General features: G+C 40.6%; 59 protein-coding genes and 1 pseudogene (2 of these 60 cut by a window edge). 44 read left to right on the forward strand and 16 right to left on the reverse strand.

Features of this window, described 5'->3' with window-relative positions; genetic code table 11:
* Window positions 1-117 carry the end of a PTS sugar transporter subunit IIA gene (locus PCY12_RS05880; RefSeq protein WP_000167446.1) on the forward strand. It extends 288 nt beyond the left edge of the window, so only the last 117 of its 405 coding nucleotides appear in the window; its start codon lies beyond the left edge, outside the window; its stop codon occupies window positions 115-117.
* An 18-nt stretch (window positions 118-135) separates the two neighbouring features.
* Here the strand turns inward: PCY12_RS05880 and PCY12_RS05885 are convergent, their stop codons facing one another.
* The gene (locus tag PCY12_RS05885; RefSeq protein ID WP_301352011.1) at window positions 136-306 is read right to left on the reverse strand and encodes a hypothetical protein; all 171 of its coding nucleotides are present in this window, start codon (window positions 304-306) and stop codon (window positions 136-138) included.
* 218 nt (window positions 307-524) lie between these two features.
* Between PCY12_RS05885 and PCY12_RS05890 the strand changes: the two genes are divergently transcribed.
* Window positions 525-1,691, forward strand: a complete 1,167-nt coding sequence (locus tag PCY12_RS05890) for an SIS domain-containing protein (RefSeq protein ID WP_301352013.1) — start codon at window positions 525-527, stop codon at window positions 1,689-1,691.
* A 24-nt stretch (window positions 1,692-1,715) separates the two neighbouring features.
* Here PCY12_RS05890 and PCY12_RS05895 read toward each other — a convergent pair whose 3' ends face one another.
* Window positions 1,716-1,880, reverse strand: coding sequence for a hypothetical protein (locus PCY12_RS05895; protein WP_239667319.1), 165 nt, complete (start codon window positions 1,878-1,880; stop codon window positions 1,716-1,718).
* A gap of 124 nt (window positions 1,881-2,004) precedes the next feature.
* On the opposite strand from PCY12_RS05895, the gene PCY12_RS05900 reads away from it, so the two are divergent.
* Entirely contained in the window at window positions 2,005-3,042 is a 1,038-nt protein-coding gene (locus PCY12_RS05900) for an aldose epimerase family protein (RefSeq protein WP_049512631.1), read from the forward strand.
* Window positions 3,043-3,177: 135 nt separating this feature from the next.
* Here PCY12_RS05900 and PCY12_RS05905 read toward each other — a convergent pair whose 3' ends face one another.
* Together PCY12_RS05905 and PCY12_RS05910 are read right to left on the reverse strand one after the other, a co-directional pair.
* Window positions 3,178-3,861 carry a DUF4956 domain-containing protein gene (locus PCY12_RS05905; protein WP_301352015.1) on the reverse strand — a complete coding sequence of 228 codons (684 nt, stop codon included), beginning with the start codon at window positions 3,859-3,861 and terminating at the stop codon, window positions 3,178-3,180.
* Window positions 3,854-4,630: a polyphosphate polymerase domain-containing protein gene (locus PCY12_RS05910; RefSeq protein WP_301352016.1), complete on the reverse strand. Its 777-nt coding sequence runs from the start codon at window positions 4,628-4,630 to the stop codon at window positions 3,854-3,856. Before PCY12_RS05910 ends, PCY12_RS05905 begins: the two co-directional genes overlap by 8 nt.
* Before the next feature lie 382 nt (window positions 4,631-5,012).
* Between PCY12_RS05910 and PCY12_RS05915 the strand changes: the two genes are divergently transcribed.
* From PCY12_RS05915 to PCY12_RS05965, 11 genes and pseudogenes are all read left to right on the forward strand, one after another.
* On the forward strand, window positions 5,013-6,251 hold the full coding sequence (locus tag PCY12_RS05915) for a carbohydrate-binding domain-containing protein (protein ID WP_301352018.1): 1,239 nt from the start codon (window positions 5,013-5,015) through the stop codon (window positions 6,249-6,251).
* Window positions 6,252-6,491: 240 nt separating this feature from the next.
* Entirely contained in the window at window positions 6,492-7,346 is an 855-nt protein-coding gene (locus PCY12_RS05920) for a VOC family protein (protein WP_301352020.1), read from the forward strand.
* Window positions 7,347-7,376: 30 nt separating this feature from the next.
* Window positions 7,377-7,580 carry a hypothetical protein gene (locus tag PCY12_RS05925; RefSeq protein ID WP_301352023.1) on the forward strand — a complete coding sequence of 68 codons (204 nt, stop codon included), beginning with the start codon at window positions 7,377-7,379 and terminating at the stop codon, window positions 7,578-7,580.
* A 109-nt stretch (window positions 7,581-7,689) separates the two neighbouring features.
* Window positions 7,690-8,247: a sugar O-acetyltransferase gene (locus PCY12_RS05930; protein ID WP_173306826.1), complete on the forward strand. Its 558-nt coding sequence runs from the start codon at window positions 7,690-7,692 to the stop codon at window positions 8,245-8,247.
* Window positions 8,248-8,907: 660 nt separating this feature from the next.
* Window positions 8,908-9,672, forward strand: coding sequence for a nucleoside phosphorylase (locus PCY12_RS05935; protein WP_301352025.1), 765 nt, complete (start codon window positions 8,908-8,910; stop codon window positions 9,670-9,672).
* A 33-nt stretch (window positions 9,673-9,705) separates the two neighbouring features.
* Complete coding sequence (locus PCY12_RS05940; protein WP_301352026.1) at window positions 9,706-11,085, forward strand: potassium transporter TrkG; 1,380 nt, start codon at window positions 9,706-9,708, stop codon at window positions 11,083-11,085.
* 13 nt (window positions 11,086-11,098) lie between these two features.
* Complete coding sequence (locus tag PCY12_RS05945; protein WP_050226157.1) at window positions 11,099-11,764, forward strand: TrkA family potassium uptake protein; 666 nt, start codon at window positions 11,099-11,101, stop codon at window positions 11,762-11,764.
* A 271-nt stretch (window positions 11,765-12,035) separates the two neighbouring features.
* A complete protein-coding gene (locus PCY12_RS05950) occupies window positions 12,036-13,052 on the forward strand; it encodes a glycosyltransferase family 2 protein (RefSeq protein ID WP_057488074.1) in 1,017 nt (338 codons plus the stop codon).
* Between the two features lie 283 nt (window positions 13,053-13,335).
* Window positions 13,336-13,947 (forward strand): 30S ribosomal protein S4, encoded by a 612-nt coding sequence (gene rpsD / locus PCY12_RS05955; protein ID WP_000092756.1) that lies wholly within the window; start codon window positions 13,336-13,338, stop codon window positions 13,945-13,947.
* Window positions 13,948-14,123: 176 nt separating this feature from the next.
* A complete protein-coding gene (locus PCY12_RS05960) occupies window positions 14,124-14,411 on the forward strand; it encodes a hypothetical protein (protein ID WP_301352028.1) in 288 nt (95 codons plus the stop codon).
* Window positions 14,401-14,737 (forward strand): annotated as a pseudogene (locus tag PCY12_RS05965) (type II toxin-antitoxin system RelE/ParE family toxin). Before PCY12_RS05960 ends, PCY12_RS05965 begins: the two are co-directional and overlap by 11 nt.
* Before the next feature lie 593 nt (window positions 14,738-15,330).
* Here the strand turns inward: PCY12_RS05965 and rpmG are convergent.
* The 4 genes from rpmG to PCY12_RS05985 form a co-directional block, all read right to left on the reverse strand.
* On the reverse strand, window positions 15,331-15,480 hold the full coding sequence (rpmG, locus tag PCY12_RS05970; RefSeq protein WP_001265622.1) for a 50S ribosomal protein L33: 150 nt from the start codon (window positions 15,478-15,480) through the stop codon (window positions 15,331-15,333).
* Window positions 15,481-15,495: 15 nt separating this feature from the next.
* Window positions 15,496-15,678 carry a 50S ribosomal protein L32 gene (gene rpmF / locus PCY12_RS05975; RefSeq protein WP_045618073.1) on the reverse strand — a complete coding sequence of 61 codons (183 nt, stop codon included), beginning with the start codon at window positions 15,676-15,678 and terminating at the stop codon, window positions 15,496-15,498.
* Window positions 15,679-15,829: 151 nt separating this feature from the next.
* On the reverse strand, window positions 15,830-16,006 hold the full coding sequence (locus PCY12_RS05980) for a PTS ascorbate transporter subunit IIC (protein WP_050243118.1): 177 nt from the start codon (window positions 16,004-16,006) through the stop codon (window positions 15,830-15,832).
* Window positions 16,007-16,031: 25 nt separating this feature from the next.
* Entirely contained in the window at window positions 16,032-16,172 is a 141-nt protein-coding gene (locus PCY12_RS05985; protein ID WP_001162849.1) for a hypothetical protein, read from the reverse strand.
* A 190-nt stretch (window positions 16,173-16,362) separates the two neighbouring features.
* Between PCY12_RS05985 and PCY12_RS05990 the strand changes: the two genes are divergently transcribed.
* The 6 genes from PCY12_RS05990 (at window position 16,363) to ilvD (ending at window position 23,765) form a co-directional block, all read left to right on the forward strand.
* Window positions 16,363-18,393, forward strand: a complete 2,031-nt coding sequence (locus PCY12_RS05990; RefSeq protein ID WP_301352030.1) for a BglG family transcription antiterminator — start codon at window positions 16,363-16,365, stop codon at window positions 18,391-18,393.
* Window positions 18,394-18,396: 3 nt separating this feature from the next.
* Entirely contained in the window at window positions 18,397-18,681 is a 285-nt protein-coding gene (locus PCY12_RS05995) for a PTS sugar transporter subunit IIB (RefSeq protein WP_000912476.1), read from the forward strand.
* Window positions 18,682-18,693: 12 nt separating this feature from the next.
* Window positions 18,694-20,040: a PTS ascorbate transporter subunit IIC gene (locus tag PCY12_RS06000; RefSeq protein ID WP_023939110.1), complete on the forward strand. Its 1,347-nt coding sequence runs from the start codon at window positions 18,694-18,696 to the stop codon at window positions 20,038-20,040.
* 3 nt (window positions 20,041-20,043) lie between these two features.
* Window positions 20,044-20,901 (forward strand): transketolase, encoded by an 858-nt coding sequence (locus PCY12_RS06005; protein WP_301352031.1) that lies wholly within the window; start codon window positions 20,044-20,046, stop codon window positions 20,899-20,901.
* On the forward strand, window positions 20,898-21,830 hold the full coding sequence (locus PCY12_RS06010) for a transketolase family protein (RefSeq protein ID WP_301352033.1): 933 nt from the start codon (window positions 20,898-20,900) through the stop codon (window positions 21,828-21,830). Before PCY12_RS06005 ends, PCY12_RS06010 begins: the two co-directional genes overlap by 4 nt.
* 231 nt (window positions 21,831-22,061) lie before the next feature.
* The gene (gene ilvD / locus PCY12_RS06015) at window positions 22,062-23,765 is read left to right on the forward strand and encodes a dihydroxy-acid dehydratase (protein WP_301352035.1); all 1,704 of its coding nucleotides are present in this window, start codon (window positions 22,062-22,064) and stop codon (window positions 23,763-23,765) included.
* 258 nt (window positions 23,766-24,023) lie between these two features.
* On the opposite strand, the gene PCY12_RS06020 is transcribed toward ilvD, so the two are convergent.
* A complete protein-coding gene (locus tag PCY12_RS06020; protein WP_001204052.1) occupies window positions 24,024-24,365 on the reverse strand; it encodes a metal-sulfur cluster assembly factor in 342 nt (113 codons plus the stop codon).
* Window positions 24,366-24,488: 123 nt separating this feature from the next.
* Between PCY12_RS06020 and PCY12_RS06025 the strand changes: the two genes are divergently transcribed.
* The 14 genes from PCY12_RS06025 (at window position 24,489) to PCY12_RS06090 (ending at window position 35,329) form a co-directional block, all read left to right on the forward strand.
* The gene (locus PCY12_RS06025) at window positions 24,489-25,340 is read left to right on the forward strand and encodes a helix-turn-helix domain-containing protein (protein ID WP_000434960.1); all 852 of its coding nucleotides are present in this window, start codon (window positions 24,489-24,491) and stop codon (window positions 25,338-25,340) included.
* 200 nt (window positions 25,341-25,540) lie between these two features.
* Complete coding sequence (locus tag PCY12_RS06030) at window positions 25,541-26,788, forward strand: transporter (protein ID WP_301352037.1); 1,248 nt, start codon at window positions 25,541-25,543, stop codon at window positions 26,786-26,788.
* A gap of 228 nt (window positions 26,789-27,016) precedes the next feature.
* On the forward strand, window positions 27,017-28,297 hold the full coding sequence (gene hisS / locus PCY12_RS06035; protein ID WP_301352039.1) for a histidine--tRNA ligase: 1,281 nt from the start codon (window positions 27,017-27,019) through the stop codon (window positions 28,295-28,297).
* A 144-nt stretch (window positions 28,298-28,441) separates the two neighbouring features.
* Complete coding sequence (locus tag PCY12_RS06040; RefSeq protein ID WP_261075351.1) at window positions 28,442-28,756, forward strand: hypothetical protein; 315 nt, start codon at window positions 28,442-28,444, stop codon at window positions 28,754-28,756.
* 9 nt (window positions 28,757-28,765) lie between these two features.
* Entirely contained in the window at window positions 28,766-28,972 is a 207-nt protein-coding gene (locus PCY12_RS06045; protein ID WP_001176231.1) for a helix-turn-helix transcriptional regulator, read from the forward strand.
* Window positions 28,972-29,160, forward strand: a complete 189-nt coding sequence (locus PCY12_RS06050) for a hypothetical protein (protein ID WP_049513531.1) — start codon at window positions 28,972-28,974, stop codon at window positions 29,158-29,160. Before PCY12_RS06045 ends, PCY12_RS06050 begins: the two co-directional genes overlap by 1 nt.
* Complete coding sequence (locus PCY12_RS06055; RefSeq protein WP_301352041.1) at window positions 29,147-29,344, forward strand: hypothetical protein; 198 nt, start codon at window positions 29,147-29,149, stop codon at window positions 29,342-29,344. The genes PCY12_RS06050 and PCY12_RS06055 overlap by 14 nt, the downstream gene beginning before the upstream one ends.
* Window positions 29,345-29,346: 2 nt before the next feature.
* A complete protein-coding gene (locus tag PCY12_RS06060; protein ID WP_261066175.1) occupies window positions 29,347-30,087 on the forward strand; it encodes a DUF3169 family protein in 741 nt (246 codons plus the stop codon).
* 10 nt (window positions 30,088-30,097) lie between these two features.
* The gene (locus PCY12_RS06065) at window positions 30,098-30,922 is read left to right on the forward strand and encodes an ABC transporter ATP-binding protein (protein WP_261066174.1); all 825 of its coding nucleotides are present in this window, start codon (window positions 30,098-30,100) and stop codon (window positions 30,920-30,922) included.
* Complete coding sequence (locus PCY12_RS06070; RefSeq protein WP_301352043.1) at window positions 30,915-31,613, forward strand: ABC transporter permease; 699 nt, start codon at window positions 30,915-30,917, stop codon at window positions 31,611-31,613. The genes PCY12_RS06065 and PCY12_RS06070 overlap by 8 nt, the downstream gene beginning before the upstream one ends.
* A gap of 9 nt (window positions 31,614-31,622) precedes the next feature.
* Complete coding sequence (locus tag PCY12_RS06075; RefSeq protein WP_301352045.1) at window positions 31,623-32,264, forward strand: type II CAAX endopeptidase family protein; 642 nt, start codon at window positions 31,623-31,625, stop codon at window positions 32,262-32,264.
* A gap of 17 nt (window positions 32,265-32,281) precedes the next feature.
* The gene (locus tag PCY12_RS06080) at window positions 32,282-32,512 is read left to right on the forward strand and encodes a hypothetical protein (RefSeq protein WP_020902364.1); all 231 of its coding nucleotides are present in this window, start codon (window positions 32,282-32,284) and stop codon (window positions 32,510-32,512) included.
* A 134-nt stretch (window positions 32,513-32,646) separates the two neighbouring features.
* Window positions 32,647-34,410 (forward strand): aspartate--tRNA ligase, encoded by a 1,764-nt coding sequence (gene aspS, locus PCY12_RS06085; RefSeq protein ID WP_301352046.1) that lies wholly within the window; start codon window positions 32,647-32,649, stop codon window positions 34,408-34,410.
* Entirely contained in the window at window positions 34,388-35,329 is a 942-nt protein-coding gene (locus tag PCY12_RS06090) for a YitT family protein (RefSeq protein ID WP_000806276.1), read from the forward strand. The genes aspS and PCY12_RS06090 overlap by 23 nt, the downstream gene beginning before the upstream one ends.
* A gap of 28 nt (window positions 35,330-35,357) precedes the next feature.
* Here PCY12_RS06090 and PCY12_RS06095 read toward each other — a convergent pair whose 3' ends face one another.
* The 5 genes from PCY12_RS06095 to PCY12_RS06115 form a co-directional block, all read right to left on the reverse strand.
* A complete protein-coding gene (locus tag PCY12_RS06095) occupies window positions 35,358-36,344 on the reverse strand; it encodes a LacI family DNA-binding transcriptional regulator (RefSeq protein WP_301352048.1) in 987 nt (328 codons plus the stop codon).
* Between the two features lie 9 nt (window positions 36,345-36,353).
* Window positions 36,354-37,154, reverse strand: a complete 801-nt coding sequence (locus PCY12_RS06100; RefSeq protein WP_301352049.1) for a DUF1189 domain-containing protein — start codon at window positions 37,152-37,154, stop codon at window positions 36,354-36,356.
* A gap of 260 nt (window positions 37,155-37,414) precedes the next feature.
* Window positions 37,415-38,257 (reverse strand): sugar ABC transporter permease, encoded by an 843-nt coding sequence (locus tag PCY12_RS06105; RefSeq protein WP_004236955.1) that lies wholly within the window; start codon window positions 38,255-38,257, stop codon window positions 37,415-37,417.
* A gap of 1 nt (window position 38,258) precedes the next feature.
* On the reverse strand, window positions 38,259-39,551 hold the full coding sequence (locus tag PCY12_RS06110; RefSeq protein WP_000414955.1) for a sugar ABC transporter permease: 1,293 nt from the start codon (window positions 39,549-39,551) through the stop codon (window positions 38,259-38,261).
* A gap of 110 nt (window positions 39,552-39,661) precedes the next feature.
* Entirely contained in the window at window positions 39,662-40,933 is a 1,272-nt protein-coding gene (locus PCY12_RS06115) for an extracellular solute-binding protein (protein ID WP_000095466.1), read from the reverse strand.
* Between the two features lie 554 nt (window positions 40,934-41,487).
* On the opposite strand from PCY12_RS06115, the gene malQ reads away from it, so the two are divergent.
* The 3 genes from malQ (at window position 41,488) to PCY12_RS10325 (ending at window position 45,715) form a co-directional block, all read left to right on the forward strand.
* The gene (gene malQ, locus PCY12_RS06120; RefSeq protein WP_166736741.1) at window positions 41,488-43,005 is read left to right on the forward strand and encodes a 4-alpha-glucanotransferase; all 1,518 of its coding nucleotides are present in this window, start codon (window positions 41,488-41,490) and stop codon (window positions 43,003-43,005) included.
* A gap of 25 nt (window positions 43,006-43,030) precedes the next feature.
* Window positions 43,031-45,289 (forward strand): glycogen/starch/alpha-glucan family phosphorylase, encoded by a 2,259-nt coding sequence (gene glgP / locus PCY12_RS06125; protein ID WP_301352051.1) that lies wholly within the window; start codon window positions 43,031-43,033, stop codon window positions 45,287-45,289.
* Between the two features lie 219 nt (window positions 45,290-45,508).
* On the forward strand, window positions 45,509-45,715 hold the full coding sequence (locus tag PCY12_RS10325; RefSeq protein ID WP_367316718.1) for a hypothetical protein: 207 nt from the start codon (window positions 45,509-45,511) through the stop codon (window positions 45,713-45,715).
* 352 nt (window positions 45,716-46,067) lie between these two features.
* Here the strand turns inward: PCY12_RS10325 and PCY12_RS06130 are convergent, their stop codons facing one another.
* A complete protein-coding gene (locus PCY12_RS06130) occupies window positions 46,068-46,916 on the reverse strand; it encodes a putative RNA methyltransferase (RefSeq protein WP_301352053.1) in 849 nt (282 codons plus the stop codon).
* Window positions 46,917-47,066: 150 nt separating this feature from the next.
* Here PCY12_RS06130 and PCY12_RS06135 point away from each other — a divergent pair, with 150 nt between their 5' ends.
* Window positions 47,067-47,345 carry a DUF6110 family protein gene (locus PCY12_RS06135; RefSeq protein ID WP_000910910.1) on the forward strand — a complete coding sequence of 93 codons (279 nt, stop codon included), beginning with the start codon at window positions 47,067-47,069 and terminating at the stop codon, window positions 47,343-47,345.
* Between the two features lies 1 nt (window position 47,346).
* Window positions 47,347-49,410, forward strand: coding sequence for a heavy metal translocating P-type ATPase (locus PCY12_RS06140; protein ID WP_261061941.1), 2,064 nt, complete (start codon window positions 47,347-47,349; stop codon window positions 49,408-49,410).
* A gap of 76 nt (window positions 49,411-49,486) precedes the next feature.
* On the opposite strand, the gene tyrS is transcribed toward PCY12_RS06140, so the two are convergent.
* Window positions 49,487-50,743 (reverse strand): tyrosine--tRNA ligase, encoded by a 1,257-nt coding sequence (tyrS, locus tag PCY12_RS06145; RefSeq protein WP_301352055.1) that lies wholly within the window; start codon window positions 50,741-50,743, stop codon window positions 49,487-49,489.
* Between the two features lie 141 nt (window positions 50,744-50,884).
* Here tyrS and pbp1b point away from each other — a divergent pair, with 141 nt between their 5' ends.
* The 5 genes from pbp1b to PCY12_RS06170 form a co-directional block, all read left to right on the forward strand.
* Window positions 50,885-53,344 carry a penicillin-binding protein PBP1B gene (gene pbp1b / locus PCY12_RS06150; protein ID WP_301352056.1) on the forward strand — a complete coding sequence of 820 codons (2,460 nt, stop codon included), beginning with the start codon at window positions 50,885-50,887 and terminating at the stop codon, window positions 53,342-53,344.
* Window positions 53,345-53,426: 82 nt separating this feature from the next.
* The gene (locus PCY12_RS06155; RefSeq protein ID WP_301352057.1) at window positions 53,427-54,338 is read left to right on the forward strand and encodes a DMT family transporter; all 912 of its coding nucleotides are present in this window, start codon (window positions 53,427-53,429) and stop codon (window positions 54,336-54,338) included.
* Between the two features lie 228 nt (window positions 54,339-54,566).
* Window positions 54,567-55,265 carry a 2,3,4,5-tetrahydropyridine-2,6-dicarboxylate N-acetyltransferase gene (gene dapD / locus PCY12_RS06160; RefSeq protein ID WP_000127460.1) on the forward strand — a complete coding sequence of 233 codons (699 nt, stop codon included), beginning with the start codon at window positions 54,567-54,569 and terminating at the stop codon, window positions 55,263-55,265.
* Window positions 55,266-55,333: 68 nt separating this feature from the next.
* On the forward strand, window positions 55,334-56,464 hold the full coding sequence (locus PCY12_RS06165) for an N-acetyldiaminopimelate deacetylase (RefSeq protein ID WP_301352059.1): 1,131 nt from the start codon (window positions 55,334-55,336) through the stop codon (window positions 56,462-56,464).
* Window positions 56,465-56,475: 11 nt separating this feature from the next.
* Window positions 56,476-56,912 carry the 5' portion of a 5-formyltetrahydrofolate cyclo-ligase gene (locus PCY12_RS06170; protein ID WP_050392045.1) on the forward strand. The gene runs 103 nt beyond the window's last position, so the window shows 437 of its 540 coding nt (coding positions 1-437); the start codon lies at window positions 56,476-56,478; its stop codon lies beyond the right edge, outside the window.

Raw genomic sequence — 56,912 nt, forward strand, 5'->3', positions numbered from 1 at the left:
GAATTTATCAATGCGAGCCTTACAGGCGCAGATGCGGACTACAAGAGCCGTGCTGCAGAAAGCATTGTGAAAGTCAATGACCTGTTAGCTGGCTTCGATGATGACGAAGACGAATAATACTCTTTGAAAATCTCTCTAAACCATACTAGTGTCGCCTTGCCGTAGGTATATGTTACTGACGTCGTCAGTTCTATCCACAACCTCAAAACGGTGTTTTGAGCTGACTTCGTCAGTTCTATCTACAACCTCAAAGCAGTGCTTTGAGCAGCCTGCGGCTAGTTTCCTAGTTTGCTCTTTGATTTTCATTGAGTATACGATGTGACAACGTGAAAATCATAGGGAAAATAGGCGATAGGAGGATGGAGCGATGCTCCGACGATAATCGGTCTTTTTCCCAAAGATTTTAGTTGGAACTCGATTCAATTCATGTGACAACGTGAACATCGTCAGAACAACTTATATAGAATATACATGGGAATGGGGCTTACTCCCATTCCCATATTTAATAGAAAAAGAGGAACTCAATGCTACATTATACAAAAGAAGACTTGCTCGAATTGGGTGCAGAAATCACTACACGTGAAATCTACCAACAGCCTGATGTATGGAAAGAAGCTTTTGAATCTTATCAAGAACAAGGTGAAGAAATTGCAGCCTTCCTGCAAGGGATTGCTGATAAACATGACTATATCAAGGTTATCTTGACAGGTGCGGGGACTTCTGCTTATGTGGGAGATACTTTGGTACCATACTTTAAGGAAGTCTATGACGAACGCAAATGGAATTTCAATGCTATTGCGACCACAGATATCGTTGCCAATCCAGAAACTTATTTGAAAAAAGATGTGGTAACTGTCCTTGTATCTTTCGCTCGTAGTGGAAATTCACCTGAAAGTGTGGCAACTGTTGATTTGGCCAAATCCTTGGTGGATGAGCTTTATCAAGTGACGATTACTTGTGCAGCAGATGGTAAATTGGCTCTTCAAGCCCATGGCGATGACCGCAATCTTTTGCTTTTGCAACCAGCTGCTTCTAATGATGCTGGATTTGCCATGACTTCCAGCTTTACGTCTATGATGTTGACAGCTCTCTTGGTCTTTGATCCTACAGAATTTGCTGTGAAAGCTGAACGTTTTGAAGTTGTATCTAGTCTTGCCCGTAAAATCCTAGACAAGGCAGAAGATGTCAAAGAGCTTGTTGATTTAGACTTTAACCGTGTCATCTATCTAGGCGCTGGTCCTTTCTTTGGACTTGCTCATGAAGCTCAGCTCAAGATTTTGGAATTGACAGCTGGCCAAGTTGCGACCATGTATGAAAGCCCAGTCGGCTTCCGTCACGGTCCAAAATCTCTTATCAACGAAGATACAGTTGTTTTGGTCTTTGGTACAACGACAGACTACACTCGTCAGTACGACTTGGACTTGGTTCGTGAAGTTGCAGGTGACCAGATTGCTCGTCGTGTTGTGCTTTTGAGTGATCAAGCCTTTGGTCTTGAAAATGTCAAAGAAGTGGCCCTTGGTTGTGGCGGTGTCTTGAATGATATTTACCGTGTCTTCCCTTACATCGTTTATGCCCAACTCTTTGCCCTATTGACTTCACTCAAGGTAGAAAATAAACCTGATACACCGTCTCCTACAGGTACAGTAAACCGTGTGGTACAAGGTGTTATCATCCACGAATATCAAAAGTAAGACTTCTTCGAAAATCTCTTTAAATCATACTAGTGTTGCCTTGCCGTAGGTATGGTTACTGACTTCGTCAGTTCTATCTACAACCTCAAAACAGTGTTTTGAGCTGACTTCGTCAGTTCTATCCACAACCTCAAAGCAGTGATTTGAGCAGCCTGCGGCTAGCTTCCTAGTTTGTTCTTTGATTTTCATTGAGTATAAGATAGTGTTTATGAATTCTTGACAAGAGGATTTGTATATCATCAGGCAAACCATAGATTGTCAATTCGCTTTCTATGGTTTGTTTGCTTGAGAGAAATAGTAAAAGGAGAAGAGAATGAAAGCATACACAGAGCGTGTGTTTGGAAATGTTGAGGGACAAGATATTTTGGCCTATCGTTTTGAGACGGACGGTGGCTACCAGCTTGAAGTTATGACCTATGGTGCGACCATCTTGCGCTATGTAACGCCTGACAAGGATGGAAATTTTGCCAACGTTATCTTGGGTTTTGATGACTTTGCTAGCTATGTAGGTAATAGTCCCAAACATGGAGCTAGCGTAGGTCCTGTGGCAGGCCGTATTACTGGTGCGACATTTGAACTCAATGGCAAGACTTATGACCTTGAAGTCAACAATGCTAGCAATTGTAATCACAGTGGTTCAACAGGTTGGGATTCGAGTTTGTTTGAACTAGTTGAAGTGAGTGACCATGGCTTGACCCTCTACACAGAGCGTACAGATGGTACAGGAGGATTTCCTGGCAATCTCAAGATTTGGATTAGTTATCACTTGGAAGAAACTGGTGCCTATGAAATCAGCTACAAGGTAACAACAGATCAGGATACGCTGGTCAATCCAACCAACCACAGCTATTTCAACTTGTCTGGTGATTTCACGCAGACGATTGACCGCCATGTCTTCCAGCTAAATACTGAGGGCATTTATCCAATCGCTCCCGACGGTGTTCCTGCCAAAACTCCAGAAGCCAACCGTGATGTGGTCAAACACATCTACAATGGTGCCTTGTTGAAGGATATCTTTGCAGAGGAAGATGAGCAAATCCAGCTGGTATCAGGTTTGGATCATCCATTTGCCCTTCCTGCAGGTCATGACAATGCTGGTTTCCTTTATGACCAAAACTCAGGTCGCTTCCTGCTCTTCAAGACAGAGGCTCCTTGCTTTGTAGTATACACAGCAAATTTTGTGGATGAGAGTGTCATCATAGGAGGTCAGCCAATGCTACAGCACAATGGGATTGCCCTTGAAGCGCAAGTTTTACCAGATGCCATTCACAGTAACCTCAAAGACCAAGTCATCCTTAAAGCAGGTCAAACCTTCACAAGTAAGACACGTTATGAACTTGTTGTGAAGTGAAGAGTGGAGTTTCTACTATATAAAAGGCATGATAGTAAGTGTTCAAAAACGTTGCTATCATGCCTTTTGTCATAGATTGGGTTACCGATTTTTTTCAAATGGAGTGTTCGTCCAGATTATGTTAGAGATTCTAGTCTACAAATTCTTTCTCTTCTTGGCATTCTTGGTCAGGGAAACCTGGTAAGTATCCTGTTCTTTAGTGAGGTAATGGATGACTTGAAAATCATCTGTTTGAGCCTTGAAATCCACTTCATAGACAGTGGTGACTTGTTCTCCATCATTGCTGGTATCAATGGAGATGAGGTCTAACTCGGTACAGAATTGTGATAGCCCAGATTGGATAGTTTGGAGTTGCTTTTCTTGGTTGGCGATTGTGATGGTCAATAGTCTGCGACGTTGGTGATTGCTCTTGCTTTGTTGCTTTTCTAAAAGAAGCCATACTGCTAAGATAAAGACAGTGAAGAGAATAGCCAGAGCTAGGTAGCCTGTCCCTGCTGCCAGCCCGATAATCATGGCAAGGAAGATTGCAATTAGTTCCCGTGAGCCACTGGTAGCTGAACGAAAACGAATGAGGCTAAAAGTTCCTGCAACAGCGATAGAGGTTCCTAGTCTGCCATTTACCAGAAAGATGACCAAGGTCATCAAGCAGGGGAGTAGGGTCAAACTAACAGCAAATTCCCGTGTATAGAGGGTACGGTGTTTGTAAGCCCAGGTCAGCGCCAAACCTAAAATCAGGCTGACAAAGAGAGCCAGAAAGAGTTGGATAGGATTGGCAGTAGCAGTTGTGTCGTTGAAAATAGAATTGAAAAGATTAGACATAAGTAGTACCTACACTTTCTATGCTTGGTCGTGGGCTATAGTCCAGCCCCTGAGACTTGTGGTAGGCGCAGCTGTATTTTGAAAATTTCTGCTTTACCAGTCCATATTGGTCGAGAATATCTTGTAGCCATTGGGGTTTTCTACCAGGTGCTTTAATTTCCATGATGACAATGTCCTCGTTTAGTAGAGGGAAACCGTCTTTTCCTGAAAATAAACTGACATTCTCATCACGATAGGTTAGATTTTGGTCAATGGTGACACGAATTTTATTGTAGGGAAATCCGCTAATTTCTTTCTTTTCCTTGAGAGAAAAGCGGTCGTAGTAGATATACATACGAGGGATGATAGATTGCTGGTATTCTTCTTGGAGTTGCTGGATTTTTTCAATCATCATTTGGTCCTTGATGCTGCTATCCAGCTGTCCTTTGGTCATAAACTGGGTGATAGACTGGGGAGTCGACAAGAGACGATATTTTCGCCCGACACCAGTCCTGTCCTTGGATTTGATTTCTAAAAATACCTGACTATCGGGCTGGACTTGACTGAGATAGGTTCGCATCCGAATCTTTTCTTTACGCTTAGTACCTTGGCCATCCTCCTGAATCATATCAAATTGCTCTGTATCAAAGTAGATGTTGGAAATGGTCGAAGTTGGATAATCATCCTCGACGAGGTATGTTTTTAAGTTTTCTATTAAATCAGCCAAGTCAGTCTTGGCAACGACATATTTGGTTTCAATTCGTTTAAAGCTTGTTTCAATTGGTTTCATAAATCCTGTCTCCTTTATCAAACTGTTTCATACTCAATGAAAATCAAAGAGCAAACTAGGAAGCTAGCCACAGGTTGCTCAAAACACTGTTTTGAGGTTGTAGATAAAACTGACGAAGTCAGTAACATATATATACGGCAAGGCTAAGCTGACACGGTTTGAAGAGATTTTCGAAGAGTATCAGCGCTCTATCTTATTAGAAGATATATGTGTCTGGGCAAGTTGCACTTGCTTGTGACTAGTCTAGGGAACTTTCCTAAAACTTTTGTTAAAGATAACTTAACTGAAACTGAATTTAAGAAAACTTTCAGAAAAAGTTCAGATTTTTTTCAGATTTCCCCTGTAAACTAAGCTCAAGCTAAATGAAGGCGAGGAAAAAAGTATGAAATCAAAAAAATGGGCTCTAATCTTAACCAGTTTAACAGCTTTGACTTTGATGACAGCTTGTGGGCAGTCAACGACCAAGTCAAGTACAACTGCAGCGGCAGATACCACTGCCATCACAACTTCAGCTAAAAATAGTCAATCTTCTTATTTTACAGAAAAGGACTACGATACATCTTATGATGAAAATACAGCCTCTAAGATTGAATTGTCAGGCTCATCTGCAAGTGTCTCTGGAGACGGTGTGACAGTTTCTGGTTCAACAGTGACTATCTCAAAAGCAGGTACCTATGTCATCTCTGGTCAGTCTGACGGAGTGCAAATTCAAATTGCAGCTGATAAGTCTGATGATGTGAAACTTGTTCTCAAAGGCGCAACCATGACTAATACAGATGCGGCTATTTCGGCTACAAGCGCAGGTCATGTCTACCTCACTCTAGCAGAGGGAACCACCAACAGTCTGTCCGACTCAAGCTCTAATAGTGATGAAAAGGCAAATGCCGCTCTCTTCTCTAAGGTTGATTTGACCATCAATGGCTCAGGAACTCTCAATGTAGATGGCAAGAAAAGCAATGCTATCAAGGCTAACGACACCCTCCACATCACAGGTGGAACCTTTAACATCACATCAGTTGGCGATGCCTTTAATGTCAATGATGAACTTAATGTCACTGGTGCGACCATGACGATCGATGCTAAGGAAGATGGTGTCAAAGTTGACAATGATGACGATATGACTGTCGGAAATATGTATTTGGCGAACAATACCATAATAGTCACAGCAGGCGATGATGGCATTCACGCTTCTGGCAACCTAGTGATTGATAGTGGTACTTACACAGTCAAGAATGCGACTGAAGGAATTGAAGGGAAAGCCATTACGATCAATGGTGGAGATATCAATGTCTACTCGACAGATGATGGAGTCAATGCAGCCAATAAAAATGCCCAGCAAAGTGACATTTACTTTACTATGACAGGTGGAAATCTAACTGTAGAAGTCGGTCAAGGAGATACAGACCCAATTGACTCAAACGGGAATATCACAGTCACAGGCGGAACCATTAAATTGATAGGACAATCAGGCTTTGACTTTGATGGAACAGCAACCTACACAGGTGGGGATATCTACATCAACGGCGAAAAACAAACAGATATTGTCAATTCTATGCCTGGAGGCGGAGGCCCGAATGGAGGTCCTCAAGGCGGCGGCCCAGCCCCTGGCGGACGAGGATAAACAAAAACGAGGCTGGGCAAGAAGTCTTTGAAATCAGAAAAACGCATAGTATCAGGTCTTGAGAAACCTTGGTACTATGTGTTTTATTGTGGGGAGATTTACTTCATTTTCTCCTGAAGTCGACTTTTTGCCCAACATCGTTTTGTCCTGCTATTTGAGTTGTTCTACTTGACTCCAAGTAAAAAAGGAGTATAATGCTGTAATAAACAAAGTTACAATAAAAAAACAAAGGAGAAATAGATGACCTACGCATACAATAGTAAGATTTATTTGGCAGAGGCTGTTTTAAATGTAAAGGATGTGGCAAGTCAGACTGCCTTTTATCATCAGATTCTAGGCTTGGAAATCCTTTCTCAGACAGAATCTGAAAGTATTTTAGGAGCTGGTGGAAAGGCTTTGGTTCATTTACTGAAAACAGACAGGCTAGAGGAGGTGCAAGATCACTATGGTCTCTATCACCTAGCTATCCTTTTACCAAGTCGTGAGGATTTGGCAAATCTGTTTAAGCATATGGCAGAGCTGCAAATTCAGCTAGTCGGCGGGGCGGATCATGGCTACAGTGAAGCAATCTATCTGGAAGATTTAGAAGGGAACGGGATTGAAATTTATCGGGATAAGCCTGTAGAGGACTGGGATATTCGTGAGGATGGGCGCATTGTCGGAGTGACTGAAGTCTTATCTGCTCAAGAAATATATGAGATGGGACGTAAAGTAGAACCTTTTGAGATAGCCTCTACTACGCGCATGGGGCATATCCATCTTTCTGTCAAGGATAGTCAAGTAGCAAGCCAGTTTTATCAAAAAGTTTTAGGACTAGAGGATAAATTTAGTCTACCTAGTGCTAGTTGGATTGCATCTGGGGATTATCATCATCATTTAGCGGTCAACGAGTGGGGAGGAAAAAGGCTACTCAGAAATGAACAAGGATTACCCGGCTTAGCCTACTATGTCATTGAAGTCGCAAGCAAAGAAGAACTTCTAGCAATTGACGAAAGAGGACAAGAAGTTGAGGCGCCTATCAAGTGGCTGACATCAACTCAGTTGGAAGTGACAGACCCTGACGGAATCGTGATGCGTATCCGCTTAGCTAGATAGGATGTGATAAAGACCAGCATCTAATACTCAATGAAAATTAAAGAGCAAACTAGGAAACTAGCCGCAGGCTGCTCAAAACACTGTTTTGAGGTTGTAGATAGAACTGACGAGGTCAGCTCAAAACACCGTTTTGAGGTTGCAGATAGAACTGACGAAGTCAGCTCAAAACACCGTTTTGAGGTTGCAGATAGAACTGACGAAGTCAGTAACATATATACGGCAAAGCGACGTTGACGCGGTTTGAAGAGATTTTCGAAGAGTATAAATTGTAGAAAGTGCTCCTTATCCTAGTCAGATATGTAGAAATTTTGATATGATAGTAGGAAATAAGGAGAAGAATGCAATGACCAGTGAATACCAGAAAATGATAGCAGGAGAGGTTTACCGTCCATCGGACCCAGAATTGCGGGCCTTGGCTCAGGCTTCTCGCCAAAAACAGGCTGCCTTTAACCGAGAAGAAGATCCCTTAAAGGGAGCTGGAATCATTAAGGCTTGGTTTGGTTCGACTGGGCAAAATCTATATGTCAATCCACGTCTGGTGGTCGATTATGGAGTCAATATCCATCTAGGGGAAAATTTTTATTCTAATTGGAACTTGACCATGCTGGATGTTTGTCCGATTCGTATTGGAGACAATGCCATGATTGGTCCCAACTGTCAGTTCCTGACTCCACTTCATCCGCTGGATCCACATGAGCGCAATTCAGGTATCGAGTACGGTAAGCCTATCACAATCGGAGACAATTTCTGGGCTGGTGGTGGCGTCATTGTCCTGCCTGGAGTTACACTTGGAAATAATGTCGTCGCAGGAGCAGGAGCCGTGATTACCAAGTCCTTTGGAGATAATGTTGTGTTAGGTGGCAATCCTGCGCGCGTGATTAAGGAAATACCTGTGGAATAGAAGTAAAAAGGAACAGCGGGTGTTGTTTCTTTTCTGTCATTCCCTTGTTCTTCTATAATGGAGAAAAAGGGAGTGGAGATAAAAACTTCTTCTATATTTTTTACCCAACCCACATTTACCTACTCTATATCTTAGCAAGTCTGCTTCATTGATCAATTTTAAATCATCTTGTAACTGGGATGCTTTTTGATACAAGAAGTATTAGTGTAGGAGAGAGTTTTTGTGGATGACTCGATGATGTCAATGATTTTTTCTATTTATTTTCAGTCAAAGATGATACAATAGTAAGGTCGCAAACACTAGACTGCGCAGGCAGGAGGTGATCTTATGTGCGTTTTCATCGAACTTGTCTTGCTACCTATTCTTGCTGGTACACTAGCGAATGTCTTATCGGAGTGGCTTATCCGATTTGTAGCAAGCAAATGCGACAAGAAAAAGAAATAGCCTGAGCGCCTTGAGCAAGCGCAAAAAAACACCACTGGCGGCAACCGGTGGTGTTTTCTTATATGCTTATTTCATCGAACTTTTAAGCAAGTCCATTGTACCATTAAAAAGAGTCTCTGTCAAAAATATTGTTATTGTATTGTTTTTATTCTCAGCCTCCTCCTTGACACTCCGTCAATTTTTGATACAATAGTACAAAATTAGAGGAGGCAGGCTATGATTCAGAAACATGTGATTCCTATTTTAGAGTTTGATGATAATCCTCAGGCGGTTATCATGCCCAATCACGAGGGGCTGGATTTGCACCTGCCAAAGAAGTGTGTTTATGCTTTTTTAGGTGAGGAGATTGACCGCTATGCGAGGGAAGTAGGTGCGGACTGTGTCGGCGAATTCGTTTCTGCCACTAAGACCTATCCAGTCTATGTCGTGAACTACAAAGGCGAGGAGATCTGTCTGGCTCAGGCACCTGTCGGCTCCGCTCCAGCAGCCCAGTTTATGGATTGGTTGATTGGCTATGGTGTGGAGCAGATTATTTCCACAGGTACCTGTGGTGTGCTGGCTGATATAGAAGAAAATGCCTTTCTAGTCCCTGTTCGGGCTCTGCGAGATGAAGGAGCTAGTTATCACTATGTGGCGCCTTCTCGTTATATGGAAATTCAGGCAGAGGCTATTGCTGCTATTGAGCAAGTTTTGGAGGCCAGAGGGATTCCTTATGAAGAAGTCGTGACCTGGACGACAGACGGTTTTTACCGAGAAACGGCTGAGAAGGTGGCTTATCGTAAGGAAGAAGGCTGTGCTATTGTGGAGATGGAGTGTTCTGCGCTTGCGGCAGTAGCTCAATTGCGTGGGGTTCTCTGGGGTGAATTGTTGTTCACAGCAGATTCCCTAGCTGACTTGGACCAGTACGATAGTCGTGACTGGGGTTCAGAAGCTTTCGAGAAGGCCTTGGAACTCTGCCTTGAAATATCCTTTCAGATCTAACTCCTCTCCTTCTTTTTATGGTACAATGGATGTATGTTATTCAAATTATCTAAGGAAAAAATAGAGCTAGGCTTATCTCGTTTATCGCCTGCCCGTCGTATTTTTTTGAGTTTCGCCTTGGTCATTTTACTAGGTTCTCTTCTTTTGAGCTTGCCTTTTGTCCAAGTTGAAAGCTCACGAGCGACTTATTTTGATCATCTCTTTACAACTGTATCCATGGTCTGTGTGACAGGTCTTTTTACCCAGCCTGTCGCTGACACCTACAATATTTGGGGTCAGCTCATTTGTATGTTCTTGATTCAGATTGGTGGTCTGGGGCTCATGACCTTTATTGGGGTTTTCTATATCCAGAGCAAGCAAAAGCTTAGTCTTCGTAGCCGTGCAACTATTCAGGATAGTTTTAGTTATGGAGAGACTCGATCTTTGAGAAAGTTTGTCTATTCTATTTTTCTCACGACTTTTTTGGTTGAGGGTTTGGGAGCTCTATTCCTCAGTTTTCGTTTTGTTCCTCAACTTGGCTGGGGGCGCGGTCTCTTTAGTGCTATTTTTCTAGCTATATCCGCCTTCTGTAATGCAGGTTTTGATAATTTTGGAAGTACGAGCTTGATTGCTTTTCAGACCGATCCCTTGGTCAATCTGGTCATCGCAGGCTTGATTATCACAGGTGGTCTTGGATTTATGGTCTGGTTTGACCTTGCTACGCATATAGGGAAAAAGAAAAAAGGGCGCCTGCATTTTCACACCAAACTGGTTTTATTACTGACGGTGGGGCTACTAGCTTTTGGGACGGTGAGCAGTCTCGTTCTTGAATGGAACAATGCAGGGACGATTGGCAATCTCCCTGTTGCAGATAAGGTCTTGGTCAGCTTTTTCCAAACTGTCAGCATGAGAACGGCTGGCTTTGGGACAATTGATTACAGCATGGCTCGTCCTGTTACCTTATTGATTTATATCTTGCAGATGTTTCTAGGTGGGGCTCCAGGAGGAACAGCTGGGGGGCTCAAGATTACCACATTTTTTGTCCTCTTGGTCTTTGCACGAAGTGAGCTTCTAGGCTTACCTCACGCCAATGTCGCTCGACGGACGATTGCGCCGCGAACGGTTCAAAAATCCTTTAGTGTCTTTATTATCTTTTTGATGACCTTCTTGCTGGGCTTGATTTTACTAGGGATGACAGCCAAGGGAAATCCTCCCTTTATCCACCTCATATTTGAAACCATTTCTGCTCTTGGGACAGTCGGAGTGACGGCAAATTTAACTCCAGATTTAGGGAAATTAGCTCTAAGTGTGATTATGGTTCTCATGTTTATCGGACGAATTGGTCCCTTGACCCTGCTGGTCAGTCTAGCAGATTACCATCCAGAAAAGAAAGATATGATTCATTATATGAAAGCAGATATTAGTATTGGTTAAGAAAGGAAAGAGCATGTCAGATCGTACGATTGGAATTTTAGGCTTGGGAATTTTTGGGAGTAGTGTCCTAGCTGCCCTAGCCAAGCAGGATATGAATATTATCGCTATTGATGACCACGCCGAGCGTATCAATCAGTTTGAGCCAGTTTTGGCGCGTGGAGTGATTGGTGACATCACAGATGAAGAATTATTGAGATCAGCAGGGATTGATACCTGCGATACCGTTGTAGTCGCGACAGGTGAAAATCTGGAGTCGAGTGTGCTTGCGGTTATGCACTGTAAGAGTTTGGGGGTACCGACTGTTATTGCCAAGGTCAAAAGCCATACAGCTAAGAAAGTGCTAGAAAAGATTGGAGCTGACTCGGTTATCTCGCCAGAGTATGAAATGGGGCAGTCTCTAGCACAGACCATTCTTTTCCATAATAGTGTTGATGTCTTTCAGTTGGATAAAAATGTCTCTATTGTGGAGATGAAGATTCCTCAGTCTTGGGCAGGTCAAAGTTTGAGTGAATTAGACCTCCGTGGCAAATACAATCTGAATATTTTGGGCTTCCGAGAGCAGGAAAATTCCCCATTGGATGTTGAATTTGGACCAGATGACCTCTTGAAGGCAGATACCTATATTTTGGCAGTCATCAACAACCAGTATTTGGATACCCTAGCAGCATTGAATTCGTAAAAGAGGGAGTTTCCCTCTTTTTTGATGCCCAAGATGGTAAATAGAGACAGAAGCCTTGTATTCTAGTAAAAGTTCTTCAAAGGCTGGACTTTATGGTAAAATAGAAAGAAGTGACAAGAGAGAGTAATACTCAATGAAAATCAAAGATCAAACTAGGAAACTAGCCGTAGGTTGCTCAAAACAGTGTTTTGAGGTTGCAGATAGGGTTGACGCGGTTTGAAGAGATTTTCGAAGAGTATAAGAAAAAATCAGTCCCCTAAAGGAGCAGATTATGAAGTTATTGTCTATCGCCATTCCTAGCTATAATGCTGCAGCCTATCTTCATTACTGTGTGGAGTCGCTAGTGATTGGTGGTGAGCAAGTTGAGATTTTGATTATCAATGACGGGTCTCAGGACCAGACTCAGGAAATCGCTGAGCGTTTAGCCAGAAAGTATCCTAGCATCGTTAGAGCCATTTATCAGGAAAATAAAGGCCATGGCGGTGCGGTCAATCGTGGCTTGGCAGAGGCTTCTGGGCGTTATTTTAAAGTAGTTGACAGTGATGACTGGGTGGATCCTCGTGCTTACCTAAAGATTCTTGAAACCTTGCAGGAACTAGAGAGCGAGGGTCAAGAGGTAGATGCCTTTGTGACTAATTTTGTCTATGAAAAGGAAGGTCAGTCTCGTAAGAAGAGTATGAGTTATGAGTCAGTCTTGCCTGTTCAGCAGATTTTTGGCTGGGACCAGGTCGGAAATTTCTCAAAAGGCCAGTATATCATGATGCACTCGCTGATTTATCGGACAGATTTGTTGCGAGCGAGCCAGTTCCAACTGCCTGAACATACTTTTTATGTCGACAATCTCTTTGTCTTTACGCCTCTCCAGCAGGTCAAGACCATGTACTATCTGCCTGTCGATTTCTATCGTTATTTGATTGGGCGTGAGGACCAGTCTGTCAATGAGCAAGTGATGATTAAGCGTATTGACCAGCAACTCAAGGTCAATCGACTCTTGGTAGACCAGCTTGATTTATCCCAAGTGAGTCACCCCAAAATGCGAGAATATCTGCTGAATCATATTGAGATTACGACGGTGATTTCCAGTGCCCTACTCAACCGAGCAGGCACAGCAGAGCATCTTGCCAAAAAACGGGAGCTGTGGACCTATATTCAGCAGGAAAATCCAGAAGTCTTTCAGGCCATTCGCAAGACCATGCTCAGCCGTTTGACCAAACATTCTGTCTTGCCAGCTCGCAAACTGTCCAATGTCGTCTATCAAATCACCAAATCTGTTTATGGATTTAATTAATATAGTCTAGAAATAACTTCCAAAGCAATTATAACCTTTGCTAAGTTTTGCTAAATTACCGCTTAATACCCAGTGAAAATAAAGCTTAAAACCCCTTTACAAATCTAGCCATTCATGGTAGAATGGATTTTGTGTGAAATATCAGCAGGAAAGCATGAAGCTCGTCAACAGGTGTCTTATGATAAGTAACCTTGGCTGTTTAGGCGAAGGGCATCTGCACGAATCAGGGCTTTCTAAGTGACTATTTCCACCGAAATATTATTTATATCAGGAGGACATACACATGTCACGTTATACAGGACCATCTTGGAAACAAGCTCGTCGCCTTGGCCTTTCACTTACAGGTACAGGTAAAGAATTGGCACGTCGTAACTACGTACCAGGACAACACGGACCAAACAACCGTTCTAAATTGTCAGAATACGGTTTGCAATTGGCTGAAAAACAAAAACTTCGTTTCACTTACGGTGTAGGTGAAAAACAATTCCGTAACTTGTTCGTACAAGCTACAAAAATCAAAGGCGGAATCCTAGGTTTCAACTTCATGCTTCTTTTGGAACGTCGTTTGGATAACGTTGTTTACCGTCTTGGTCTTGCGACTACTCGTCGTCAAGCTCGTCAATTCGTAAACCACGGTCACATCCTTGTTGACGGAAAACGCGTTGATATCCCATCATACCGCGTAACTCCAGGTCAAGTGATCTCAGTTCGTGAAAAATCATTGAAAGTTCCAGCTATCCTTGAAGCAGTAGAAGCTACTCTTGGACGTCCAGCATTCGTATCATTCGACGCTGAAAAATTGGAAGGTTCATTGACTCGCTTGCCAGAACGCGACGAAATCAACCCAGAAATCAACGAAGCCCTTGTCGTTGAATTCTACAACAAAATGTTGTAATATTTTATTAAATAAGATAGGCTTTGAGGCCTTGATATTAAGCACTTTGGGGCGCTTTCCCTTAGTGCTTTTTTTAACATTTTACAATAGCTTTTAAGCATACAGCTATAAGTATCTATACGCAGCTAGACCTGTATAGTTTAAAGTGATATAATAGTCTAAAAGGAGGTACTACTATGAATGTTTTAGAAAAAAATACACAGGTAAACTTTAAGACTAACAGAGACTTGTTAGAGAAGGCTAAAGCTATTATCACAGCGCAAAATCTTGATATGACAGCTAGTTTTAACTTGTTTTTAGAACACATTGTAGAAAATAAAGCTTTGCTATTTGAAACTCAAGTAGATAAAGAAAGAGAAGAGCTTCTATCAGGGTTGCGTGCTGAAATTGCCCGTAGCTTTGACGATTTAGAACATGGAAGAACTTACAGCCTTGATGAAGTGAGGGCTAACCTTGGAATTTAACGAGAACGTATATAGCCTTATTATCTCCGAAACGGTACAAGAACAGCTAAGAGGTATTAAAGATTATATCTCAGCTAACTACTTTTCAGAACAGGCAGGAGCAAACACAGTTTTACGGATTGGAGCGTCTTGAGGTCTTCCCAGAAGCAGGATTTGATGCTGACGAAAGAGTAGGAGGGATTATATACCCACCCCACAAAACTCGATGCATCATTTTAGGAGATTACCTAGCATTCTATCATATTTTAGAGTATAGAAAAGCTGTCTTTGTATCAGATATTATTCATAGTAAACAGGACTACATCCGCTTGTTTAAGAAAAAATAGCGCCTATAGGAAGGCATTTTTGTTTGGGAATGACGTGATATTGATGATATAATGTTTTGGCCCCCTCACTTTAATGAAGGGAGGTGTTGCATATGTTAGAAACTTTACTCACAGTGTTTCTAGCTCCGTTAGTTATTAACGTGTTATCTGAGCTTTTCAAGTTATGGCTTAAGAAACGTAAGAAGTAATGGTTAACCCTTTAAGAGGGTAGCAAAAAACCCCATCGGTGGCACGGTGGGGCTTTTTTAGCTACATATGCTGTAACTTTACTCACATTGTAAGTTCATTCTAACATATAACACCCAATATTTCAAGCTTTTGTTTTTATATTTCCTTAGAGTGTGTTTGTGTTTTGAGTTCGCTCCACTGAAATTAGCACACGCGCTGCCAATTTCCATTTTGCACATCATGTATAATATAGGTAAACAATGATGACATTGGTTAAGTAGAGTCCTAAAATTACCTGATTCAAATCAGCTTTACAAAAAAAGATTGTAGGACGAGTAGAGTTTGAATTGAAATATAAGTATAGTTGACAAAAAGAAAAAACGCTGATTAAGCGTTTTTCTTCTGTATTGATTCGTATTGAATGCTTACTTAACTTCGGTAAACACAACGTGTTTGCGAAGTTTTGGTGAGTATTTCTTCAATTGAAGACGGTCTGGAGTGTTACGTTTGTTTTTAGAAGTAAGGTACAAGCGTTCACCAGATTCTTTGTGTTCAAGTGTAATATTTACGCGCATGGTATCTCCCTTCTATTATTCAGCTGATGTAGCTTTAGCGATTTTACGTCCTTTGTAGTATCCTTTAAGTGATACACGGTGAGAACGTGAGTAATCTCCAGTAGTTTCGTCAAAGTTTACAGATGGAGCTGTTACTTTGTAGTGTGTACGACGTTTGTTTTTCTTCGCTTTTGAAGTGCGACGTGCAGGTACTGCCATTTTGATTTCTCCTTTAGGTATTTATATTCGATTCAATCTACTGATTTTCATCAACCATATTAGAATAACACATTTTTTTTGTAAAGTAAAGTTACTTGACAAAAAAAGATGAAAAAATTCTCCTGTCAGACCTAGCAGACAGGAGAAGGTGTTAAATATCAATCTCAAATGGTTCGTCAATGGTTTCTGATACGTATTTTCCGTCTTTTTTCCGTTGCTTGACACATTCTGTGAGGAGATACTCGATTTGCCCATTGACTGATCGGAAGTTATCTTCTGCCCATGATGCGAGTGCAGCGTATAACTTTGTTGAGAGTCGAAGGGGGATCTGCTTTTTTTAGCTTCAGCCATCTTTAGTAAAGACTTCCTGTGTTGACAATTGGTTGTGCATCATGATTGCCACAAAGAACGACAAGGAGATTTGAAACCATGGCAGCTTTTCGCTCTTTGTCAAGCTCTACCAATTCCCCTTCATTGAGCCGTTCTAGTGCCATTTCAACCATTCCTATTAATTGTTATCTAAATGATATCGCTTTAATTTATAACGTCAAGAAAAAGTAGAAAAATAATTACTAAAAACTTTCAGCCCAATAATTTCTTTTAAAAGGTGAGATTATATTGTGCTCAAATACTCTTTTATTCTTATAACTTTTACACTATAATTGTAGTTAGAAAGGAAGAGAAATGTTTGATTATAGAGCACTAGTTATTTTGATGACTTTGATGGATCATTGTGAGCTATCATTATATGAGTTATCTGTTAAGGTGAGCTTACCTATAAAGGAAGTCAAAGAAGGAATAGATTATTTAGTGCCTTATCTAGCTAATAAAGGGATAGTACTGGATAAAAAGCAAGGTCGCTATAGTTTATCAAATCGTACGAAGCAGTCTTTGACAGATATTATTAAGTCGGATGAATTGGTTTTACCAAAGTCGACTCGCTTAGCTTTAATCTATCTTTACACTTTTTGCCGATTAGATTTTATATCAAATAATCATTACCAAGACTTTTTGAAAGTAAGTAAGAATACAACCTTATCTGATATTCAATCATTAAGAAAGATTATGTTAGATAATGATTTGGAGCTAGGGTACAGTAGAGCAAAAGGTTATACTTTACACGGTTCAGAGTGGAATAAGCACCGCTTAGCTTTTCAAATGGTTAGTGAGTTGCTGGAATCCTCCATAGGGATTTGGGGTTTGGATTATGTTTTATCCAGTTGGGGGTATTCATTAACTTATGATTTGATAAATCAGGTAGTTAAAGATTATTATGAGAAGCTACAGCTAGTACCTATTGTTAATCAATTAAAAGTTTGCCTTTTCGGTTTAGTATTCATTCTGTGTAGGTATCAAAGGGATGTTGAAAGAGTAGGTCTTTCAGAGACATTAGTATCTCCTGTTATTCAAGATATAACCACTATTTTATTGGATACAGTGGTTGATTTGGGAATTATAGATACGGTGTTTTCTGAGGATGATTATCGCTATATCACCGTTTTATTATCAAGTTGCTTTGAAGGTGAAGTAGATGTTGCTCCGGTTTACTTTAATCAATTAACAGAGGCTATTATAAGTAGAATGGAAGATATTTCTTTGTTACATTTTAAACAAAGGGAAGGATTGAGAGAAAATCTTCGTCGCCATCTTATACCGGCTTACTATAGATTAAAGTTCGGTCTACCTAGTTCAAATGAATATGTGTTGCATGTTAAAGAACATTATCCTGATTTATTTGAACTAGTAAAAGATTCTTTGACTCCCTTGATGGACGCTATTGACAAGCCCATACCTGATAGTGAAACAGCATATTTTGTTATCCATTTCGGAGGTTATTTAAAGAAAGCAGATACTTTGCCTCAAAAATGGTATAAAGCAGCAATCATTTGTCCTAATGGTGTTAGTTCTTCATTGATGTTAAAAGAGAATCTATTAGCATTATTTCCTCAAATTGAGTTCATAGGAACCTCAAAGATTGATGATTTACAGGCGAAAACTAGTAGTGACTATGATATGGTTTTTTCTACCATAAAGGTGGAGACAGAAAAGCCAAATTATCTAGTTTCGGTTATGATGACTGAAGAGCAAGCAATACAACTAGTAGAACTAGTGTTAAAAGATTTTCCGAATTTAGAGTATGGGGATTTTGAGATTGAACAAATCCTGAATATTGTCAAAAGATATGGAATTATTACACAAGAATTGGAATTAAGATTGGCGTTAAAGAATTATCTTTATCAAAAAAATGATAGAAAGGAAATTGTACCAGTGCTAGAACAACTTATTACCAAAGAAACCTATCAGGTTAGTTCGCAAAAATTAGGATGGAAGGAGGCGATTCGTTTAGCAGCTAAACCGCTTTTGGATCAAGATAAGATAACGGAGAACTACCCTGAGGCAATGATTCAAAAAGTAGAAGAGTTTGGGCCTTTTATTAATTTAGGGAAGGGAGTAGCAATTCCTCACGCTCGGCCAGATGAAGGTGTGAATGAAATAGGAATGTCAATGTTAGTTTTGGAAAAACCGATTTATTTATTGGATAATCCAGAACAAGAGGTAAGATTGTTGATTTGTATTGCAGCCATTGATAATGAAAGTCATTTAAAGGCTTTGTCACATTTAACAACAATTTTAAGAGATAAAAGTCATGTTCAAACTTTAATATCATCAAAAAACTATGATGACATTGAAATGATAATTAAACAGGAGGATTAGATAATGTTAAAAATTGGTACAGCTTGTGGTTCAGGATTAGGTTCAAGTTTTATGGTACAGATGAATATTGAATCTGTATTGAGTGATTTGAATGTTTCAGATGTAGAAGTTGAACACTATGATTTAGGTGGAGCAGATCCAAATGCAGCTGATATTTGGATTGTTGGTCGTGATCTAGCTGATTCAGCTAGTCATCTTGGAGATGTTCGTATCTTAAATAGTATTATTGATATGGATGAACTACGAGAATTAATTACGAAACTTTGTGAAGAAAAAGGACTTATATAGGAGGCTAGCGTCATGATGAAGTTCATATTGGATATTGTTAGTACACCAGCTATTTTAGTAGCTTTAATTGCAATCTTAGGATTAGTTCTTCAGAAGAAGAAATTACCTGATATTATTAAAGGTGGAATTAAGACCTTTGTTGGTTTCTTAGTTGTATCTGGTGGTGCAGGAATTGTACAAAATTCTTTGAATCCATTTGGTACCATGTTTGAACATGCTTTTCATTTATCTGGAGTTGTACCGAATAATGAAGCAATTGTAGCTGTAGCTTTAACAACATATGGCTCAGCTACTGCAATGATTATGTTTGCAGGTATGGTATTCAATATCTTAATTGCTCGTTTTACTCGATTCAAATATATCTTTTTAACAGGGCACCACACTCTATATATGGCGTGTATGATTGCAGTCATTTTATCAGTTGCTGGCTTTACAAGTTTGCCTCTTATCTTACTAGGAGGATTAGCACTCGGTATTATTATGAGTATTTCCCCAGCATTTGTGCAAAAATATATGGTTCAATTAACTGGAAATGACAAGGTGGCTTTAGGTCATTTCAGTTCTTTGGGATATTGGTTGAGTGGTTTTACTGGTAGCCTTATCGGTGACAAATCAAAATCAACAGAGGACATTAAATTTCCAAAGAGTTTAGCTTTTTTACGTGATAGTACTGTTAGTATTACTTTATCCATGGCAGTTATTTACATTATTGTAGCTATCTTTTCAGGGTCAGAATATATAGAAAAAGAAATCAGTAGTGGTACAAGTGGTCTAGTTTATGCTTTACAATTAGCAGGTCAATTTGCAGCAGGGGTATTTGTTATTTTAGCAGGTGTTCGCCTTATTTTGGGTGAAATTGTTCCAGCCTTTAAAGGTATTTCAGAGCGTCTTGTACCTAATTCAAAACCTGCTTTGGATTGTCCGATTGTTTATACTTATGCACCCAATGCAGTTCTAATTGGATTTATCTCTAGTTTTGTTGGTGGTTTAGTAAGTATGGCAATTATGATTGCTTCAGGAACGGTTGTTATCTTACCAGGTGTTGTGCCTCATTTCTTCTGTGGAGCGACTGCAGGTGTCATTGGAAATGCATCTGGTGGTGTTCGTGGAGCCACTATTGGAGCATTTTTACAAGGTATTTTAATCAGTTTTCTTCCAGTCTTTTTAATGCCAGTTTTGGGAGGACTTGGTTTCCAAGGATCAACTTTCTCAGATGCAGATTTTGGTCTATCAGGAATTATTTTAGGAATGTTAAATCAATTTGGCTCACAAGCAGGCATTGTGATTGGTCTTGTTCTTATTTTAGCAGTTATGTTTGGAGTATCCTTTATTAAAAAGCCATCTGCAAAGGAGGAATAAGGGATGATTTTAAGTAAAAATAGAGAAGATGAGTTAAGAAAATTTGCAACAAAAATCCGATTAAATACTCTTGAAACCTTGAATCATCTTGGATTCGGACATTACGGAGGAAGTCTGTCTATCGTAGAAGTTCTAGCAGTGCTTTATGGTGAAATAATGCCAATGACTCCAGAAATATTTGCATCACGAGATAGAGATTATTTTGTTTTATCCAAGGGACATGCTGGACCTGCTTTGTACAGCACACTCTATTTGAATGGTTTCTTTGACAAAGAATTCTTATATTCTTTAAATACAAATGGAACCAAATTACCGTCTCATCCTGATAGAAATCTAACGTCGGGCATAGATATGACAACTGGCTCTTTAGGACAGGGAATTAGTGTTGCAACCGGACTTGCATATGGTCAGAGAATAAGAAAAAGTCCCTTTTATACCTATGCTATTGTTGGAGATGGTGAGTTAAATGAGGGACAATGTTGGGAGGCTATACAGTTTGCTTCTCATCAACAGTTATCCAACTTAATTGTATTTGTAGACGATAACAAAAAACAATTAGATGGTTTTACAAAGGATATTTGTAATCCAGGTGATTTCGTAGAAAAATTTTCAGCATTTGGATTTGAATCCATTAGGGTCAAGGGTTCAGATATTAGAGAAATTTATGAAGGGATTGTCCAATTAAAACAGTCAAATAATTCATCACCTAAGTGCATTGTATTAGATACTATTAAAGGTCAAGGGGTTCAAGAGCTGGAAGAAATGAAATCCAACCATCATCTTCGCCCTACTGTAGAGGAGAGACAAATGTTAACTTCAGTTGTAGAAAGATTAAGTCAGGAATTGGAGGAAACAGAATGATGAGAAGCACGAAAGAATTACGGCATGTATATAGAGACTTCCTTTTAGAGGCTAATCAAAGTTATTCTGATATAGTAGTCTTAGAAGCCGATTTGTCAAGTTCGATGGCTACTCATAATCTTGAAAAGGATTTTGGAGACCGTTATGTGAATGTTGGGATCATGGAAGCAGAGATGGTCGGACTTGCAGCAGGTTTATCTATTCAGGGGTTTAGACCTTATCTTCATACATTTGGTCCTTTTGCTTCACGAAGGGTATTTGATCAATTATTTATTTCTCTTGGATACGCACAATTGGATGCCACTGTGATTGGATCAGATGCAGGAGTAACTGCAGAAATGAATGGTGGGACACATATGCCATTTGAAGAAATTGGATTGTTACGTTTAATTCCTAAATCGATCATTTTTGAAGCAACTGATGATATCCAATTTCGTGAAATATTGAACCAGACATTAGACTTAAAAGGACTGAAATATATTCGAACAATTAGAAAAGCTCCAGAGGCTGTATATCAAGGTGGAGAAGATTTTTCTAAAGGCTACATTGAGTTAAGACACGGTGAAGATGTTGTAATCGTTGCTTCTGGCATAATGGTTGCTCCAAGTATTCGAGTTGCGGATGAACTGTCTAAATTAGGTTATTCAGTAGGTGTGATAGATTTATTTAGAATCAAACCGATACCAGAACAGATAAAAACAATGTTAAGTGGAAAAACTATATTTACTGTAGAAAACCACAATCAGATAGGTGGAATTGGCAGTGCTTTATGTGAATTATTCTCTGATGATGGAATAACAAAAATTCATCGGATGGGTGTTCAAGAAAGATTCGGTCAAGTTGGGAAAATGGATTATCTTCTTAATGAGTATGGTTTGAGTGAATCGAATATAAAAGAGAAAGTTCTAGAGTTTTATAATGCAAGATAGATGTTAAATACACTCATCTGAAAGAACTTCTGTAAAAATTACATTACGTTATTTAAAGCAAGCGGATTAAAAGCATATTCTGGTCATCAAAAAGTGCCCTGATCCGCTTTGTTGTTTTTAGTTTTAAATATTTCATATGTATATAGAATTTTCTGAAAATTCAAGAATTTTCTTCTGTTCATTGCTTTTAAAATGTGCTATAATAGTAAAAACTGAAATGGGAGGGAACAAATGACTGAATTAGATAAACGTCACCGCAGTAGCATTTATGACAGTATGGTAAAATCACCAAACCGTGCCATGCTTCGTGCGACTGGTATGACAGACAAGGACTTTGAGACACCGATTGTGGGCGTGATTTCGACTTGGGCGGAAAATACACCATGTAACATCCACTTGCATGATTTTGGGAAATTAGCCAAAGAAGGTGTCAAATCGGCAGGTGCTTGGCCTGTGCAGTTTGGGACTATCACTGTAGCGGACGGGATTGCTATGGGAACGCCTGGGATGCGTTTTTCTTTGACATCTCGTGATATCATTGCGGACTCAATCGAGGCGGCTATGGGTGGTCACAATGTGGATGCCTTCGTCGCTATCGGTGGCTGTGACAAGAACATGCCTGGTTCTATGATTGCTATTGCCAATATGGATATTCCAGCTATTTTCGCCTATGGTGGTACTATTGCACCTGGAAATCTTGATGGTAAAGATATCGACTTGGTTTCTGTCTTTGAAGGTATCGGAAAATGGAATCACGGTGATATGACAGCTGAGGACGTGAAACGTCTGGAATGTAATGCCTGCCCTGGCCCTGGTGGCTGTGGTGGTATGTATACAGCTAATACCATGGCAACAGCTATCGAAGTTCTCGGTATGAGTTTGCCAGGGTCTTCATCTCACCCAGCTGAATCAGCTGACAAGAAAGAAGACATCGAAGCAGCAGGACGTGCTGTTGTTAAGATGTTGGAGCTCGGTCTCAAACCGTCAGATATCTTGACTCGTGAAGCCTTTGAAGATGCCATCACTGTAACTATGGCTCTCGGTGGTTCTACAAACGCCACTCTTCACTTGCTTGCCATTGCCCATGCTGCCAATGTTGACTTGTCACTTGAGGACTTCAATACGATTCAAGAGCGTGTGCCTCACTTGGCTGACTTGAAACCATCTGGTCAGTATGTCTTCCAAGACCTTTACGAAGTCGGTGGTGTGCCTGCGGTTATGAGATATCTCTTGGCAAATGGTTTCCTTCATGGAGACCGCATTACATGTACTGGTAAGACTGTTGCTGAGAACTTAGCTGACTTTGCAGACCTCACACCAGGTCAAAAAGTCATTATGCCACTGGAAAATCCAAAACGTGCGGATGGTCCGCTTATCATCTTGAACGGGAACCTTGCTCCTGACGGTGCGGTTGCCAAGGTATCAGGTGTTAAAGTGCGTCGTCACGTTGGTTCAGCTAAGGTCTTTGATTCAGAAGAAGATGCGATTCAGGCCGTTCTGACAGATGAAATCGTTGATGGCGATGTAGTCGTTGTTCGTTTCGTTGGACCTAAAGGTGGCCCTGGTATGCCTGAGATGCTGTCACTTTCATCAATGATCGTTGGTAAAGGTCAAGGAGACAAGGTTGCCCTCTTGACAGATGGCCGCTTCTCTGGTGGTACTTATGGTCTGGTTGTTGGACATATCGCTCCTGAAGCTCAGGATGGTGGACCAATTGCCTACCTCCGTACAGGCGATATCGTTACGGTTGACCAGGATACCAAAGAAATTTCCATGGCTGTATCCGAAGAAGAACTTGAAAAACGCAAGGCAGAAACTACCTTGCCACCGCTTTACAGCCGTGGTGTCCTCGGTAAATACGCTCACATCGTATCATCTGCTTCACGCGGAGCCGTGACAGACTTCTGGAATATGGACAAGTCAGGTAAAAAATAAACTTAAAAAGCAAGCCAATCTCGGCTTGCTTCTTTTCATCTCCAAAAGTGATTTGCCTGCTTATACTCAATAAAAATCAAAGAGCAAACTAGAAAGCTAGGCGCAGGTTGCTCAAAACACTGTTTTGAGGTTGTGGATAGAACTGACGAAGTCAGCTCAAAACACTGTTTTGAGGTCGCAGATAGAACTGACGAAGTCAGTAACATATACCTACGACAAGCCGACTCTGACGTGGTTTGAAGAGATTTTTGAAGAGTATTAACGAGGTGGTAGTCCAAGGGCAATACGGCCATAGCGACTGATTCGTGTGATTTTCCAAGCAGGCGACCAGGTAACTTCAACCTTGACATCTTCGATACCCTCGATTTGTTTCAGACCTGCGACGATTTCGATAGGCAAACTTTCGGCGCAATCGCAGGCGGTGTCAGTGAAGGTCATGACAATCTTGCAGAGACCCGTTTCGTCCAGATTGATTTCATAAATCAATCCTAGATTGTAAACATCCAATTCCACATCTGTATCAAAAACCTTCTCTAGTTTTTCGATAATTTGGTCTTGCAAGGCCAAAGCGCGGTCATTGATTTTGATATCGTCTCTCATTACAGTCCCTCCACCTGATAAATATCCTCTATTTTCTCATAATTCTGACAATTTGGCAAGTTTTTGATGAATTTTCTGAAAAATATGATAAAATGAAGAAAATACGGAATCAAGGGGAAGTCTATGGAGCAGATTGGAAAGGTCTTTAGACAATTACGAGAGTCAAGAAATATTTCGCTGAGACAGGCGACTGGGGGACAATTTTCGCCGTCTATGTTGTCCCGATTTGAAACAGGTCAAAGTGAGCTTTCGGTGGAAAAGTTTCTATTTGCACTAGAAAATATATCTGCCAGTGTGGAGGAAATTCTCTTTCTGGCAAGAGGTTTTCAGTATGATACAGATTCTGAGTTGAGAAAAGAAATTACGGATGTCTTGGATCCAAAGAATATAGCACCTCTCGAAGACTTGTATCGCAAAGAGTATGAAAAGCATGTCAATTCTCAAAACAAACAGAAACATATTCTAAATGCCATTATTATCAAGTCTTATATGAAGAGCATGGATGAAACGGTAGAGTTAACGGCAGAGGAAGGGAAAGTCCTTCATGACTATTTGTTTTCTACCGAGATTTGGGGAATCTATGAACTCAATTTGTTCTCGGTCAGTTCTCCGTTCTTATCTGTTTCTCTTTTTACTAGATATGTACGAGAAATGGTCCGCAAATCCGATTTTCTAATGGAAATGTCTGGTAATCGAAACCTTTTTCACACTATGCTATTGAATGGTTTTTTAGCTAGTATTGAGTGTGAAGAATTTACCAATGCCTCTTATTTTAAACGTGTCATCAAAGAGCATTTCTATAAGGAAAATGAGACCTATTTCCGAATTGTCTATTTGTGGGCGGAAGGTCTTCTTGATAGCAAGCAAGGCAGAGTCAAGGAAGGTCAGAAAAAGATGGAAGATGCTGTCCATATTTTTGAGATGCTTGGCTGTAACAAATCCGCCGAATACTATCGAAAAACGACCGATTGTTGAATATCTGCAAACTAAGAAAATCATTTGAAATTTTAAGCGATAGAACTCTTGCCCTCTCTCAGGTTATCAAAGAAGTTTTATCGTTTCTTTTTGTTCATTTTATTTGTTGCATATATTCAAAAGTTTTTCCTCTAAAATTTCTAAGTGCTATACTATAGTCATACTTCATATAGAACTTCGAACAAGAAGGGAGATTATCTATGAAACTATTGTTTAGAAATCAAGCTTATCGTCTCTTGACTTTGTCGCGATTTTTCAATGCTTTTGGTGCTTCGATTTTTAATCTGGTCTTTATCGTCTATGCATCGACCCTGCCACAAGCCTCCTTTGCTGTTGGTATGGCGAATATTGTCATGATTCTTCCGACTCTCTTTACAGTTTTTGTAGGGATTCGGGCAGATTACACGAGGAACAAGGTCAAATGGATGGTCTATAGCGGTTTGTTTCAGGCGGTTTTATTTTTTCTAGCAGCCTTAGTTGTTCAGCAAGCTAGTTTATTTGCCTTTTCTAGCCTGTGTTTAATCAATGTCATTAGTGATGTCATCAGTGATTTTGCAGGTGGTTTGCGCATGCCTCTCATTAAAGAAAAAGTAGCTGAAGATGATCTGATGGAGGCTTATTCTTTTTCCCAGTTCATCACCTATATTTCAGCTATTGGTGGTCAAGCTTTCGGAGTCTGGCTCTTAGGGCTATCGGTCAATAATTTTTCTCTCGTTGCGGGAATCAATGCCTGTTTTTTCCTCGTATCAGCTTCTGTTCTCTTTTTAGGAAGAAGCAAATTAAGCCTGCCAATGTCATCTACTGATGGTGAAAATCTAAAAAATGAGAAGCTTTCTATCAAAGACCAATTTCTAACGATTTATCGAAATTTACGCCTCGTTTTTCTTAAAAGTGGACAGAAAAACTTTGGTTTTATGCTCTTTGCTGTCTTGCTGATCAATGCCTTGGGTGGCGCTTTGGGTGGAATTTACAATATCTTCTTTTTGAGCCATTCTCTCTTGAATTTTTCTTATACAGAGGCATTATTTATCAGTCAATTCTGTGCTTTGTTAGCAATCATCATCAGTAGCCTTACGGGCAATGATTATTTTGGGAAGCAGTCCTTGCCTAGATTGATGATGTGGGTGACCGTAGGACTCAGTCTAGTTGGTCTAGCTAATTTATTCAATCAAGTCGTACTTGGTTTACTATTTATCTGTTCAACTCTGTATGTGTCTGGTAAAGTTCAACCAAAGATTAGTGCCTTGCTCCTGAAAAATCTAGCTCCAGAGGTTCTAGCTCGTACCAGTAATTTTTTAGGTCTATTGTTTACCTTATCCATACCTGTGGGAACAGCTTGTTTTTCACTAGTAGCCGTATGGAATATACAGTTGACTTGGATGCTATTTGTTGGTCTTTCCTTGCTAGCTATTTTTTTGACAATCCTTAATCTCAAAAATGATATCTAATACTCTTCGAAAATCTCTTCAAACCACGTCAGCGTCGCCTTACCGTAGATATGGTACTGACTTCGTCAGTTCTATCCACAACCTCAAAACATTGTTTTGAGCAACCTGCGGCTAACTTCCTAGTTTGCTTTTTGATTTTCATTGAGTATAAATCCTAATTTTGTTCTCACTGTTTTAATCCCTCTATTTATGGTAAAATAAGACTATTAAGTTTAAAGAGGATTCCCTATGAAATTACAAAAACCAAAAGGAACGCAGGATATTTTACCTGCTGAATCTGCCAAGTGGCAGTACGTTGAGGGCTTTGCCCGTGAGATTTTCAAGCGCTACAACTATGCAGAAGTGCGTACGCCTATTTTCGAGCATTACGAGGTCATCAGTCGCTCTGTCGGAGATACAACGGATATCGTAACCAAGGAAATGTACGACTTCTATGACAAGGGTGACCGTCATATTACCCTCCGTCCAGAAGGAACTGCGCCAGTTGTCCGTTCCTATGTGGAAAATAAACTTTTCGCCCCAGAAGTGCAAAAGCCAAGTAAGTTCTACTACATGGGCCCTATGTTCCGCTATGAGCGTCCACAGGCAGGACGTTTGCGCCAGTTCCACCAGATTGGTGTTGAGTGTTTTGGATCTAGCAATCCAGCTACCGATGTGGAAACCATCGCTATGGCAGCCCACTTCCTGAAAGAAATTGGCATCCAAGGTGTCAAATTGCACCTCAACACTCTTGGGAATCCTGAGAGTCGTGCGGCCTACCGTCAAGCCTTGATTGACTATTTGACACCGCTCAAGGAGACCTTGTCCAAGGATAGCCAACGCCGTTTGGAGGAAAATCCTCTCCGTGTCTTGGACTCTAAAGAAAAAGAAGACAAGGTAGCAGTAGAGAATGCGCCTTCTATCTTGGACTTCCTTGATGAAGAAAGCCAAGCACACTTTGATGCTGTGCGTCAGATGTTGGAGAATCTTGGAGTAGATTATATCATCGATACCAATATGGTGCGTGGTCTGGACTACTACAACCACACCATTTTCGAGTTTATCACAGAGATTGAGGGCAATGACCTGACCGTCTGTGCGGGTGGTCGTTACGATGGTTTGGTTTCTTACTTTGGAGGCCCTGAAACTGCTGGCTTTGGTTTTGGACTTGGTGTAGAGCGCCTGCTTCTCATTCTTGAAAAGCAAGGTGTGGCCCTCCCTATCGAAAACGCCCTAGATGTTTATATCGCAGTCTTGGGTCAGGGAGCAAATGTCAAGGCCTTGGAGTTGGTACAAGCCCTTCGCCAACAAGGTTTCAAAGCAGAGCGTGATTACCTCAACCGTAAGCTCAAAGCTCAATTCAAGTCAGCCGATGTCTTTGCGGCTAAGACCCTTATCACCCTAGGAGAGAGCGAAGTCGAAAGCGGACAAGTGACGGTTAAGAACAACCAAACCAGAGAAGAAGTGGAAGTGTCGCTTGAGACAATCAGCAAAAACTTCTCAGAAATCTTTGAAAAACTAGGATTTTAATGATAGATAAACTGGTCAGGATTTTACTCCTGACCTTTTTCTTTTGCAAAATGACAAAAATCATAAACTTTTTGACAAATATGCTTGTCAAAAAGAAAAAGATGTGTTACAATATAAACAAGTTAAGAAATAGGAGGGAGCCACATGTGGGTATGGATTTTGTTTCCTTTTCTCGTCTTGATTTATATGAGTCAATCTAAGAAAATCAAGCGGATAGAGAAGAGGTTAAAGGTAATCGAAAGAAAAGAGAAAGGAAATATAGAAATGTCAAGATTATTGCAAGAAATGATTGGAAAGAAACCAACAATCATTGGAGAACTATTTGGAACAAATTTTTGGGAAGTTGTGGATGTTGATGAGGAATGGGTCAAGCTACGATATGTAGACAAGACGGGAAAAGAAAAAATCAAGTTGCAACGTATTGAGGATATCCAAACAGTTGAATTTGACGGAGAGTAGGTGTGTAACATGCAACTTAAAAATCGTCTAAAAGAGCTTCGGGCTCGCGATGGTCTCAATCAAACCGACCTAGCCAAGCTGGCAGGGGTTTCCAGACAGACCGTTAGCCTACTAGAACGGGATGAGTACACCCCGTCCATTATCATTGCCCTGAAAATATCTCAAATTTTCAACGAAACAGTCGAATCGGTATTTCGCTTGGAGGAGGACGAGTGATGAACAAGTATAAAGTGATTTATTACATGAGTGTTCTTGCCCTCATTGTGAATGCTTTCGCTATGATTGGAACATTACTGGGGTGGTTCTATTTTGTTGAAAGTAAGTATTTATTTTGGGTTAACTTAGTCCTCTTGTCCATTTTCAACTGGTTGAAGAAGAAGGAGAAAAATGATGAACAAGTATAAAGTAATCTATTATGTAGTTGCCATAGCTTTATTAGTCAGCGTATTTCTATTGATTGGGATGGACTTAGGCTGGTTTAATCCCTATCAAAGTGACCAATTTATTTGGGCCTATTTTGCCCTCATCCCAGTAATTGACTGGATTGAAAAGAAATCCAAAAATCTAGCAAGTGAAAAAGGAGAATGAAAATGAAAAAGAAAAATAAAGGTGGATTGTTATTTTTAATGTCTGTTGTCTTTGGAGGTTTCTTGGGCGGTTTTGTAGGGATGTTTAAGGCTGCTACCGAATCCCACGGAATTATGTTAGATGTAAAAGTCTTGATACCATGGATATCAGCTATTTGTTTACTGATAGGTTTCATTAGTATGTTTTTGACTTTCAATTTCTTAAAGAAAAGCAGAAAATTTCACTCCTTGTATCAAGAGGAAATGGACGATGATCTGAATGAAACCTATTATGTGCAAATGAATCGTAATCTTGAGTTTGGAACCATTGCTTTTCATATTACAAGTGTAGCGATTTTATTGGCTCTCTTTATTTCAGGAAGTGAAGTGATTGTACTAGATAGAAGCAATCTAATCTTACCTCTTTCTTTTTTGGGATTAGTGTTGATTTTTAATGCTCAAAAATATTTTTATAAGACTATTGCGATTGTTCGTCAGTTTGATTTGGCATTTTTCTCTACACCAAAGGATTATTTAGACTATGTCAATTCTTACGATGAGGGGGAGCGCCAGGCTAATTTGGAACAGAGTTTTCGAATTTTATTCCAATTAAACCAATATGTCTTGCCAGGTCTCTACTTTTTGATTGCTCTCTTTTCCTTGCTGACAGGAGAGATTCAGTTACTAGCTTTCTTGCTGGTAGGAGTGATCCATATTTATATCGGTGTGATGCAGTTGCCTATGGTGAAACGTTATTTTAAATAAAGGAGTTTCTATGATTCGTGTTGAAAATGTAAGCAAAAGTTTTGGGAGCAAAAAAGCTCTTCATCAGATTTCTTTTGAGATTAAGGAGGGTGAAATCTTTGGTTTTCTTGGGCCTTCTGGCTCAGGTAAAACAACCATGATCAATGTCTTAACAGGTCAGTTGGCTGCAGATCAAGGTAAAACAGTTTTGTTAGGTAAGAATTCTCAAGATTTAACCTCAAATGATTTGGAACAAATTGGTATTGTTAGTGATGGCAGTGGTTTTTATGAAAAGATGAGTCTTTACAAAAATCTTCTCATCTATGCTAAGTTATATGGCCTCAAAACAGAAAGAGTAAATCAGGTGCTCCAACAGGTTGGATTGGCAGATGCTAAAGATATTATCGCAGAAAAACTATCTACAGGAATGAAACAACGAATGTTCTTGGCTCGTGCCCTTCTGAATGCACCTAAGATTCTCTTTCTAGATGAGCCAACTAGTGGTTTAGACCCTACAACATCTAAGATGATTCATACCCTACTTCAAGAATTAAAGCAGGCGGGGACAACTATCTTTCTGACCACGCATGATATGAATGAAGCAACTCTGCTTTGTGATCGCTTATCTCTTTTGAATAAGGGGAATTTAATAGAGTATGGAAGTCCGCAAGATATTATCCAGAAGTACCATGTGGATAAGAAAGTACGTGTAGCTTATAAAGATGGACGAGAACAGATAGTTCCATTTGAAGAATTGCCACATTTAGACACGACAGATTTGATGGTGGTTCACTCTTGTGAGCCGACACTAGAAGAAATCTTTATCAGATTGACAGGAGAAAAGTTAGATGTTTAGAAAATTAAATGCCCTACTATGGTTAAGAGTGCAAGTTCTTATTAGCAATTCAACTTTGTTGGCAACTTTATTGATGCCTTTTGGTACTGCTGTTCTATATAATGAATTTTCAAATAAGGATGGACAATTGAGCCTATTTTTACTATCTGCTAGCTTGACGATGGTCTTGAGCATGGGAAGTGGTTATATGGTATCGATTATGATGGCAGAAGATAAGGAAAAACGAAATCTCAAATCACTCATCCTAAGTGGTGTGACAGCAATAGAATATACTTTCAGTATGCTCGTTCTACCTATTTTGATAATGTTGGTTGCTATGATTGTACTTCCCATCTATCTTAAAGTAGATGTATCTGGTTATTTAGTTGCCTATGCTATCTATTTGCTCCTAGCAACTATTTGTATTATTTTTCTCAACCTTCTAATCGGTGCGGTGTCAGATACTCAATCTAAAGCGCAAGTCTATAGTATCTTTCCTATGTTAATTGTCTCTATTTTACCCATGATTGCTTCTCAAAATGATACGGTTCAAAAAGTGTTGGATTACTCGTTCGTTGGTCCTATTGTAAATCTTTTAAATAAAAAAGGTGGAGAAATATCTTTTTCTAACATCGGTATGTTACTTGCCTGGGTACTTGTGTTAGGAATAGCGAACCTCTTTGTATTGAAAAATAGCTATAAAGCAAGATAGGAGACCTTTATGAAACTACTTAAAAACTTTGGCTGGTTTCTTCTAGCTGTTCTATCCTTTTTATTCATCTATGGCTTCATTCAGGTGCTCGCGACTACGTCGCTTGCCTTAGGCGCTTCACCCTATGCTGTGACCTTGCTCTATGTGGCTTTGGCTGGAGTTTATGTGTACGGCATTTACAAATGGTATCAGAAAGGTCCTGTTCGTATTGAGAAGAGTGGCTTCAACCGATTTATTTGGCTTCCTGCCTTGGTTTGGTTCTTATCTCTGGTTGTCCAGTTTTTCTTGCCAAATGATCCTTCAGTAAATCAGCAAATAGCGATAGACTTGACCTTGTCTCAACCACTTTTCTCATTCTTTGCGGTCGTTATTTTTGCTCCTTTGACGGAAGAACTTATCTTTAGAGGGATGTTGGCACGCTATCTCTTTCCTAAGCAGGACAATAGTAAACAAACTCTGCTTTTCCTTCTGGTATCCAGTGTTTTGTTTGCCTTAGGTCATTTCCCAGGTGATGTGCAACAATTTTTTGTCTATTTTAGCCTTGGTTTTAGTTTGGGCTTGGCCTATATTAGCAGAAAAGGTCTAGTCTACAGTATTTCTCTTCACGCTTTGAATAATTTAGTCGGCTTTTTGATGATTCTCATGCTATAATAGAGTCAGGAGGTCACATGAAACGAGTAATTTTATTAGCAGTGATTCAAGCAGTTGTTCTATTTTTCATCATTGGGGGATTAGCTTATGCCTTCAAAGGCGATTTCTTTTATAGCCATCTAGCAGTTGTCTTTGCCCCTATTGCCGGTGTCTTGCGCTTTGGGACAGCTTACACAACAGAAATCGTCTTGCCTCGAAAGGCAGCTGAAATTGCTGAAAAGCGTAAAGCAGGCAAAAATTCAAAATAAAAGAGTCCGGTGAAGTTCATCGGATTTTTGTATGGGCGTTAATTTTTAAAGACTGGCAAACTTTTCTGCTGATTTTCATGAAGAGCCTGCGCTTTTATGGTAAAATAGTAACAGAATAAAAGAGGAGAGAAACAATGAAACGTAGTATGTATGCTGGTCGTGTTCGTGAGGAACACATCGGACAAGAAATGACCTTGAAAGGATGGGTTGGCCGTCGTCGTGACCTTGGTGGTTTGATCTTTATCGATCTTCGTGACCGTGAAGGAATCATGCAGTTGGTTATCAACCCTGAAAAAGTCTCTGCAGAGGTCATGGCAACAGCTGAAAGCCTTCGTAGCGAATTTGTTATCGAGGTGACTGGTCAGGTCGCTGCGCGTGAGCAAGCCAATGATAAGTTGCCAACTGGTGCAGTTGAGTTAAACGTGACAGCTCTGACAGTGCTGAATACAGCTAAGACAACCCCATTTGAGATTAAGGATGGCATTGAGGCCAATGACGATACACGTTTGCGTTACCGTTACCTTGACCTTCGTCGTCCAGAAATGTTGGAAAATCTCAAACTTCGTGCTAAGGTGACTCACTCTATCCGTAACTACTTGGATGAGTTGGAATTTATCGACGTAGAGACACCATTCCTTTCTAAGTCAACACCAGAAGGAGCGCGTGACTATTTGGTGCCATCTCGTGTTAATAAAGGGCATTTTTACGCGCTTCCTCAAAGTCCACAAATCACGAAACAGCTCTTGATGAATGCTGGTTTTGACCGTTACTACCAAATCGTTAAATGTTTCCGTGACGAGGACTTGCGTGGTGACCGCCAGCCTGAGTTCACTCAGGTCGACTTGGAAACGTCTTTCCTTACTGAGCAAGAAATCCAAGATATCACAGAAGGTTTGATTGCGCGCGTCATGAAAGAAACTAAAGGCATCGAAGTGACGCTTCCATTCCCTCGTATGAAATACGATGACGCTATGGCTCTTTATGGTTCTGATAAGCCTGATACGCGTTTTGACATGTTGCTTCAGGACTTGACAGAAGTGGTCAAAGGTGTAGACTTTAAAGTCTTTTCAGAAGCACCTGCTGTAAAAGCCATTGTGGTCAAAGGAGCTGCGGACAACTATTCACGTAAAGACATCGACAAGATGACGGAAGTAGCCAAACAGTATGGTGCCAAAGGTCTTGCTTGGGTCAAGGTAGTTGATGGAGAATTAAACGGACCAGTTGCCAAGTTCTTGACTGGCATCCAAGCAGAATTGACAACAGCGCTTGCTCTTGAAGACAAGGACTTGGTTCTCTTTGTGGCGGATACGCTTGAAGTGGCTAATGCAACACTTGGTGCCCTTCGTGGACGTATTGCCAAAGAACTTGGTTTGATTGATAATGATAAATTCAACTTCCTTTGGGTGGTTGACTGGCCAATGTTTGAATGGTCTGAAGAAGAAGGGCGTTACATGAGTGCCCACCATCCATTCACCCTTCCACAGGAAGAGACTGCTCACGAATTAGAATGTGATTTGGCTAAGGTTCGTGCCATTGCTTACGATATCGTCTTGAACGGTTATGAGCTTGGTGGTGGTAGTCTTCGTATCAACCAAAAAGACCTTCAAGAACGTATGTTCAAGGCTCTTGGTTTCTCATCTGAAGAAGCAAATGATCAGTTTGGTTTCCTTCTTGAAGCTATGGACTATGGTTTCCCACCACACGGTGGCTTGGCTATCGGGCTTGACCGATTTGTTATGCTCTTAGCAGGGGAAGAAAATATCCGTGAAGTCATTGCCTTTCCTAAGAATAACAAGGCAACTGACCCAATGACACAAGCTCCTTCAACAGTAGCGCTCAAACAACTAGAGGAACTCAGCTTACAAGTAGAAGAAGATGAAACAAGCAAAACGAATTAAGCGGTGGCGCTATTATCTGCGCCGCTTTGCTCATCAGATAAAAATTTTACGTGTCTTACAAAGCATCTCTCGCGAAAAATATGATGAGAAGATTTCGGCCTCTCTGGTCTATGGTTTTTTATCAGCAGTAGCGGTCAATTTCTTTTTTCAACCGGGGCATGTGTATTCGAGTGGTGCGACAGGTCTGGCACAGATTATCTCTGCCTTGAGTAATCACTGGTTTGGTTTTCATATCCCGATTTCGCTGACCTTCTACGCCATTAACTTCCCTTTGATGGTTTTGGCTTGGTATCAGATTGGCCATAAGTTCACCGTCTTTACCTTTATCACGGTATCCATGAGTTCCTTCTTTATCCAGTTTGTCCCTGTGGCGACCTTAACGGAGGATCCCATTATCAATGCCCTTTTTGGGGGTGTTGTCATGGGCTTGGGGATTGGTTTTGCTCTTCGAAACAATATCTCCAGTGGTGGGACGGATATCGTCAGCCTGACCATTCGCAAGAAAACGGGTAAGAATGTCGGTAGTATTTCTTTCTTGGTAAATGGGACTATCATGCTAATAGCAGGTTTGACCTTTGGTTGGAAATACGCTCTCTACTCTATGATTACCATTTTTGTCTCTAGCCGTGTGACAGACGCCGTCTTTACCAAGCAAAAACGCATGCAGGCCATGATTGTGACCAATCATCCAGATAAAGTAATTGAGAAAATCCATAAAAAATTGCACCGCGGAGCAACCATGATCCACGATGCAGAAGGAACCTATAATCACGAGAGAAAGGCAGTTTTAATTACTGTCATTACACGTGCAGAGTTTAATGAATTTAAACAGATTATGAAACAGGTGGATCCAGGCGCCTTTGTCTCTGTATCTGAGAATGTTCATATTCTGGGACGATTCGTTGAAACAGAAAATTAGTGATAAAAAAACCAGCGCGAGCTGGTTTTTATTTTTCAATAATTTTGTGGGCGATTAACTGACGGTAGCAGATTTGTCTATTTTCTTTAGAATCATTGATGATGCAGAGAATAGTTTCTAAAGAAGTGCGTCCGAGGGCTAGGCTATTGATATCTATATAGGCTGCCAAATTGAGCTTAGGATTAATCGAGTCAAAGCTGAGAACAGGGACATCCAGCTGGTGTTTGGCAATATAGTCACAAACACCTTCAGCTAGGAGGCTATCAGTTGTGATGATAGCGTCAATCATAGGATCGTGCTTGAATAATCGCTTGCTAAATTTATAGCCCTTTTCTTCCAGAAACTCGTCTGCAAAGTAGATGCGATTGTTGTCAGTGGTAAGTTTGTAATGTTTCAGCGCCTGTTCATAGCCTGTTAAACGGTCTTTGGTCACGAAGAGCTTTTTACTTCCTCCGATAAAGGCAATGCGTTTGCAGCCTTTTTTGATGAAATATTCAGTCGCATCAAAGCCAGCTTGAACGTTGTCATTATCGACAAGTGGAATGAAGGGGGACAGAGATTTTCCGAGGATGAGGAAGGGGAACTGCTCATCAGCCACCAGTTTGACTAAAGGATCTTCCTCTTCGGCATAAAGGAAAATTAAACCGTCTACACGTTTACCATAGACCATTTGTGAGATGGCAGTAAGACGCTCCTTCTCATCTTTCCCTGTTGCTATCTGAATGGCATAGTGGTTTTCAGATGCGACTTGAGAGATGCCGCGTAGGACTGATGGAAAGAAAGGATTCTGGTAGAAGGCATCTGAATCATCAGGAAGAACTAAGCCGATAACTTGCGTATAACTGCTTACCAAACTGCGAGCGTTGAGGTTGGGGTGGTAATTGAGCTCCTTCATCGCCTTGCGAACGCGTTTTTTCGTTTCGTCGCTAATGGTTGATTTATTTTGAATAACACGGGTTACGGTTGAAGGCGAAACACCAGCAGCCTTGGCCACGTCTTTAATCGTAACGGGCATAAAAATCTCCTATTTATGGTAATCTGGATCACGGAAATGTGTTTTATAAAAGATAGTGACCAGATATAGAACAAAAAGAATGTTTTGTACAGTGATGAGGGTTGACATATTTTGGCCAAACAATCCCAAAATAAGTGTAATCAGAGTCGGCAATCCTAAACAATTCAAGATAAAATGGTAGCACTCTTTAAAGGTTCTAAATGAAAAGAGGCGTGATTTCTTAGTGATATAAAGGAGAAGACTAGCTCCTAGAGAGACGATAAAGAAATTCAAACCAAAGAGGAAGCTAGCACCGAGAACTAGGAAGAGACTGATATAGACACGATTTTGTTGGTACCAGTCTTTAGAAATCGCTTGGGTTAAGCTGTCCTTGCTTTTGAAACTCTCAGTCTGAATAGCTCGGTAATAGATGCGTGTCAACTCTTTACTTTCCTTGCTGATGACTAGCTCATTTGTATCGAAATGCAGTTGCAAGTCCTTCGGGAACTCCTTACTTGGGCTTGGACCAATCACAACAGAAGGCGCTTGATTAGCTGTTCCTGTATAAGTTAATGTGCCATCGACAATTCTAGCATGTTCAGAGAGATCCTGAACAACCTTATCTGTCAATGGTTCATAGACATTATCGATAAAGGTTTCTAGCGGATAAGTCTCCTGTGAGCTGTTTTGAATGGCAATGGGTACCATAGACAAGCTGATAAGGAAGATACTGGTAAAGAGAAGTTGAAACCAGTTGAGCCCGAAACGTTTGGACAGGGGCTTACGAAATCCCCAAATACTTGAAAAATAGGAAAATGGATATGGAAGCATAGGTATCTTTCTAAAAGGTGTTTTCTATATGAGTATTATTATATAGAGAAATGTGCTTTATTTCAAGTCTAGGAGAGAAATTGCTTATCGCAAGGATATTATTTACAGTAGCAATCGCTAATAGTCAATGAAAATCAAAGAGCAAACTAGGAAGCTAGCCGCAGGTTGCTCAAAGCACGGCTTTGAGGTTGGAGATGCAGCTGACGTGGTTTGAAGAGATTTTCGAAGAGTATAAAATGAAAAAGGGTGGCGGGGATATATTATCCCTTGTCGCCACCACTTGTAAGTCCTGAAACAAAGTTCTTTTGTAGGAAGAAGAAGAGAATACAGATTGGAAGGGCGATGAGGATAGCACCTGCTGAGAAGTAGGCAATCTTCATGTTTTTCACATTGCTAACGAAGGTTTGGAGACCTACGGCAACAGTAAAGTATTCTTTCTCACGAAGCAAGAAACTAGAGAGGATGTAGTCCCCGAAAGGTCCCATGAAGGCCCAGAGAGCTTGTACGGCAACCATTGGGCGAACGAGTGGGAGGACAATTTGCCAGAAGCGACGGAAGTGTCCTGCACCGTCTAGTTTTGCAGATTCGTCTAAAGACATTGGCACTGTATCGAAGTAGCCTTTCATGAGCCAAGCATTCATCGGGATACCACCACCAACGTAGAGGAAGATGAGGAACCAGCTGTGGTTAAGGGCGTTCAACATAAGCGCCATAACGAAGAAGGCTGTCAAAGCGGCCATAGTTGGCACCATTTGGATAATCAAGAAGAAGACCAAACTTTGTTTACGAGCCAAGAAGTTGTAACGGCTGTAAGCATAACCAGCAAGTACGATAATACTTGTTTGAACAGCCATGGTAATCAAGGCGATAATCAAAGTGTTGAGGTACCAAGTACCGTACAAGGTTTCAGTGAAGAGGCCTTTAAAGTTATCAAAATTGAGGTCGATGTTAGTATCTAGTTTAAAGGCTGAGACGTTACCTGCTTTAAAGGCTGACATGATGGTAATCAAAAGTGGATAGATAATGACAATTGATAGACCAATCAGGTAAAGGTAAGTAAGGGTTTGAGTCAGTCTACGTTTGAGTTTAATTGAGTTATTCATCTTAGACGTCCTCCATATCAAATGCGTGTAGTTTCTTGAATGCGATCATAGAGATTGAGATGACAATGATAGAGATAATCAAGGTAACAGCTGCCGCCATTGAGTATTGAGGAGATGTACCTGTTGTCAAACGGTAGATCCATGAGATCAAGATATCTGTTGAACCAGCTCCTCCACCGACACTACCAGGTCCTCCACCATTGAAGAGGTACATGATAGAGAAGTTGTTAAAGTTGAAGGTGTATTGACTGATCAAAGTAGGTGCCGCAACGGCCAAGATCATTGGGAAAGTGATGTTGCGGAATTTTTGCCAAGCATTGGCACCGTCAATATAAGCTGCTTCGTAAAGGTCGTTAGGAATAGATTGCAAGATACCCAAGGTCAAAACGTAGATGTATGGGAATCCAAGCCAACCTTGCATCATAATCAAGGCAACCTTTGTCCAAGTAGGGTCTGTTTTCCAAGGGATAAGAGCCCCATCAAGGAAAGGAAGGAATTTAGCAAAGATCGGCAAGACTTGAGTGTTGATAGCGCCGACACTATCATTAAACATATTTGAGAATGTCAAGATAGTGATGAAGGCTGGGACAGCCCAAGGAAGAAGGAAAATAACACCGAAGATACGTTTTCCTTTGATAAATGGTTGGTTAGCAATGATAGCTGTGAAGATACCAATCACGATCTGCAAAGTTGAGGCAGATAAAGCCCAAATGATAGTCCAAGAAAGAACAGAACCGAAGGCAGAACGGAAGGTACTCAAGCTCCAAATGTTTGTAAAGTTGGTCAAACCAACCCAGTCCAACAATTTGTTTGGTGGCAAGTGTTGGAAGTCGTAGTTGGTAAAGGCGATCATCAAGGTTACGATAACTGGGAAGATAATCGCAAAAGTCATTGCAATATAAGATGGAATGATCAAGAGGTAAGGGAAGCCATTTTCATAGATTCCTTTGACCATTTCTTTAAAGGTAAGTGCTACTGGAATACCATTATTAATGTGTTTGGCAGTTGTATGAGCATCTTTGATATTTGCGAAATAAAAGAGTACATAAACAACTACAAAGATTAAATGGAAGGCACCACGAATCAGCATAAAGAGGGAATTGTCACGACCTGGCTTGTCACCAAGAGTGATGAGATTGCTCAATTCAGGGGCTGCAAGTGCTAGGAAGTAGAGGACAAATACGATGGTTACACCAAGGAAGATAAAACCTTTGGCTTTTTGTTTATTGTAAATCTGTCCTAACCCAGGAATGATAGACAGCAGGGCTGCTTTACTAGGTTGTTGCTTTTCCATAATAACTCCTTTCATAGGATACTGGTTTCTACATAAAACCTAAACTATTTGTGTTTTTGTTGATAAATTCAAAGGGGGATTTGATTTCCACCCCCCCTTGAACAAATTTTTTATTCACCAAATTTTTGTTTGATTGTTTCTTTGATCAATGTTACAGCATCGTTAGCTGCTGTTTTAGCATCTTTCTTACCGCTTACAGCTTCAAACAACATTGTTTTAGCTGGGTCCCAAACTGCTGACATTTGAGAGATGTTTGGCATTGGTTGAGCGTTCTTGAATTGTTTGATAACAGCTGTTGTCAACTCATCGTTTTTACCTTCAGCGTATGAACGAGCTTCAGTGTTAGCTGGGATTTCGTTAGTCTTATCGTAGAAGGCTTTTTGTTGTTCAGTTGAAACAAGGAAGTCTACAAATTTTTGAGCAGCTTCAAGGTTCTTAGTGCTTGATGGGATAATCCAAGCTTTACCACCACCAAATGCTGCGTAGTCTTTTCCGTTTGGAAGAGTTGGGATAGTTGCAACACCGTAGTTTACTTTAGCGTCTTTGAAGGCTTGAGCTTTCCAAGGTCCATCGATGATAGCAGCTGTTTTACCTTCTTGGAATTGAGTTTGGATTAGGTTTCCAGCTCCTTCCGTATCTTGCATACCTTTAGGCCATTTTTCATACCAAGTTTTAGCGTATTCTACACCTTTGATAGCGCCGTCGTTTGCAAGACCGATGTCTTTAGCGTCTTTACCGTTTTGTCCGAATACGTAACCGCCGTTACCAGCAAGAAGTCCGTATGCAAAGTAGAAGTTTGTCCAGTCAGCTAGGAAAGCAGAAGTTTTTCCATCTTCTCCAGCGAATGCGTATTTGCTATCTTTAGCAAGGTTTTCCAAGTCAGCAAATGTTTTTGGAGCTTCTTTTACCAAGTCTTTGTTGTAGTACATAACAAGTGACTCGATAACGGCAGGAGCACCGTAAACTTTACCGTCAGCAGCTGTTACAAGAGATTTAGTTTTATCATCTGTTTTAGCACCGTCGCTCAATTTCACTTCTGAAAGTTGTCCGTCAGTACCAAGGCTACCTACACGGTCGTATGGAGCCATCATAACGTCAGGAGCTTGACCTGATTGGTTGTCAAGAGAAAGTTTGTCAAGCCCACCCATTTGGTCACCAGATTTGATGTTAACTGTTGTTCCTGATTGTTCTTTATAAGCTTTAGCTACTGTTTCAGCATAAGCTTTGTATTGGTCCTCAACGTAAAGAGTGATTTCTTTCGCTTCAGATGAACCAGAATCAGCAGGTTTATCAGCAGTTTTGCTTCCGCAAGCTACCAAAAGCAAGCTAGCAAGTGTAGCAGTTCCAAGCACAGCAGCGCTCTTCATGAATTTAGATGACATAGTGTATTCCTCCTAAAGAATAACAAGTTTTATTGACAAGAAAAACGCAAACGTTTTCCTTTATGAGCTTAGTATAGCACAAATAGAAAACGGTTGCAAGTGTTTTTGTTAAAAATTTTAAAAAAATTTTAAGCTTGATTTGATAGCATGATTTTACTTTTTATATAGAAGAAAAGTGTGAAATAGATAAGAATACAGTATTTTTAATAAAAAATAGATGGAATCTGTCTAAAGAGGGAAATCAGGAGGGGCTATTTCCTTGTTTCTAATCCCTATCTATTTTCTATAGACCTTTGTGCCTCCTACATATAAATTAAAGTTTTTTTAAGGAGGTTTTGCACTTTGTAGACTGTTTCATGAGAGTCAAACTTTAGGATTAGATAGTTTCAAGTTATCTTTGCTAAAATGAGTTAGTCTCCTTAAAAATAATCAAAAAAGTTTTTTTAAAAACGCTTGCAATTATGCTTGAAAAGGAGTATACTTATAAGTAGCGCAAACGTTTGCGTCTGTTAAAATACGCAACGTTCCATTATTTTAACACATGAGGTGCTATTATGAAAAAACGTCAAAGTGGTGTGTTGATGCACATCTCTTCTCTCCCAGGAGCTTACGGAATCGGATCATTTGGTCAAAGTGCTTACGACTTCGTTGATTTCTTGGTTCGTACAAAACAACGTTACTGGCAAATCCTTCCATTAGGAACAACTAGTTACGGGGATTCTCCTTACCAATCTTTCTCAGCCTTCGCAGGAAACACTCATTTTATCGATTTAGATATCTTGGTGGAGCAAGGTTTGTTGGAAGTAAGTGACCTTGAAGGAGTTGACTTTGGTAGCGATGCGTCTGAAGTTGACTATGCTAAGATTTACTATGCACGTCGTCCTCTTTTAGAAAAAGCGGTGAAACGTTTCTTTGAAGTCGGAGATGTTAAAGATTTTGAGAAATTTGCTCAAGACAACCAATCATGGCTTGAGCTCTTTGCTGAGTATATGGCTATCAAAGAGCATTTTGACAATCTTGCTTGGACAGAATGGCCAGATGCAGATGCTCGTGCTCGTAAAGCTTCAGCACTTGAAAGCTACCGTGAGCAATTAGCAGACAAGTTGGTTTACCACCGTGTGACGCAATACTTCTTCTTCCAACAATGGTTGAAATTGAAAGCTTACGCAAACGACAACCACATCGAAATCGTTGGGGACATGCCAATCTACGTAGCGGAAGATTCAAGCGATATGTGGGCAAATCCACATCTCTTCAAGACAGATGTCAATGGTAAGGCTACTTGCATCGCCGGATGCCCACCAGATGAATTTTCTGCAACTGGTCAGCTTTGGGGTAACCCAATCTATGACTGGGAAGCAATGGACAAAGACGGCTACAAATGGTGGATTGAACGCTTGCGTGAAAGCTTCAAAATCTACGACATCGTTCGTATCGACCACTTCCGTGGTTTCGAATCTTACTGGGAAATCCCTGCTGGTTCTGATACAGCAGCACCTGGTGAGTGGGTGAAAGGTCCGGGCTACAAGCTTTTTGCAGCCGTTAAGGAAGAACTTGGTGAGCTAAACATCATCGCAGAAGACCTTGGCTTCATGACAGATGAAGTTATTGAGTTGCGTGAACGTACTGGCTTCCCAGGAATGAAGATTCTTCAATTTGCCTTCAACCCAGAAGACGAAAGTATCGATAGCCCACACTTGGCACCTGCTAACTCAGTTATGTACACAGGAACACACGATAACAATACGGTCCTTGGTTGGTACCGTAACGAGATCGATGATGCGACTCGTGAGTACATGGCTCGCTACACTAATCGTAAAGAATACGAAACAGTGCCACATGCTATGCTTCGTACAGTCTTTTCATCAGTTAGCTTCATGGCAATTGCAACTATGCAAGATTTGCTAGAATTGGATGAGACAGCTCGTATGAACTTCCCATCTACCCTTGGTGGAAACTGGTCTTGGCGTATGACTGAAGATCAATTGACACCAGCTGTCGAGGAAGGCTTGCTTGACTTGACAACAATCTATCGACGAATTAATGAAAATTTGGTAGAATTAAAGAAATAATACAATATCAGGAGACACCTTAAACATGTTATCACTGCAAGAATTTGTACAAAATCGTTACAATAAAACCATTGCAGAATGTAGCAATGAAGAGCTTTACCTTGCTCTTCTTAACTACAGCAAACTTGCAAGCAGCCAAAAACCAGTCAACACTGGTAAAAAGAAAGTTTACTATATCTCAGCTGAGTTCTTGATTGGTAAACTCTTGTCAAACAACTTGATCAACCTTGGTCTTTACGACGATGTCAAAAAAGAACTTGCTGCTGCAGGTAAAGACTTGATCGAAGTTGAAGAAGTTGAATTGGAACCATCTCTTGGTAATGGTGGTTTGGGACGTTTGGCTGCCTGCTTTATCGACTCAATTGCGACTCTTGGTTTGAATGGTGACGGTGTTGGTCTTAACTACCATTTTGGTCTTTTCCAACAAGTTCTTAAAAACAACCAACAAGAAACAATTCCAAATGCATGGTTGACAGAGCAAAACTGGTTGGTTCGCTCAAGCCGTAGCTACCAAGTACCATTTGCAGACTTTACTTTGACATCAACTCTTTACGATATTGATGTTACTGGTTATGAAACAGCAACTAAAAACCGCTTGCGTTTGTTTGACTTGGATTCAGTTGATTCTTCTATTATTAAAGATGGTATCAACTTTGACAAGACAGATATCGCTCGCAACTTGACTCTCTTCCTTTACCCAGATGATAGTGACCGTCAAGGTGAATTGCTCCGTATCTTCCAACAATACTTCATGGTTTCAAACGGTGCGCAATTGATCATCGACGAAGCAATCGAAAAAGGAAGCAACTTGCATGACCTTGCTGACTACGCTGTTGTACAAATCAACGATACTCACCCATCAATGGTTATCCCTGAATTGATCCGTCTTTTGACTGCACGTGGTATCGAGCTTGACGAAGCAATCTCAATCGTTCGTAGCATGACTGCCTACACTAACCACACAATCCTTGCTGAAGCCCTTGAAAAATGGCCTCTTGAATTCTTGCAAGAAGTGGTTCCTCACTTGGTACCAATCATCGAAGAATTGGACCGTCGCGTGAAAGCAGAATACAAAGATCCAGCTGTTCAAATTATTGATGAGAGCGGACGTGTTCACATGGCTCACATGGATATCCACTACGGATACAGCGTTAACGGGGTTGCAGCACTTCATACTGAAATCTTGAAGAACTCTGAGTTGAAAGCCTTCTACGACCTTTACCCAGAAAAATTCAACAACAAAACAAACGGTATCACTTTCCGTCGTTGGCTCATGCATGCTAACCCAAGCTTGTCTCACTACTTGGATGAGATTCTTGGAGATGGTTGGCACCATGAAGCTGATGAGCTTGAAAAACTCTTGTCTTATGAAGACAAAGCAGCTGTCAAAGAAAAATTGGAAAGCATCAAGGCTCACAACAAACGTAAATTGGCTCGTCACTTGAAAGAACACCAAGGTGTAGAAATCAATCCAAACTCTATCTTTGATATCCAAATCAAACGTCTTCACGAGTACAAACGCCAACAAATGAACGCTTTGTACGTGATCCACAAATACCTTGACATCAAAGCTGGGAACATCCCTGCTCGCCCAATCACAATCTTCTTTGGTGGTAAAGCAGCTCCAGCCTACACAATCGCTCAAGACATCATCCACTTGATCCTTTGCATGTCAGAAGTTATTGCTAACGATCCAGCAGTAGCTCCACACTTGCAAGTAGTTATGGTTGAAAACTACAACGTTACTGCAGCAAGCTTCCTTATCCCAGCATGTGATATCTCAGAACAAATCTCACTTGCTTCTAAAGAAGCTTCAGGTACTGGTAATATGAAATTCATGTTGAACGGAGCTTTGACTCTTGGTACTATGGACGGAGCTAACGTGGAAATCGCTGAGTTGGTTGGCGACGAAAACATCTACATCTTTGGTGAAGATTCAGAAACTGTTATCGACCTTTACGCAAAAGCAGCTTACAAATCAAGCGAATTCTACGCTCGTAAAGCTATCAAACCATTGGTTGACTTCATCGTTAGCGATGCAGTTCTTGCAGCTGGAAACAAAGAGCGCTTGGAACGTCTTTACAAGGAATTGATCAACAAAGACTGGTTCATGACTCTTCTTGACTTGGAAGACTACATCAAAGTTAAAGAGCAAATGTTGGCTGACTACGAAGACCGTGACGCATGGTTGGACAAAGTTATCGTTAACATTTCTAAAGCAGGATTCTTCTCATCTGACCGTACAATCGCTCAGTATAACGAAGACATCTGGCACTTGAACTAAGATACAAATTTATACTAATACATTTTGTAAAAAAGCGAGTTTCGATTGAAATTCGCTTTTTTAAATGCTGTGGATTTGGGTCAATCCTGTCTAAAAATAGGGAAATTATAGATACAGTGAAGGCTTTAAATACTGCTTTTTACTCTCTTTCAACCTCATAGTGCTTGTATTCGCTTACATAAAGTATTATAATACGATTGTAGGAAAGAAGGTGTTTTTATGTGGAAAAAATATTTTTCAAAATATAAATGGACGGATTTATTTTGGATTTTATTTGTTATTTTGACATGCCTCTATATAGGTAACCATGATTTGTTTCCTCTCAATCATCAAGAAATCTCGCTTCGAGGGAGTTTCTGGGGATTTGTACTTGCCTTATTTCACTTGCTATTTATTGATAAGTTTGTTATCTCGAATCGAAAATAAAGATTAGGGTGCTTAGCTGTGTACCTTTAGGATTGATTTTTGGAGGAAGATTTTGTCTCTATTATTTATTATTTTAAATTTGTTTATCTTGTACAAGATTTATTCTTTAAGGCGGGAGAAATCGAAATACTTGATTTATACGGCCTATATCATATTTGGGGTAAATGTACTATATGGTATTCAATGGTTATTAAAAGAACTGGTTTCAAAGATTTCCACTTAATGTGTATAGAAACTCCAGTGATTTTTGCATAACAAAACGCATAAGATTAAGGTTTTTGAGTACCTGTTCTTATGCGTTTTCGTAATATTGAAGATTCTCAGTAAGTTTTCTACTTTTGGGAAGTCTAGTTTAGAATGCTTTCCCAACCAAAATCTCTGCTTCAATGGTAATCTCTGTCAAGTCGCTCCAGTCAATCTTGCTCTGGTCAACGTGAAAGAGGAGAGGGGTCATGCTGAGTAGGGCTTGAAGTTGCTCTGATGTGATAGTCTTAGTCAGAGAGGCAGTTTGACTAGATAGGATGGTAAAGTGTTCTTGGAAATGATTTTTGATACCTTGATTAGAATAATCCTTGTTTGTCAGCTGGTTCTGTACCTTCTGACGGATTTCTTTGAGGTGATTTTTAGTTGGAATAACCTTTATTAAGATGCCGTCTTTGGATAAAACGCGACGAAATTCTCCATAGTTGGCAGGTGAGAAGATATCAAACAGGATATCCATGCTAGCGTCTTTTATAGGAAGACGAGCCAAGTCACCTACAAACCAATTGACTGCCCAGTTGGGTTCGCTCTTGGCAGCGATTTGGACGGAATCTTTGGAAATATCAAAGGCATAGAAGGTTTTTTCAGGGTGATTTTCTTGAAGTTTACGAGAATAAAATCCTTCGCCACAACCAATATCCAAGATTGTGGTGCTAGTTTCTGAATTTGCTAACAAGTCAGATACAGCATCTAAAATAGCTTGGTAAAAGCCGGCTTCTAGGATTTGTTGACGGTTTTGAAAATTTTCCTTGTCGTAGTTGGTAGATTGCTTGATTTGAGGAGCTAGATTGACATAGCCGAATTTTGCCAAGTCAAAAGAATGGCGATTGTTGCATTTGAGACTGCTCTCTACCAGAGTCAGATTTTCTTGACAGATAGGACAGGCAAAGGCAGTCGCAGAAGCAAAACGCTGAAGTTTAGGTTTGAGATTTGTATTCATAGTTTAAGTGTATCAAAAGAGGCAAATGAAAGCAACTTTAGGATGATTTGTAATAGAATTAAATAGTAGTATAATTACTTTTCAAAGTACCAAAATTAAATTGCTTTTATATCCAAAATGCTATATAATAATGATAAGGAGGAAATAAGTATGTTAAAAGAAGTATTAACCGTTGCAAAAGTTGCGAAAAAATCATCACTCTTTTTGGGTGGTGTCGCATTTGGTACCCTTGGTTTGAAAATCTTGGCAAGTAAGGAAGCTAAAAAAGGTTATTCTAAAGCTTTGGCTAAGGCTTACAAGTTGAAAGACGGGCTAGATGCATCTGTTTCTGTTGTGAAGCAACATGGAGACGATGTCTTGCAAGATGCCAAATATTTGTATGAGCAAGAGAAAAAAGAAGAGCAATTAGATAGCCTTATAGGAGAATAATATGTCTTTTAAAGTGCTACATAGAGGATACCAACATATCCGACTATCATCTTCTTTTTCGCTCACCTTGGATATTCAAGACTATCTTCGTTCCTTGGCGAGAGATGAAAAGGGGATTGAGTCTATCCAGTTTTACATGGATCAACAGCACTTTACTCTACGCATAAAAGAAGGCTTTTCTGTATTAGATAATGCAGAAGCCTTTTTAAAAAGAATTGATAAAGGGAAAGTTTCTGAGTTGATGACTCTTCCCATTCGTAGAGAAGAGAGTGCTTATTCTATTGTTTCAGGTGCAGCGATTAAGCGTGTGCTTTTTCGTAGTTTTGTGCCGTATCCTATTCGCTATATATGGACTTGTTATCAGGCTTTGGGCTATGTTAAAGAAGCCTATCAAACACTAGCGCGTAAGGAACTAACGATGGAGGTCTTGGACTGTTCGGCGATTTTATTGTCCTTGTTCATGAACCAATCCAAGACGGCTAGCAATATCATGTTTATGCTTGATTTGGGGAATCATTTAGATCAGTGGTCCTTGAAAAAAACTGCAACAGATTTAGAACAAAGCCTTCTTGCAAAAGAGAGCGATGTATTCTTAGTGCAGGGCGATACGGTTGTTAGTATCAAGAGTTCCGATGTTCAAATAGGAGATGTCTTGGTCCTATCTCAAGGAAATGAAATTCTGTTTGATGGACAAGTAGTTTCAGGTTTAGGTATGGTCAACGAAAGCTCCTTGACGGGAGAGAGTTTTCCAGTTGAAAAAAGAGAGTCTGATTTGGTTTGTGCAAATACAGTATTAGAAACTGGAGAGTTACGCATTCGTGTAACCGATAATCAGATGAACAGCCGTATTTTACAGCTGATTGAGTTGATGAAGAAATCTGAAGAAAATAAGAAAACGAAACAACGCTATTTCATCAAAATGGCGGACAAGGTCGTCAAATATAATTTCTTGGGTGCTGGTCTGACTTACCTATTAACAGGTTCCTTCTCTAAAGCGATCTCCTTCCTATTGGTCGATTTCTCCTGCGCTTTGAAAATTTCTACTCCTGTAGCTTATTTGACAGCTATCAAGGAGGGGTTGAATCGTGAAATGGTGATTAAGGATGGAGATGTTCTGGAGAAATACCTGGAAGTTGATACTTTCTTGTTTGATAAGACGGGAACAATCACAACTAGCTATCCTATAGTTGAAAAGGTGTTACCTTTTGGGGACTATAGTGAGGAAGATATCCTCAGAATCAGTGCCTGTCTTGAGGAACACATTTATCATCCTATCGCTAATGCCATCGTCAAGCAAGCTGAGATAGAGGGAATTGAACATGAGGAAATGCATGGGAAACTCCAATATATCGCAAGCAAGGGAATTAAGTCCCATATCGATGGGCAACCAGTTCTTATTGGAAATTATGTCTTGATGCAGGATGAGCAAATTCATATCAGTTCGGAGCAACATGCTTTAATTGAAGAGTACAAGAGTCACTACAATCTCTTATTCTTGGCTTATCAGAATGAATTGATTGGAATGTTCTGCATTCATACTCCTTTGAGAAAAGAAGCAAAAGCAGCCTTGGAGAAACTTAAGGCACAAGGGAAAAAATTGATTCTGGCAACAGGGGACACCTTGGTTAGAACAGAGGAATTAGTCAAAGATTTGCCCTTTGATCAGGTCTATACAGACTTGAAACCTGATGGGAAATTTGAGTTAGTAGAGGAACTGCAGAAAGCAGGTCACACTATTTTGATGGTTGGAGATGGATTGAATGACTCAGCGGCTCTAACCCTATCAGATATCGGTGTGGTGATGAATGAGAGTGCAGATATTTCTAAGCAGATGAGTGATATCTTATTGTTAGATAATCGCTTGGATTTCTTCCAAGAATTGGATTGGCTATCATCATCTTTGCAAACACTCATCAAGAAGAATATTCAAGATACCGTTGTCGTAAATAGTAGTTTGATTGGCTTTGGCTTGTTTAATTGGCTCAGTCCTTCAAACCTCTCTATCCTACATAATCTAACAACCTTACGCATTGTACTGCGTAGCCTGTCTATTAAGGCTAGATAGATGTGCTTATCAACAACAAAAAGGAGTTACCTTTCTCGAGGGTAACTCCTTTGTTTATAGGTAAATGTTGAACAATTTAGTAAGTCAATACAAAGTATTTCTTCTTACCACGACGGATAACAGTCAGTTCGTTCTCTAACTTATCAGCGTCACTCAAGACATAGTCAAGGTCTTGGATGCGGTCACCGTTGACGTAGATAGCTCCATTTTGGACATCTTCACGGGCTTGGCGTTTTGAGTTAACCACACCAGATGACACGAGCAGTTCTACGATATTGTGGTTTTCGTCTGCCTGTACTTGGTAGTTTGGTACACCACGAAGTCCTTGTTTGAGCTCTTTGACAGAAAGGTTTTTGATGTTTCCTGCAAAGAGTTGCTCAGTGATGTTGAGGGCTTCTTTGTAGGCTTCTTCGCCGTGAACAAGTGTGACAACTTCACGAGCCAAGACTTTTTGAGCCAAGCGTTCGTGTGGAGCCGATTCAAATTGTTTGCGGATGTCTTCAATCTCATCAAGTGACAAGAAAGTAAAGATTTTCAAGAAGCGAACAGCGTCAGCGTCCATAACGTTCATCCAGAATTGGTACATTTCGTATGGAGAAGTCTTTTCAGGATTGAGCCAAACTGCGTTTCCTTCTGATTTACCAAATTTCTTACCAGTTGCATCTGTAATCAGTGGAACAGTGATAACGTGGCCTGTCTTGTCAGCCTTACGACGAAGCAATTCAGTACCAGCTGTCATATTTCCCCATTGGTCAGAACCACCGATTTGAAGCGTTACGTTGTGGTCTTGGTTAAGAACGAAGAAGTCGTACCCTTGCATGATTTGGTAAGCGAACTCAGTGTAAGAAATCCCTGTTTCAATCCGTTTTTTCACAGACTCCTTACTCATCATGTAGTTGACAGTGAAGTATTTTCCGATATCACGGAGGAAGTCAATGAAGCTGATGCTGCCAAACCAGTCGTAGTTGTTGACCATGACAGCTTTATTTTTACCATTTTCAAAGTCAAGAAAACGAGAAAGTTGTCCTTGGATAGACTTGACCCAGCCATCTACTGTGTCTTTTGTTTGGAGACTACGTTCAGCATCTTTGAAGGACGGATCTCCGATGAGACCTGTAGCACCGCCAACGAGCGCATAAGGTTTGTGACCTGCTAGTTGCAAGCGACGACTTGTCAAGATTGCGACAAGGTGGCCTAGGTGAAGGCTGTCAGCAGTTGGATCGTAGCCAGTATAATAAGAAACTTGACCTTCTTCTAGGGCTTTACGCAAAGCTTCTTCATCAGTCGTTTGAAAAATCAAACCACGCTCTTTTAGCTCATCAAAAATGTGCATGTGTCTTTTCTCCTTTTTAAAATTATTGTTTCTAACTATTGTATCACAAACTTGGGCAATAGCCTAGCAGAATAGGGAAGAAAGTGGCTATTTTATTGAAAGTTTACCTTTTATGGTATAATAGATAGAGTGAGGAAATCCATGCAAAATCAATTAAATGAATTAAAACGAAAAATGCTGGAATTTTTCCAGCAAAAACATAAAAAATCAGCTAGACCTGGCAAGAAAGGTTCAAGTACCAAAAAATCTAAATCCTTAGAGAAGCCAGCCATTTTTCCAGCTATTTTACTGAGTATAAAAGCCTTATTTAACTTACTCTTTGTGCTCGGTTTTCTAGGAGGAATGTTGGGAGCTGGGATTGCTTTGGGGTACGGAGTGGCCTTATTTGACAATGTTCGGGTGCCTCAGACAGAAGAATTGGTGAATCAGGTCAAGGACATCTCTTCTATTTCAGAGATTACCTATGCGGATGGGACGGTAATTGCTTCCATAGAGAGTGATTTGTTGCGCACTTCTATCTCATCTGAGCAAATTTCGGAAAATCTGAAGAAGGCTATCATTGCGACGGAAGATGAACACTTTAAAGAACATAAGGGTGTAGTGCCCAAGGCGGTGATTCGTGCGACCTTGGGGAAATTTGTAGGTTTGGGTTCCTCTAGTGGGGGGTCAACCTTGACCCAGCAACTAATTAAGCAGCAGGTGGTTGGGGATGCGCCGACCTTGGCTCGTAAGGCGACAGAAATTGTGGATGCTCTTGCCTTGGAACGCGCCATGAATAAAGATGAGATTTTAACGACCTATCTCAATGTGGCTCCCTTTGGCCGAAATAATAAGGGGCAGAATATTGCAGGAGCTCAGCAGGCGGCTGAGGGGATTTTCGGTGTAGATGCAAGTCAGTTGACGGTTCCTCAAGCAGCATTTTTAGCAGGACTTCCACAGAGTCCCATTACCTATTCTCCTTATGAAAATACTGGGGAGTTGAAGAGTGATGAAGACCTAGAAATTGGCTTAAGACGGGCTAAGGCAGTTCTTTACAGTATGTATCGTACAGGTGCCTTAAGCAAGGACGAGTATTCTCAGTACAAGGATTACAATCTTAAACAGGACTTTTTACCATCGGGCACGGTTGCAGGAATTTCACGAGACTATTTATACTTTACAACTTTGGCAGAAGCTCAAGAACGTATGTATGATTATCTAGCTCAGAGAGACAATGTTTCCGCTAAGGAGTTGAAAAATGAGGCAACCCAGAAGTTTTATCGCGATTTGGCAGCCAAGGAAATTGAAAATGGTGGTTATAAGATTACTACTACCATAGATCAGAAAATTCATTCTGCCATGCAAAATGCGGTTGCTGACTATGGCTATCTTTTAGACGATGGAACAGGTCGTGTAGAAGTAGGAAATGTCTTGATGGACAACCAAACAGGTGCTATTCTAGGCTTTGTAGGTGGTCGTAATTATCAAGAAAATCAAAACAATCATGCCTTTGATACCAAGCGCTCACCAGCTTCTACTACCAAGCCTTTGCTAGCCTACGGTATTGCTATTGACCAGGGCTTGATGGGAAGCGAAACGATTCTATCTAACTATCCAACAAACTTTGCTAATGGCAATCCGATTATGTATGCTAATAGCAAGGGAACAGGAATGATGACCTTGGGAGAAGCTCTGAACTATTCATGGAATATCCCTGCTTACTGGACCTATCGTATGCTTCGTGAAAAGGGTGTTGATGTCAAGGGTTATATGGAAAAGATGGGTTACGAGATTCCTGAGTACGGTATTGAGAGCTTGCCGATGGGTGGTGGTATTGAAGTCACAGTTGCCCAGCATACCAATGGCTATCAGACCCTAGCAAATAATGGTCTATATCATAAAAAACATGTGATTTCTAAAATTGAAGCAGCAGATGGTAGAGTGGTGTATGAATATCAGGATAAACCGGTTCAAGTCTATTCAAAAGCTACTGCGACGATTATGCAGGGATTGCTGCGAGAAGTTCTATCCTCTCGTGTGACAACAACCTTCAAGACGAATCTGACTTCTTTAAATCCTAATCTGGCTAATGCAGATTGGATTGGGAAGACTGGTACAACCAACCAAGACGAAAATATGTGGCTCATGCTTTCGACGCCTAGATTAACCCTAGGTGGCTGGATTGGGCATGATGATAATCATTCACTGTCACGTAGAGCAGGTTATTCTAATAATTCTAATTACATGGCTCATCTGGTAAATGCGATTCAGCAAGCCTCCCCAAACATTTGGGGGAACGAGCGCTTCGCTTTAGATTCTAGTGTCGTAAAATCCGAAGTCTTGAAATCAACAGGTCAAAAACCAGGGAAGGTTTCTGTTGAAGGAAAAGAGGTAGAGGTCACAGGTTCGACTGTTACCAGCTATTGGGCTAATAAGGCAGGAGCGCCAACGACCAGTTATCGCTTTGCTATTGGTGGAAGTGACGCGGATTATCAGAATGCTTGGTCTAGCATCGTGGGGAGTCTACCAACTTCATCAAGCTCCAGCAGTTCAAGTGGTAGTTCTAGCGATAGCAGTAACTCAAGTGCTACACGACCTTCTTCTTCAAGGACGAGACGATAAGTTCTATAAACTGTGCTAAATGAAGTGGCTAATCAATTGATTGCCACTTTTTTCTTTTTTCCTTTCGTGTTACAATAAAGGTATGAATCAGTATCAGAAAAAGATTGTTAAAGGAACCATTTATTCGCTTCTATCCGGTTTAATATGGGGAATCTGTGGAATTTTAGGAGAATATTTCTTTACTCATTATCAAGTGTCCTCTGGCTGGATTACCTCTATGCGTTTGACACTGGCAGGGAGTCTTGTGCTCATTTGGTCAGCAATACAATTAAAATCGCAAGTGTTAGATATCTGGCGAGACAAGAAAAATTACCTTCCCTTTCTAGCATATGCTATTTTAGGGATTTTTTCAGTTCAGTATTTTTTCTATCTCTGTGTAGAATACTCAAATGCAGCGACAGCAACTATTTTACAGTTTATTAGCCCTGTCTTTATCCTCTTTTACAATCGCTTGGTTTATCAAAAACGAGCGTCAAAAAGTGCTATTTTCTATGTTTTGATTGCCATGCTGGGCGTGTGCTTGATGGCGACAAAAGGCGATCTCTCTCAGTTATCCATGACGCCACTAGCCCTTATAACAGGTCTGTTGAGTGCCATGGGGGTCATGTTTAATGTTATCTTGCCCCAACCTTTCGCGAAGCGCTATGGTTTTGTACCCACGGTTGGGTGGGGGATGATTTTGGCAGGTTTGTTTAGCAATGTCCTTTCGCCGGTTTATCAGCTTTCCTTTACTCCGGATATTTGGAGTATTTTGATTTGTCTCATTATCGCTTTTTTCGGGACGGCTTTTGCCTTTTTCATTTCCATGAAGGCTGTGTCTTTGGTTTCTCCCTTGGTGGTTTCCGTTATCAGTGCCAGTGAACCTCTCTCTTCTGCCCTTTTGAGTGTTTTGTTTTTAGGATTGGTAGTGGATTGGTCCCTTCTTCTAGCTATGGCCTTGATTATTTTGCCCATGATTTTCCTATCGATAGAAGAAGCGAAAGAAAGTAAATAAAAAGTCTTTTCTTAATTCTAAAAGTGTGCTATACTAGAATAGTCAATAAAACACGGGGAGATAGTTGTGAAGAGTGTTTTTAGGTTGTATCGGTAGGGGCTTGCTTTTACCGACAGCACGTTTTATCTCACATCCCTAAAAATCATACCTAAAAACAAACAAAAAGGCTTCAAATTTGAGGCCTTTTTTGGTAGAATAGTTATCATTATAAAGAATGAGAGGTCTTTTATGACTGCTACAAAAATGAATGCTCAAGAAATTATCCAATTTATCGCCAATGCTGAGAAGAAGACCAGTGTTAAAGTAACCTTTGAGGGACAACTAGCGACTGCTGTACCTAGCTCTGTTGTTAAACTAGGGAATGTCCTATTCGGAGACTGGAAGGACGTGGCTCCTCTTCTTGATGGTTTGGTCGAAAATCAAGACTATGTTGTTGAGCAAGATGCTCGTAATTCTGCAGTTCCTTTGCTAGATAAACGTGCTATCAACGCTCGTATCGAGCCAGGTGCTATTATTCGTGATCAGGTTGAAATTGGTGACAATGCTGTTATCATGATGGGAGCAGTTATCAATATCGGTGCTGAAATCGGGGCAGGAACTATGATTGACATGGGGGCTATCCTTGGTGGTCGTGCTATCGTTGGGAAAAACAGTCACGTTGGTGCAGGTGCCGTTCTTGCAGGTGTGATTGAGCCAGCTAGCGCAGAACCAGTCCGTGTAGGAGACAATGTTCTCATCGGTGCCAATGCAGTGGTTATCGAAGGAGTCCAAATCGGTAGTGGCTCAGTTGTCGCAGCAGGAGCTATTGTTACACAAGATGTCCCAGAAAACGTGGTAGTAGCAGGTGTTCCAGCTCGTATTATCAAAGAGATTGATGCCCAAACCCAACAAAAAACAGCGCTAGAGGATGCGCTTCGTACCTTGTAATTTGTAAAAGAAAAATAGAGGCGGAACTCTTCTTCCAGCCTCTTTCTGCTATATAGGAGGACAGACAGATGTTAGATTTGATTCAGACTAGACGAGATTTGCACCAGATTCCAGAGATTGGCTTGGAGGAGTTCAAGACTCATGCTTATTTGTTAAATGTGATTGAAAAATTGACTGCGAGCAAGGATTTTGCCCAAGTTTGTACTTGGCGGACAGGTATTTTTGTTTATTTGCAGGGAAGTCAGCCAGAGCGGACCATTGGTTGGAGGACAGACATTGATGGCCTGCCTATCGTCGAACAAACAGGACTTCCTTTCGCTTCTCAACATCAAGGTCGCATGCATGCTTGTGGCCATGATTTTCATATGACTATTGCCTTAGGCTGTCTAGAGCGTGCCCTTGAGGAGCAACCAAAGAACAATCTGCTCTTTCTGTTTCAACCTGCTGAAGAAAATGAAGCTGGTGGCATGCTCATGTATGAGGACGGTGCTTTTGGAGACTGGTTGCCAGACCAATTTTATGGTCTCCATGTCCGTCCAGATTTGAAGGTTGGTCAGATTGCGACTAATACTCATACACTCTTTGCAGGGACCTGTGAGGTGAAGATCCGTTTCAAAGGCAAAGGTGGCCACGCAGCTTTTCCTCATGAAGCCAATGACGCCTTGGTGGCTGCTAGTTACTTTGTGACCCAAGTACAGTCAGTTGTTAGCCGCAATGTCAACCCAATAGAGGGAGCAGTGGTGACCTTTGGTCTTTTCCAAGCCGGAACCACCAACAATGTCATCACAGATACAGCCTTTTTGCATGGAACTATTCGGGCATTGACACAGGACATGAGTCTCTTGGTGCAAAAAAGGGTCAAAACAGTTGCAGAAGGAGTTGCAGCTGCCTTTGATATGGAAGTGGAAGTGGAACTCAAGCAAGGTGGATACCTACCTGTTGAGAACAATCCAGCCTTAGCGCGTGAACTAATGGATTTCTTTGAAGAGAAAGAGGGAATTGAGTTGATTGATATCGAGCCTGCTATGACAGGTGAAGACTTTGGTTATCTCCTTTCAAAAGTGGATGGCGTTATGTTTTGGCTAGGTATCGATAGTCCCTATGCCCTTCATCACCCTCAGATGAGCCCTAAGGAAGAGGCACTAGCTATTGGGGTTGATGCGGTTTCTAGTTTCCTGAAAAAGAAGGCAGCAGAGTAGAGGAATTGTCTATGAAAGCAGAATTACGCAAGCAAGTCTTGCAAGAAATGAAGACTATATCTCAAGAGCAAAAACAGGCTATAGAGCAAGCTTTAACCGAGCGATTGTTACAACACCCCTTTTACCAAGAAGCCAAGGTTATTGCAACCTATCTCTCTTTTCCTCATGAGTTTCAAACGCAGGGATTGATTGAGCAGGCGCTGAAGGATGGCAAGAAGGTTCTGATACCCAAAACCTATCCCAAGGGGCACATGGACTTTGTGGTCTATGATCCGCAGCAGTTGGTAAAAACTTCCTTTGGCTTACTGGAACCACAGGGAGATTTGGAAGTATTGGATGCCTCTAAGATTGATTTGATTCATGTTCCGGGGCTGGCTTTTACGACAAAGGGTTATCGAATTGGCTATGGCGGAGGTTATTATGACCGCTATCTGGAACAGTTTACTGG

The sequence above is a fragment of the Streptococcus sp. SPS1 genome, from assembly GCF_030439915.1.
Classification (GTDB): Bacteria; Bacillota; Bacilli; order Lactobacillales; family Streptococcaceae; genus Streptococcus.

Coding starts and splice junctions, on each gene's coding strand:
- PCY12_RS06155 (WP_301352057.1), top strand. CDS start 53,427: ATGAATCAGTATCAGAAAAAGATTGTTAAAGGAACCATTTATTCGCTT.
- aspS (WP_301352046.1), top strand. CDS start 32,647: ATGAAACGTAGTATGTATGCTGGTCGTGTTCGTGAGGAACACATCGGA.
- PCY12_RS06065 (WP_261066174.1), top strand. CDS start 30,098: ATGATTCGTGTTGAAAATGTAAGCAAAAGTTTTGGGAGCAAAAAAGCT.
- PCY12_RS06070 (WP_301352043.1), top strand. CDS start 30,915: ATGTTTAGAAAATTAAATGCCCTACTATGGTTAAGAGTGCAAGTTCTT.
- PCY12_RS05935 (WP_301352025.1), top strand. CDS start 8,908: ATGATTCAGAAACATGTGATTCCTATTTTAGAGTTTGATGATAATCCT.
- PCY12_RS06115 (WP_000095466.1), bottom strand. CDS start 40,933: ATGTCATCTAAATTCATGAAGAGCGCTGCTGTGCTTGGAACTGCTACA.
- PCY12_RS06010 (WP_301352033.1), top strand. CDS start 20,898: ATGATGAGAAGCACGAAAGAATTACGGCATGTATATAGAGACTTCCTT.
- PCY12_RS06105 (WP_004236955.1), bottom strand. CDS start 38,257: ATGAATAACTCAATTAAACTCAAACGTAGACTGACTCAAACCCTTACT.
- hisS (WP_301352039.1), top strand. CDS start 27,017: ATGAAATTACAAAAACCAAAAGGAACGCAGGATATTTTACCTGCTGAA.
- glgP (WP_301352051.1), top strand. CDS start 43,031: ATGTTATCACTGCAAGAATTTGTACAAAATCGTTACAATAAAACCATT.
- PCY12_RS06095 (WP_301352048.1), bottom strand. CDS start 36,344: ATGCCCGTTACGATTAAAGACGTGGCCAAGGCTGCTGGTGTTTCGCCT.
- PCY12_RS05930 (WP_173306826.1), top strand. CDS start 7,690: ATGACCAGTGAATACCAGAAAATGATAGCAGGAGAGGTTTACCGTCCA.
- rpsD (WP_000092756.1), top strand. CDS start 13,336: ATGTCACGTTATACAGGACCATCTTGGAAACAAGCTCGTCGCCTTGGC.
- PCY12_RS06050 (WP_049513531.1), top strand. CDS start 28,972: ATGAACAAGTATAAAGTGATTTATTACATGAGTGTTCTTGCCCTCATT.
- PCY12_RS05920 (WP_301352020.1), top strand. CDS start 6,492: ATGACCTACGCATACAATAGTAAGATTTATTTGGCAGAGGCTGTTTTA.
- PCY12_RS05910 (WP_301352016.1), bottom strand. CDS start 4,630: ATGAAACCAATTGAAACAAGCTTTAAACGAATTGAAACCAAATATGTC.
- PCY12_RS05885 (WP_301352011.1), bottom strand. CDS start 306: ATGAAAATCAAAGAGCAAACTAGGAAACTAGCCGCAGGCTGCTCAAAG.
- PCY12_RS05960 (WP_301352028.1), top strand. CDS start 14,124: ATGAATGTTTTAGAAAAAAATACACAGGTAAACTTTAAGACTAACAGA.
- PCY12_RS06140 (WP_261061941.1), top strand. CDS start 47,347: ATGTCTTTTAAAGTGCTACATAGAGGATACCAACATATCCGACTATCA.
- PCY12_RS05915 (WP_301352018.1), top strand. CDS start 5,013: ATGAAATCAAAAAAATGGGCTCTAATCTTAACCAGTTTAACAGCTTTG.
- PCY12_RS05950 (WP_057488074.1), top strand. CDS start 12,036: ATGAAGTTATTGTCTATCGCCATTCCTAGCTATAATGCTGCAGCCTAT.
- pbp1b (WP_301352056.1), top strand. CDS start 50,885: ATGCAAAATCAATTAAATGAATTAAAACGAAAAATGCTGGAATTTTTC.
- PCY12_RS06080 (WP_020902364.1), top strand. CDS start 32,282: ATGAAACGAGTAATTTTATTAGCAGTGATTCAAGCAGTTGTTCTATTT.
- PCY12_RS06005 (WP_301352031.1), top strand. CDS start 20,044: ATGATTTTAAGTAAAAATAGAGAAGATGAGTTAAGAAAATTTGCAACA.
- PCY12_RS06110 (WP_000414955.1), bottom strand. CDS start 39,551: ATGGAAAAGCAACAACCTAGTAAAGCAGCCCTGCTGTCTATCATTCCT.
- rpmG (WP_001265622.1), bottom strand. CDS start 15,480: ATGCGCGTAAATATTACACTTGAACACAAAGAATCTGGTGAACGCTTG.
- PCY12_RS05905 (WP_301352015.1), bottom strand. CDS start 3,861: ATGTCTAATCTTTTCAATTCTATTTTCAACGACACAACTGCTACTGCC.
- PCY12_RS05985 (WP_001162849.1), bottom strand. CDS start 16,172: ATGGCACTAGAACGGCTCAATGAAGGGGAATTGGTAGAGCTTGACAAA.
- malQ (WP_166736741.1), top strand. CDS start 41,488: ATGAAAAAACGTCAAAGTGGTGTGTTGATGCACATCTCTTCTCTCCCA.
- PCY12_RS05995 (WP_000912476.1), top strand. CDS start 18,397: ATGTTAAAAATTGGTACAGCTTGTGGTTCAGGATTAGGTTCAAGTTTT.
- PCY12_RS10325 (WP_367316718.1), top strand. CDS start 45,509: ATGTGGAAAAAATATTTTTCAAAATATAAATGGACGGATTTATTTTGG.
- PCY12_RS05990 (WP_301352030.1), top strand. CDS start 16,363: ATGTTTGATTATAGAGCACTAGTTATTTTGATGACTTTGATGGATCAT.
- PCY12_RS06040 (WP_261075351.1), top strand. CDS start 28,442: ATGTGGGTATGGATTTTGTTTCCTTTTCTCGTCTTGATTTATATGAGT.
- PCY12_RS06130 (WP_301352053.1), bottom strand. CDS start 46,916: ATGAATACAAATCTCAAACCTAAACTTCAGCGTTTTGCTTCTGCGACT.
- tyrS (WP_301352055.1), bottom strand. CDS start 50,743: ATGCACATTTTTGATGAGCTAAAAGAGCGTGGTTTGATTTTTCAAACG.
- PCY12_RS06030 (WP_301352037.1), top strand. CDS start 25,541: ATGAAACTATTGTTTAGAAATCAAGCTTATCGTCTCTTGACTTTGTCG.
- PCY12_RS06135 (WP_000910910.1), top strand. CDS start 47,067: ATGTTAAAAGAAGTATTAACCGTTGCAAAAGTTGCGAAAAAATCATCA.
- PCY12_RS06165 (WP_301352059.1), top strand. CDS start 55,334: ATGTTAGATTTGATTCAGACTAGACGAGATTTGCACCAGATTCCAGAG.
- PCY12_RS06020 (WP_001204052.1), bottom strand. CDS start 24,365: ATGAGAGACGATATCAAAATCAATGACCGCGCTTTGGCCTTGCAAGAC.
- PCY12_RS06060 (WP_261066175.1), top strand. CDS start 29,347: ATGAAAAAGAAAAATAAAGGTGGATTGTTATTTTTAATGTCTGTTGTC.
- PCY12_RS06045 (WP_001176231.1), top strand. CDS start 28,766: ATGCAACTTAAAAATCGTCTAAAAGAGCTTCGGGCTCGCGATGGTCTC.
- PCY12_RS06000 (WP_023939110.1), top strand. CDS start 18,694: ATGATGAAGTTCATATTGGATATTGTTAGTACACCAGCTATTTTAGTA.
- PCY12_RS06055 (WP_301352041.1), top strand. CDS start 29,147: ATGAACAAGTATAAAGTAATCTATTATGTAGTTGCCATAGCTTTATTA.
- rpmF (WP_045618073.1), bottom strand. CDS start 15,678: ATGGCAGTACCTGCACGTCGCACTTCAAAAGCGAAGAAAAACAAACGT.
- PCY12_RS05900 (WP_049512631.1), top strand. CDS start 2,005: ATGAAAGCATACACAGAGCGTGTGTTTGGAAATGTTGAGGGACAAGAT.
- PCY12_RS05945 (WP_050226157.1), top strand. CDS start 11,099: ATGTCAGATCGTACGATTGGAATTTTAGGCTTGGGAATTTTTGGGAGT.
- ilvD (WP_301352035.1), top strand. CDS start 22,062: ATGACTGAATTAGATAAACGTCACCGCAGTAGCATTTATGACAGTATG.
- PCY12_RS06090 (WP_000806276.1), top strand. CDS start 34,388: ATGAAACAAGCAAAACGAATTAAGCGGTGGCGCTATTATCTGCGCCGC.
- dapD (WP_000127460.1), top strand. CDS start 54,567: ATGACTGCTACAAAAATGAATGCTCAAGAAATTATCCAATTTATCGCC.
- PCY12_RS06100 (WP_301352049.1), bottom strand. CDS start 37,154: ATGCTTCCATATCCATTTTCCTATTTTTCAAGTATTTGGGGATTTCGT.
- PCY12_RS05925 (WP_301352023.1), top strand. CDS start 7,377: ATGAAAATTAAAGAGCAAACTAGGAAACTAGCCGCAGGCTGCTCAAAA.
- PCY12_RS05890 (WP_301352013.1), top strand. CDS start 525: ATGCTACATTATACAAAAGAAGACTTGCTCGAATTGGGTGCAGAAATC.
- PCY12_RS05940 (WP_301352026.1), top strand. CDS start 9,706: ATGTTATTCAAATTATCTAAGGAAAAAATAGAGCTAGGCTTATCTCGT.
- PCY12_RS05895 (WP_239667319.1), bottom strand. CDS start 1,880: ATGAAAATCAAAGAACAAACTAGGAAGCTAGCCGCAGGCTGCTCAAAT.
- PCY12_RS06075 (WP_301352045.1), top strand. CDS start 31,623: ATGAAACTACTTAAAAACTTTGGCTGGTTTCTTCTAGCTGTTCTATCC.
- PCY12_RS06025 (WP_000434960.1), top strand. CDS start 24,489: ATGGAGCAGATTGGAAAGGTCTTTAGACAATTACGAGAGTCAAGAAAT.